This is a genomic window from Streptomyces sp. NPDC093795 (assembly GCF_044764665.1).
In the GTDB taxonomy this organism is placed as follows: domain Bacteria; phylum Actinomycetota; class Actinomycetes; order Streptomycetales; family Streptomycetaceae; genus Streptomyces.
In genome coordinates this window covers 401,331-457,634 of sequence record NZ_JBIWIO010000006.1, presented here as the reverse complement: position 1 = coordinate 457,634, position 56,304 = coordinate 401,331, and the positions used below count along the sequence as shown (strand labels likewise).

Below are 56,304 nucleotides of genomic sequence, written 5' to 3'. Positions count from 1 at the left end.
ACCCGGCCAAGTGCGAGATCTTCATCGTCGAGGGTGACTCCGCCGGCGGCTCGGCCAAGTCGGGCCGCAACCCGATGTACCAGGCCATCCTGCCGATCCGCGGCAAGATCCTGAACGTCGAGAAGGCCCGTATCGACAAGATCCTGCAGAACACCGAGGTCCAGGCCCTGATCTCGGCGTTCGGCACCGGAGTCCACGAGGACTTCGACATCGAGAAGCTCCGTTATCACAAGATCATCCTGATGGCGGACGCCGACGTCGACGGCCAGCACATCAACACCCTGCTGCTGACCTTCCTCTTCCGCTTCATGCGGCCGCTGGTCGAGGCCGGTCACGTCTACCTCTCCCGCCCGCCGCTCTACAAGATCAAGTGGGGCCGGGACGACTTCGAGTACGCGTACTCGGACCGGGAGCGGGACGCGCTCGTCGAGCTGGGCAAGCAGAGCGGCAAGCGGATCAGGGAAGACTCGATCCAGCGCTTCAAGGGTCTCGGTGAGATGAACGCCGAGGAGCTGCGCATCACCACCATGGACGTCGACCACCGCGTGCTCGGCCAGGTCACCCTGGACGACGCCGCGCAGGCCGACGACCTGTTCTCGGTGCTGATGGGCGAGGACGTCGAGGCACGCCGCTCGTTCATCCAGCGCAACGCCAAGGACGTTCGCTTCCTCGACATCTGAGTCGGTCTCAGCTGACCGTACGAAAGGACTGACGACCAGCAATGGCCGACGAAAACACCTCCGGCACCACCGAAGAGCAGGAGCCCGTGCTGCGGATCGAGCCCGTCGGGCTCGAGACCGAGATGCAGCGCTCGTACCTCGACTACGCGATGTCCGTCATCGTGTCCCGCGCGCTGCCCGACGTACGGGACGGCCTCAAGCCCGTCCACCGGCGCGTCCTGTACGCGATGTACGACGGCGGCTACCGGCCCGAGAAGGGCTTCTACAAGTGCGCCCGCGTCGTCGGTGACGTCATGGGTACGTACCACCCGCACGGCGACTCCTCGATCTACGACGCGCTCGTCCGCCTCGCCCAGCCCTGGTCGATGCGGATGCCGCTCGTCGACTCCAACGGCAACTTCGGTTCCCCGGGCAACGACCCGGCCGCCGCCATGCGGTACACCGAGTGCAAGCTCATGACGCTGTCGATGGAGATGCTCCGGGACATCGACGAGGAGACCGTCGACTTCCAGGACAACTACGACGGCCGCAACCAGGAGCCGACGGTCCTGCCGGCCCGCTTCCCGAACCTGCTGATCAACGGCAGCGCCGGCATCGCGGTCGGCATGGCGACCAACATCCCGCCGCACAACCTGCGCGAGGTCGCTGCCGGTGCCCAGTGGGCCCTCGAACACCCCGAGGCCAGCCACGAGGAGCTCCTCGACGCGCTGATCGAGCGGATCAAGGGACCGGACTTCCCCACCGGCGCGCTCGTCGTCGGCCGCAAGGGCATCGAGGAGGCGTACCGCACCGGCCGTGGCTCGATCACGATGCGCGCGGTCGTCGAGGTCGAGGAGATCCAGAACCGCCAGTGCCTGGTGGTCACGGAACTGCCGTACCAGACCAACCCGGACAACCTCGCGCAGAAGATCGCCGACCTGGTGAAGGACGGCAAGGTCGGCGGCATCGCCGACGTCCGCGACGAGACCTCGTCCCGCACCGGCCAGCGCCTCGTCATCGTGCTCAAGCGCGACGCCGTCGCCAAGGTCGTCCTGAACAACCTCTACAAGCACACCGACCTCCAGACGAACTTCGGCGCGAACATGCTGGCGCTCGTCGACGGCGTGCCGCGCACCCTCTCGCTCGACGCGTTCATCCGCCACTGGGTGACGCACCAGATCGAGGTCGTCGTCCGCCGCACGAAGTTCCGGCTGCGGAAGGCCGAGGAGCGCGCCCACATCCTGCGCGGTCTGCTCAAGGCGCTCGACGCGATCGACGAGGTCATCGCGCTCATCCGGCGCAGCGACACGGTCGAGGTCGCGCGCGGCGGCCTGATGGACCTCCTCCAGATCGACGAGATCCAGGCCAACGCGATCCTGGAGATGCAGCTCCGCCGGCTCGCCGCCCTGGAGCGCCAGAAGATCGTCGCCGAGCACGACGAACTCCAGGCGAAGATCAACGAGTACAACGCGATCCTGGCCTCGCCGGAGCGCCAGCGCTCGATCGTCAGCGAGGAGCTGGCCGCGCTCGTCGAGAAGTTCGGCGACGACCGCCGCTCCAAGCTCGTGCCCTTCGACGGTGACATGTCCATCGAGGACCTGATTGCCGAGGAGGACATCGTCGTCACCATCTCGCGCGGTGGCTACGTCAAGCGGACGAAGACCGAGGACTACCGCTCGCAGAAGCGCGGTGGCAAGGGCGTGCGCGGCACGAAGCTGAAGCAGGACGACATCGTCGACCACTTCTTCGTCTCCACGACCCACCACTGGCTGCTCTTCTTCACCAACAAGGGCCGGGTCTACCGGGTCAAGGCGTACGAGCTGCCCGACGCCGGCCGGGACGCGCGCGGCCAGCACGTGGCCAACCTGCTCGCCTTCCAGCCGGACGAGCAGATCGCCCAGATCCTGGCGATCCGCGACTACGAGGCCACGCCGTACCTGGTGCTCGCCACCAAGGCCGGTCTGGTCAAGAAGACCGCACTGAAGGACTACGACTCGCCGCGTTCGGGCGGTGTCATCGCGATCAACCTCCGCGAGACGGCGGACGGCAGCGACGACGAGCTCATCGGGGCGGAACTGGTCTCGGCCGAGGACGACCTGCTGCTCATCAGCAGGAAGGCGCAGTCGATCCGCTTCACCGCCACGGACGACGCGCTGCGTCCGATGGGACGCGCCACTTCGGGCGTCAAGGGGATGAGTTTCCGCGCGGACGACGAGCTGCTCTCGATGAATGTCGTCCGGCCCGGTACGTTCGTCTTCACCGCGACCGACGGCGGGTACGCGAAGCGCACCCCCGTCGACGAGTACCGCGTCCAGGGCCGTGGCGGCCTCGGTATCAAGGCCGCCAAGATCGTGGAGGACCGTGGCTCGCTCGTGGGCGCGCTGGTGGTCGAGGAGACGGACGAGATCCTCGCCATCACGCTGTCCGGCGGTGTGATTCGTACGCGAGTCAACGAAGTCAGGGAGACCGGCCGTGACACCATGGGCGTCCAGCTGATCAACCTGGGCAAGCGCGATGCCGTCGTCGGCATCGCACGGAACGCCGAGGCCGGCAGCGACGAGGACGTCGAGGACGCCGACGACGTCATCGACGCCATCGACACCGAGGGCGCCGTCGAGGCGTCCGAGGCCGCGCCGGTCGGGACCGACGTGGTCACGACCGACGTGGTCGAGACCGAGGCAGCCGAGGGCACGGAGCCCTCGGCCGGGGAGCACGAGGAGTAAGAGCGTGAGTGGAGCCACGGGCGCCGGATCGGCGGCCGCCGGAGCTTCTGCTGGTGCTGGAGCGAACGGCGCCCGTGGCCCCGCCACGGACTCCCAGGGGGTTGCGGTGACGGACACTCGGGGGCAGCAGCCCTCGTACGACAGCTACAGCGGGCCGCTGCCCGGCGAACGCGCGGGTGCGCAGCAGCCGGGCGGTCCGTACCACCCGCCGCAGGCGTACGGCGCTCCGGCGCCGGGCGGCCAGGCGGCGGCCGGGGCCGTGCGCCGGCCGCGCACGGGCGCGCGTACGACGCCCCGGACGCGCAAGGCGCGGCTGCGGGTGGCCAAGGCCGATCCGTGGTCGGTGATGAAGGTGAGCTTCCTGCTCTCCATCGCACTGGGCATCTGCACGGTCGTCGCCGCGGCGGTGCTGTGGATGGTCATGGACGCCATGGGCGTCTTCTCGACGGTCGGCGGCACGATCAGCGAGGCCACGGGCTCGAACGAGTCCAACGGCTTCGACCTGCAGTCGTTCCTGTCGCTGCCGCGGGTGCTGATGTTCACCTCGGTGATCGCCGTGATCGACGTGGTCCTGATGACCGCCCTGGCGACCCTGGGCGCGTTCATCTACAACCTGTCGGCAGGCTTCGTGGGCGGTGTGGAGCTGACGCTCGCCGAGGACGAGTAGGACGCGTGGGGCCGGTCCGGGAACGGATTTTGGGACTGGCCCCCACGTGCGCTAATCTTCAGGAGTCAGCGCGCGGGACACACACCGCACAGCGCGGCGGGGCTATAGCTCAGTTGGTTAGAGCGCATCCCTGATAAGGATGAGGCCACAGGTTCAAATCCTGTTAGCCCCACAGTATCGATCGACCCGGACGGTTCCTCCGTCCGGGTCGATTTGTTTTTCCCGTGCCCGGGGGAGGTTTGAAGCTCGTACAGATCACCGATTGGTATCGGTCGATGTGTAGAGTGGTCGTCAGAAGTCTCCTACGTCAACGAAAGACGAGGTCGCACGGTGAAGAAGCTGCTCCTGGTCGCACTGGCCGCCATCGGCGGACTCCTTGTGTACCGCCAGATCCAGGCGGATCGCGCCGAGCAGGATCTGTGGACGGAGGCGACCGACTCCGTGCCCGCAGGTTCGGGTGTCTGAGACGAAGACCGTCTGTGGGTGAAGCCCCGGCCGCGCGTGAGCGGGCCGGGGCTTTGCTTTGCCTGAGCGAATTGTCGACTTGCTGGAGTGAAGAGGAGCAGCGGGTGAGGACGCAGGCCGGCATCGGCCGGAGGGCGGGGGCCCTGATCGCGGCGGCCGCGGCCATGGGAGTGGCGGTGGCGGCGATCGGAGCGGTGGCGGCGCTGCCCGGCCAGGCGCTCGCGGCCCAGGGCGTCGACGGGGACGCCGACGGGGGCGGACTTCCGCCGTACACCTTCGACAGCGCGGCCCAGCAGGTCCAGGGAGCGGCTTCGAGCGCGGACGCGACGCCGCTGAAGACCGGGCAGACCTACCGCGACAGGCTCAAGAAGGACGGCAAGGTCTACTACCGCGTCGACCTCGACGACAAGCGGAACGCGTACGTCTCCGTCGTCGCCGTCCCCAAGCCCGGTGGCAAGGTCGACTACGGCGACGGCGTCAAGATCAGCATGCAGGACAGCTCCGGCACCGAGTGCGGCTACCAGAAGGTCGACTTCTCGTCGGCCGAGTACACCCGGCCGCTCGCCGCGTACGCCCGCCGCATCGTCGACGCGGACAGCTCCACCTGCCAGCGCCCGGGCGCCTACTACGTGCTGGTCGAGCGGGAGTCGAAGGCGACCTCCAGCCCGGACGACTGGGACCTCGAGATCCGGTACGCCTCCGAGCCTGCCCTCAAGAAGGCCGGGCCGACCGAGCTCCCCGAGGTCTGGGCCTCCGGCACGCCCGCGCCCCCCACGGGCGGTCCGCAGAAGCGGCAGGGCGGCTCCGGCATCCACGACGCCACCTCACTGGAGCAGGGCGAGTGGCGGTCGGACATCCGGCCGGGACAGACGCTCTTCTACCGGGTCCCCGTCGACTGGGGACAGCAGCTCTTCGCCAGCGCCGAACTCGGCAGCAGCGCCGCGGGCGACGAGTACATCGGCAACGCCCTGGTCCTCTCCCTGGAGAACCCAGCGCTCGGACACGTCGACAAGAACACCGCCAGCTACGCCGGGAAGCCCTCGACGCTCGCGCTCGACGCGCTGCGGCCGGTGGCCCACGAGAACCGCACCTCGTACCAGGACGCGACCAGCGGCATGCGGTTCGCCGGCTGGTACTACGTGTCGGCGACGCTCAGCCCGGCGGTCGCGAAGGAGTACGGGGCCGGGGCCGTTCCGCTGACGTTGCGGGTGTCCCTGCGGGGCGGCGCGAAGGCGGGCCCCGGGTACGACGGGGACCCCGGGCCGTTCACGGTGACCGCCGACGACAGGGAGGCAGCCGCGAACGGTGCCACGGGGGCGCGTGCGGCGGAGCGGAACGACGCGATGCGCGTCGTCGCGGTGGCCGGCATCGGCGGCGGGTCGGCGCTGCTGCTCGGGCTCGGCGCGTGGACCGTGGTGGCGCGGAGGCGGGCGGCGTAGGGCGAGCTGCGTAGGGGCGAGTGTGGGTCGGGGACGGCTCAGGTCTGGGTGAGGGCCCAGAAGCCGACCGCGAAGCACGCCAGCGCGAGCAGGAGGACCGGGATCGTCACCTTCGGGGGCGGTCCCGGTCGGCGTACGGGGGTGTGCGGCGCCGGTGCGGTGCGGTGCCCGGGAACCTGATCGGGTCGAGCGGTGTATGGATGAGTAGGGGCTTGTCCGTACGGCGATGCGGCCGTGGGGGCCCGTTCGAAGGAGGGGGTCGGGTGCGTGACCGGAGGGGGCAGGTGGAAGCTGCCCGTCTCGGAGGGGCCGGGCAGCGAGGCGGCGGGGGGCGCGGCCGGGTGTTGCTGGGGCTGGTACGGCGATTGGTACGGGTGCTGGGGCTGGTACTGGGGCTGTGGGGGCTGCTGGGGCGGTACGGGGGTGGGAGCGGGCGTCCGTACGGCCTCGGGGGCGGCGGAGACGCCCTCGAAGGCCCCTGGGGGCGTGGCGGGGGCTCCGGCGCCACCGGCGGTCTCGGAGCGGCCCGTGGGGCCCTGGAGGTCGAAGCCGGACGGAAGGGGGCCGAGCTGGTCGAAGATCTCGACCGGCTGCTCGTCCGCGGGCGGCTCGGGAAGCATCTCCACGGCGGCGGACAGCGCTTTGCGCGCCCCCGTGGCCGTCCGGAAGCGGGCCTGCGGATCGGGCTGGAGCAGCCCGGCGAGCACCTGCCACAGGGGCTCCGGGATGCCCTCGGGGGCAAGGGGAGTGCCGTGCGTGAGGAAGTGCTCGACCAGGGCCTGGGAGTCCGGCTTGCGGCCCTGGAGCAGATAGAGGGCGACCAGGCCGACGGCGAAGAGGTCGGCGGTGAAGTCCGGCTCGGCGCCGAGGAGCTGCTCGGGCGCGAAATACCCGGGTGTGCCCACGACGTAGTTGGTCTCGGTGAGGCGCGGCTCGCCCTTGCGCATGGAGATGCCGAAGTCGGAGAGCCGCAGATGCGGCCGGCCGGTGCCGGTGACGTCCATCAGGATGTTGGCGGGCTTGATGTCCCGGTGGACGACCCCCTCGGCGTGCACCGTCGCCAGGCCCGAGAGCAGCTGGTCGAGCAGGGTGCAGACGAACCGGGGCGGCAGCGGGCCGTAGTCGCCGATGACGTGGGCCAGGGAGCCGCCGGCGACCAGGTCCATGGTGAACAGGACCTTGTCGTCGTCGGCGGCCCAGCTGGCCGGGGCGAGGACGTGCGGATGGTCGATCCGCAGCGCCTGCTCGCGGACGAAGCGGAGCAAGGTGTGCGCGTCGCTCTGCAGCAGCACCTTGGCCGCCACATAGCGGCGGCGACGGTGGTCCCAGGCACGCCATACCGCGCCCGCCCCGCCCCGTCCGATCGGGTCGACCAGCTCGTACCGACCAGCGAAGACCTCACCCATCGTGCCGCGTCGCTCCCCGTTGCCTCGTCTGCTTCGTGCGCTGCGTCTGCCGCGTCCGCCGCGTCCGCCGCGTCTGCTTCGTATCGGCGATGCCGGCGGCTGCCGCCCGCGTCAGTTCTGGTGCGACTCGTAGTGGGCGACCGCGTCCGCGGTGCGCCCGGCGCCGTACACCCGGAGGAACTCTGCCAGTTCGGGGTGGGCCGGAGCGAGGGAGTCGGCCGCGTCGATGATGTCGCCCGCCGCCGCTACGGAGCGCAGCAGGGACTGGATCTCGCGGACCACCCGGCGGACGGTCGGAGCGCCGGGGCCGGTGCTGGTCTGACCCGTGCTGGTGAGGACGGAGCCGCCCTGCGACTTCTTCACCTCGTCCATGCGGTCGGTGGCCTCGGCGGCGCTGACGCTGCCGTCGGCGACCTGCACGGCGAGCTCCTGCAGCGCCTGGACACGCTGGACGACGGCCGGGTTGCCGATCTTGGCGCGCTGGCCGCTCATCAGCTGGGACAGCATGGGCGCGGACAGTCCGAGCACGGCCGCGAGCCTGGCCTGATTGAGCCCGAGATCGTCGATCAGCCGACGGAAGAGCGCCCCCAGCGGCTCTCCGTACCAACTGCGCTGAAGCTCTCTGGCTCTGGCCGTGGCTTCCTGCTGCGCTGCGTCCATTACGTCTCCCCATCCCTGCGGTTCGCCACTGCGAACCTCGGTCAGCATCTTACGGAGAGTGGTCGCCGACCGGGAGTCCCAATCCTTTTGCCGGACATGGGGGGTGACCCGGTACGCTGTTCTCGTTCCGGGGCCTTAGCTCAGTTGGTAGAGCGCTGTCTTTGCATGGCAGATGTCAGGGGTTCGACTCCCCTAGGCTCCACCGGAAAAATGCCCCCCGACCTGCGGAAACGCAGTGTCGGGGGGCATTTTCGCGTGCAGTCGGAGGGGCGGCGGACGCCCCGGTCCCCGCCTCGCAGGGGGGACCGCTGGGCCGGACGGGTTGTGTTCATCGGAAGAACTGCGCGGCGGAGGCGTCGGTCCACGGAAATCGGGGGCGCATCCACATGATGAGGAAGGTACGAAAAGCGCGCAATCCGAAATGAACCATCCGAGAACGTCACGAAAGTGAGGGGCCATGGCCACCGCCAAGGTCAAGCAGTTCTGGACCGCCTTCATCTCCGTCCTCTTCGCCCTGCTCGCCTCCGTCGGCCTGGCGGGCACCGCCGCCGCGACCCAGCAGCCCGCCGTACAGCAGCCCGAGGAGCCGGCCGGCTCCGCCGCCACCTCCCCCGTCGCCAGGGAGCGCGCCGCTCTCGCCTCCGTACCGGCACAGAGGGCCCATCGGTGGACGCTCGTCGGAGACCGCTCGTCCCTGCCGCCCACGATCAAGCAGCGCATCGCCGCCGAGGCGCACGGTTCCTCTCCGGCCACCCGTCACCGTTCCGCGACCGGCGCGACCGCAGGGGCCGAGAGCGACGAGCCGGCCGCCCTGTCGGAGCCGGCGCAGGCCGCTGCCGCGTAGGGCGCGGGGAGCCGATCATCCGTACTCCCCGCACCGCACCTCGTACGACCGGGCGGCACTGGCAACTCCCAGCAGCACCCGGCGGAACCCAGCAGCAAGTACCCGGTAGGACCAGCTCAGCAGTACCCGGTAGGAACAGCCCAGCAGTACCCGGTGGATCCCAGCGGCACCCGGTCGGTCAGCGGCGCTCGTCGCGTTCGGCGGCTGCTTCGGCTTCGGCCGCGGCTGCGGCCTCGTCGGCCTCCACATCCGGTTCGATGGACTCCCCGGTGTCGTCGACGGACGCCAGTACGGCGCCCTCGTCCACCTCGGTGGGAGCGGGCGGTTCGACCAGCCAGTCGGGATTGGCCTGCTTGTCCCACCACCTCCAGGCGGCATACGCGCCGCCGGCGAGAACGCCCAGGACCATGAGGCCCTTGGCGAGGCGTCCGGCCCTGGCCCGACGCTCGTGCTTCTTCACGATCTTCTGGATTTCCCTCGGCGTCACCTGACCGCGCAGCGCGGCCCAGGCGGCAGTGGAACGCGCACCGGCCTCCTCAAGGACGGGACCGGTCACGGCGACCGCGTGCTCGACACGGGGAACGGTGTAGTCGGCCGCCTGACGGGCGGCGTAGCGGGTCTTGACCGCCGCACGGTGTGCGGCCGCGTCGACCCGCGGCGGTACACGCGGTGCGACGTACGAGTCGTACTGCGTACGAGCCTGCGCTCGGGCCTGGTGAGCGGCCTTCGAGACCTTCGGCGCGAGCAGCACCTTCGCCTCGTGCGCGTAGTGCGAGGCCTGGTCCCTCGCCGTGTCGGCGTACGGCGCCACCACTTCCGCGGCGTGCATGACGCTCTCCTTCGCCGAACCTGTCGCGGCGCGCACGCTGTCCATGCGGGTCACAGGATTCCTCCTCCTCGGTGGCGATGTCGGTTTTTCACCTATCCATCCTCTTCCGAATCATGCCCGCCAGGATCAGGTCCGGCATGTGGGGCGGGCATACGGGGGCATGCGAGGATCGGAGGCGCCAGCGACAGACGTGGCATGACGCGACATGACGTGGACGGAAGGCGACCGTGGCCGAGCAGCTGTACGCGATCCTCAAGACCAGCCTGGGCGACATCGAGGTGCGGCTGCTGCCGTTCCACGCCCCGAAGACGGTCCGGAACTTCGTCGAACTCGCCGGCGGCGAGCGCGAGTGGACGCACCCCGCGACCGGCACGGTCTCCTCGGACCCGCTCTACGACGGCACGGTCTTCCACCGGGTCATCGAGGGCTTCATGATCCAGGGCGGCGATCCGCTGGGGAACGGCACGGGCGGCCCCGGCTACGAGTTCGCCGACGAGTTCCACCCGGAGCTCTTCTTCGACCGCCCCTACCTGCTGGCCATGGCCAACGCGGGACCGGGCACCAACGGCTCGCAGTTCTTCGTCACCGTCGGCGCCGCGACCTGGCTGAACCGCAAGCACACCATCTTCGGCGAGGTCGTCGACAAGGAGAGCCGGAAGGTCGTGGACGCGATCGCGACCACCGCCACCGACCCGCACACCGAGCGACCGCTCCACGACGTGGTCGTCGAGTCCGTGGTGATCGAGAAGCGCTGAGACGGGAAGGGACGGAACCTCCATGGACCCGCGACCCTCCTCGGACCCGCACGCCGGTCCGCCCCGCTGCTACCGCCACCCGGAGGCCGAGACCGGCATCCGCTGCGCCCGCTGCGACAAGCCGATCTGCACCCGGTGCATGATCTCCGCCTCCGTCGGCTTCCAGTGCCCCGACTGCGTACGCAACGGCTCGGGGACCGGCCACGCGGCCGATGCCAACCAGCCGAGGACGCTGGCGGGCGGCAAGGTGGCGGCCGACGACCGGCTCGTCACCAAGGTCCTCATCGGGATCAACCTCGCCGTCTTCCTCGCGGTCCTGGCCTTCGGCGACCGGTTCGTCGACGAGCTCGTGCTCATCGGGTACGCCTTCAGCCCGGGGCTCGGCGAGGTCGTCGGGGTCGCGGACGGCGAGTGGTATCGGCTGCTGACCTCGACCGTCCTCCACCAGGAGGTCTGGCACATCCTCTTCAACGTGCTGGGCCTGTGGGTGATCGGCGGGATCGTCGAACCCGAGCTGGGCCGGATCCGGTACGCGGCCCTCTGCCTGCTCTCCGGTCTGTCCGGCTCCGCGCTGGCCTACCTCGTCGCCGCGCCGAACCAGGCCTCGCTCGGTGCCTCCGGCGTCGTCTACGGGCTGATCGGCGCCTGGGTGGTGCTGGCCCGCCGGCGCCGCCACGACATGCGGCCGGTGGTCCTCTTCGTGGCCCTGTCGCTGCTCATGACGTTCACCCGTCCGGGGATCTCCTGGGAGGCCCACGTCGGCGGTCTGGTCGCGGGCGCCCTGGTGACGTACGCCCTCGTGCACGCGCCGCGGGCCCGGCGGGACCTCGTGCAGTACGGCGCCTGCGGTCTGGTGCTCCTGATCGACCTGGGGGTCGTCCTCGCCCGCTCGGCGGCGCTCACCTGAGCGCACAGGGTTGTGGAAGAGCTCGACTGCTCACTTCTGCGAGCTTTCCCCAGAGTTATCCACAGTGCGTGGCGAACTGTGGCCGCTCTGTGGGGAAAGACCGCGCCCCTCACCTCTGACCTGGTGTTTCTCCAGGGAGGTGAGGGGCGTTCTCGGCTCTTGCGAGGGTGATTCCGATCATACCGGCGTCAACCTCGTGCGAGTTATCCACAGATCTTCGTAAGTTATCCAGTGCTGTGCACAACGCTGTGGATAAGTTCAGGGCAGAGCTTGACGAGCGGCCTCGGCAGCGGTCGGGCCGCTACTTCACCGCCGCTACTTCCACTGCGTGGAGACACCGAAGCCGGCCGCGATGAAGCCGAAGCCCACCACGATGTTCCAGTTCCGGAGCGACTCGATCGGCATCGAGCCGTCGGTGACGTAGAAGACCACGATCCACACCAGACCGATGGCGAACAGTGCCAGCATCACAGGCGCCACCCAGCTGTGGTTGGTCAGCTTGATACTGGTGGCCTGCTTGGCGGGCGGAGGCGTGAAGTCGGCCTTCTTGCGGATCCGTGACTTCGGCACGAGGGACTCTCCTGTCGATGCGCTGCGTGACCGCGCAGGGAACTGTGGCTGGCGCCGGGATGTGACGAAGGAGGACGACTGCGTCCCCCGGGCGTCCGTTAGCGTAGTGGTTCCGCGGCACCGAAGGGGATCAGGGTACGTTGAGCAATTCCGCCGGCACTCCCGAAGGAGCGGGTCGCACCGCGAGGTGGCGCCCCGTCCGGGTCCTCACCCTTGCCGTTTTCGCCCTCGCCGGTCTGATCTTCGTCACGAGCTTCAACACCGCCAAGGGCACCAATCTCCGCACGGACGCCTCCCTGCTGCGGCTCTCCGACCTGATCGAGGAGCGCAGCCACAAGAACGCAGGCCTCGACGAGTCCGCCGCCGCCCTCCGTTCCCAGGTCGACTCGCTCGCCGCACGCGACGACGGATCCACCCGTGCGGAGGACGCGAGACTCGACGCGTTGGAGGCGTCGGCGGGCACCACCGAGGTCGCCGGCTCCGGTCTGACCGTCACCCTCGACGACGCCCCGCCGAACGCCCAGGCCGCCCCCGGCTACCCCGAGCCGCAGGCCAACGACCTCGTCATCCACCAGCAGGACCTCCAGGCCGTCGTCAACGCCCTGTGGCAGGGCGGCGCCGAGGGCATCCGGGTCATGGACCAGCGGCTCATCTCCACCAGCGCCGTGCGCTGCGTCGGCAACACCCTGATCCTCCAGGGCCGCGTCTACTCGCCCCCGTACAAGATCACGGCCGTCGGTGACCGGGGGAAGCTGAGCCGGGCGCTCGCCGGTTCCCCGGCGATCCAGAACTACCAGCTGTACGTGAAGGCGTACGGGCTCGGCTGGAAAGTCGACGAGCACCGGGCGGTGACTCTGCCCGGCTACTCGGGCACAGTGGACCTCCACCACGCGAAGCCGGTGAGCTGACAGCGGGAGGGCGGCTTGGGGTGCTTGCGTCTCGTCGTCAGGACCCTCAGTGAACTGTGCCTGACCGTCGGCGCCCTGATCGTCCTCTTCGTCGCGTATGTCCTGTACTGGACCGGTGTCCAGGCCACCAGCGCGAGCGCCGGCCAGATCGACACCCTCCAACGGGAGTGGGCGAGCACCCCGGTCACAGCCGCACCCGCCGGCCCCACCGACCCCACCGGCCCTGCCGACCCGAGGGCCCTGCCGTACGCCGCGGGCAAGGGCATCGCCGTCATGTACGTCCCACGGCTCGGCAAGGACTGGAAGTGGCCGGTCCTCGAAGGCACCGGCGCCGACGTCCTGAAGAAGGGCCTCGGGCACTACGCCGCCACCGCCCGGCTCGGCGGGACCGGCAACTTCGCCGTCGCGGGACACCGCCGCACCTACGGGGACCCCTTCCGGGACTTCCCACGGCTGCGTGCCGGCGACGCGGTGGTCCTGACCGACGGGACGACCTGGTTCACGTACCGGATCACCCGCGGCCCCTATCGGACCGTGCCCACGGACGTCGGGGTCGTCGACCCGCTGCCCGCGAAGTCGGGCTTCGACGGGCCCGGCCGCTATCTCACCCTCACGACCTGCGAGCCCGAGTGGGGCAGCAGCCACCGGCTCGTCGTCTGGGCCCACCTCGACGCCACCCGGCCGGTCGCCGACGGTCGTCCACAGGCTTTGGCCGGCTGACCCCTCAGGGCCCCCTCGCCCCGTACTCTGGTCCCCGTAACGAACGGAAGGGGCGGTCGACGTCATGTACGGCTGGATCTGGCGGCATCTGCCGGGCAACGCGTGGGTGCGCGCGCTGATCTCGATCGTGCTGGTCCTCGCGGTCGTCTACGCCCTCTTCCAGTACGTGTTCCCCTGGGCGGAGCCACTGCTTCCGTTCAACGATGTGACGGTGGACGGCCAGTGAGCGCGCGCATTCTCGTCGTCGACAACTACGACAGCTTCGTCTTCAACCTCGTTCAGTACCTCTACCAACTCGGCGCCGAGTGCGAGGTCCTGCGCAACGACGAGGTCGAGCTGAGCCACGCCCAGGACGGCTTCGACGGCGTCCTGCTCTCGCCGGGACCCGGCGCGCCCGAGCAGGCCGGCGTCTGCATCGACATGGTCCGGCACTGCGCGGCCACCGGCGTGCCCGTCTTCGGCGTCTGCCTCGGCATGCAGTCGATGGCCGTGGCGTACGGCGGTGTCGTCGACCGCGCGCCCGAACTGCTGCACGGCAAGACCTCCCCCGTCACGCACGAGGGCAAGGGTGTCTTCGCCGGACTGCCCTCGCCGTTCACCGCCACCCGCTACCACTCGCTGGCCGCCGAGCCCGGGACCCTGCCGGCCGAACTCGAGGTCACCGCGCGGACCGACGACGGCATCATCATGGGCCTGCGTCACCGCGAACTGCCCGTCGAGGGCGTCCAGTTCCACCCCGAGTCGGTCCTCACCGAGCACGGCCACCTGATGCTCGCCAACTGGCTCGAGCAGTGCGGCGACAAGGGGGCGGTCGGACGGTCGGCGGGGCTCGCGCCGGTGGTGGGCAAGGCCGTCGCGTGACGGCGGGCTCACCCTGGTTCCGGCCGACGAACGAGCCGGGCGCCGAGCCGGGACCCGAGCCGATACCCGCGGACCCGTACGGGGCGCCGTCGCCGTACCCGTACGGAGAACCGGCCGGGCAGGGGCAGGGGAACGGAGAAGCCGCCGCGTACGGACAGGAAACGACGTACGGGCAGGGCCCGGCCGCGTACGGCCAGGACACCGCCGCGTACGGCCAGGAACCGGGGTACGGACAGGCCGCCGCCGGCGCGTACGAACAGGACCCGGCGTACGGACAGGCCCCCGCCGGCGCGTACGGACAGACCGCCGACCCGTACGGGCAGGGCCCGGCCACCACCGAGCAGGGCCGCTCCACCCCCCAGCCCCCCTACGAGGACCCCTACGTGCCCCCGTACGAGCCGTACGAGGCGGAGAAGCCCCCGCAGGCCTCCCCGAGCGAGACGATGCCCCTAGGGATCGTGGAGCCCCTTCCCGGGCCCGGCCGGGCCGAACGTCGCCGTGCCGCCAAGGGCGGCGGCCGCGCCAAGAGCCGCGGCGGCCCGCCCGGCGGCCCGGCCACGACCCCCTCTCCCGCCCCGCTCTCCCGCGTCGAGGCCCGGCGCGCCGCCCGCGCCGCCAAGGACAGCTTCGGCGTCATCGCCAGCCGGGCCGTCGGGGAACTCTTCATCACCTTCGGCGTCGTGATGCTGCTCTTCGTCACCTACCAGCTGTGGTGGACGAACGTCCTGGCCGGTCAGGAGACCGACCAGGCCAAGGAGCAGATCGAGGACACCTGGGCCAAGGGCGAGACCAAGCCGGAGGCGTTCGAGCCGGGCGAGGGCTTCGCCATCATGTACATCCCCAAGCTGGACGTCGTCGTCCCCGTCGCCGAGGGCATCGACAAGGCCAAGGTCCTCGACAAGGGCATGGCCGGCCACTACGCCGAGGGCAGTCTCAAGACGGCCATGCCCTCCGACAAGCAGGGCAACTTCGCGGTCGCCGGCCACCGCAACACCCACGGCGAGCCGTTCCGGTACATCAACCGCCTGAAGCCCGGCGACCCGATCGTCGTCGAGACCCAGAGCGCGTACTACACCTACGAGATGGCGAGCATCCTGCCGCAGACCGCGCCCTCGAACGTCTCCGTGATCGACCCGGTGCCGAAGGGCTCGGGCTTCACCGGGCCGGGCAGGTACATCACGCTGACCACCTGCACGCCCGAGTTCACCAGCACGTACCGGATGATCGTGTGGGGCAAGCTGGTCGAGGAACGACCGCGCAGCAAGGGAAAGCCCGAAGCGCTCGTAGGCTGAGCCCCGACACCTCCGGACGGGACGACGGGACGACCTAGTGGCACGCGTGCGTAATCGGATCGCCGGAATCATCAGCCTCTTCGGTGAACTCCTCATCACCGCGGGCCTGGTGCTCGGCCTCTTCGTCGTCTACTCCCTGTGGTGGACGAACGTCCTCGCCGACCGGGCCGCCGACCAGGACGGCGCCCAGGTCCGCGACCGCTGGGCCGACGGCCCCGGAGCGCTCGACACGAAGGACGGCATCGGCTTCCTGCACGTCCCCGCCATGGGCGGCGACGAGATCCTGGTCAAGCGGGGCACCACCAGCGGCATCCTCAACAACGGCGTCGCCGGCTACTACACCGACCCGATCAAGTCCGCGCTCCCGCAGGACAAGCAGGGCAACTTCACGCTCGCCGCGCACCGGGACGGGCACGGGGCCAAGTTCCACAACATCCACAAGTTGAAGACCGGCGACGCGATCGTCTTCGAGTCGAAGGACACCTGGTACGTCTACAAGGTCTACAAGTCCCTGCCGGAGACCACGAAGTACAACGTGGACGTCCTCCAGCCCGTGCCCAAGGAATCCGGCAAGACCAAGCCCGGCCGCTACGTCACCCTGACCACCTGCACCCCCCTGTACACCTCCGACTACCGGTACATCGTCTGGGGAGAGCTGGAGCGCACGGAGAAGGTCGACCGCGACCGGACGCCGCCGGCGGAGCTCCGCTGACAGGGCGAACGGGCGATCGGGCACCTGCTCACTCATGGGGAGAGCCCCGGCATCCACTGGATGCCGGGGCTCTCCCCATGAGTACGGGTGGTGCGGTGCGGGGGTCAGTCGAAGATGCCGCCGATGCCGGCGTTGTCCCCGCCGTTGTCGCCGTTGCTGTCCCCGTTGTTGCCGTCGCCGTTTCCGGTTCCGCCCTGGTCACCCGGGGCGCCGCCGACCGTGTAGACGGTGACCGTGTCGCCGGTGTTGGCCATCGAACCCGCCGCCGGATTCGAGCCCACCACCATGGCGTCCTCCTTGTCGGAGCCCTGCTGCTGAACCACCAGGCCCAAGGCCTCCAGCTGCGCCTTGACGTCCTTGAACGGCTTGGTCGCGATGTCGGCCGGGATCTGGACCTGGGTCACCTGCGGACCCTTCGAGACGCGCAGCTTGACCTCGGCGCCCTCCGCCGCGGACGCGTTGCCGTTCGGGGTCTGCTCCAGGACCTCGCCCTTGGGCTTCTCGGAGTCCACCTCCTCGGTGACCACGACGAAACCGAGCGCCTTCAGCTGCTGATCGGCCTGGGCGAGCTGGTTGCCGACGACCGGGGGAACGGTCTTCAGCTTCTGCTTCGCGACGGTGATCGTGATCTCGGAGTTCTTCTCCGCCTTGGTGCCGCCCTGCGGGTTCTGGCGCAGGACCGTGCCGGGGTCCTCGTCGGACTCCTCCTGCTCGACCTTGACCTTGAAGCCCTTCTCCTTCAGGAGCGTCTCGGCGCTCTCCTGGGACTTCTCGTTGACGTCAGGGACCTCCACGAGCGGGGCGCCCTCGGAGACGTACACCTGGACCGTGCCGCCCGTCTCCATCTTCGCGCCGGCCTCGGCGACCGGGGTCTGGCGGCAGATGGAGCCCGTGGGCTGGTCGCAGCGCTCGGTGCCGGCCTGCTGCAGCTTCACCGCGGCGTTGGCCGCGAGCCCGTTCGCCGCCTCGACCGTCTGGCCGACCAGCTGCGGGACGGCGATCTGCCGGTTGCCTTCCTTCTTGTCGAAGATGGAGACACCGATGAAGATCGCGCCGACGAGCACCAGGATGCCCGCGAGGACCAGCAGGATCGTCGAGGTGTTCGACTTCTTCTGGCCGCCGCGACGACGGTCCGGGCGGTCGTCATAGCCGTAGCCGCCGTCGTCCGCGTTGATCGGCGGCAGCATCGAGGTCTGGCCGGCCGGGTCGGCCTGGCGCAGCGCCGTCGTCGGCTGGTCCTCCGGCGGGTAGCCGCCGTAGCCCCCGCCGTACGAGGGCGCGCCCATGCCCATCCCCATCGCGGCGGCCGCCGCGACCGGCTGACCGTCGAGGCAGGCCTCGATGTCCGCGCGCATCTCGTCGGCGGACTGGTAGCGGTAGTCGGGGTCCTTGACCAGCGCCTTGAGGACGATGGCGTCCATCTCGGGCGTGATCTCGGCGTCGAAGTTGCTCGGAGTCTGCGGCTCCTCGCGGACGTGCTGGTACGCGACCGCGACCGGGGAGTCACCGATGAAGGGGGGCCGGACGGTGAGGAGCTCGTACAGCAGGCAGCCCGTGGAGTACAGGTCGGAGCGGGCGTCGACCTGCTCGCCCTTGGCCTGCTCCGGGGAGAGGTACTGGGCCGTGCCGATCACCGCGGCGGTCTGCGTCATGGTCATGCCCGCGTCGCCCATGGCGCGCGCGATGCCGAAGTCCATGACCTTGACCTGGCCGGTGCGCGTCAGCATGACGTTCGCCGGCTTGATGTCACGGTGCACGATGCCCGCGCGGTGCGAGTACTCCAGCGCCTGGAGGATGCCGACCGTCATCTCGAGGGTGCGCTCGGGCAGCAGCTTCCGCCCGGAGTGCAGCAGCTCACGCAGGGTCGACCCGTCGACGTACTCCATCACGATGTACGGGATGGAGACCCCGGAGCCCGTGCCGGAGGCGCTGTCGTACACCATGTCCTCGCCGGTGTCGTACACCGCGACGATCGCAGGGTGGTTCAGCGAGGCGGCGGACTGTGCCTCACGGCGGAACCGGGCCTGGAAGGACGGATCGCGGGCCAGGTCGGCCCGCAGCGTCTTCACGGCGACGGTGCGGCCGAGCCGGGTGTCCTGGGCGATGTACACCTCGGCCATGCCACCACGGCCGAGCACCGAGCCCAGCTCGTACCGGCCGCCGAGGCGACGCGGCTCTTCCATAGCTAATCCAGCCCTCTCCGTCTGTCCCGACCGCACCCATGGGTGGTCCGGCGGTGTGTGCTGTTCGCGCATACGCTACCGGCCCCGGGGAGACGTTCCGCCCGGGGCCGGTAGCTGATACCTGACCGGTACCTGGCACGTACGGGGCCGAGACGTCAGCCCCGGCTCTTCAGGACCGCCTTCATGACGGCCTTCGCGATCGGGGCGGCCAGACCGCCACCGCTGATGTCCTCGCGGTCGGCCTCCGAGTCCTCGACGATGACGGCGACCGCGACCGGGGAGCCCTCGGAGGTCTTCGCGTACGAGATGAACCAGGCGTACGGGCGCTTGGCGTTCTTGTCGCCGTGCTGGGCCGTACCCGTCTTGCCGCCGACCTTCACGCCGTCCATGTTCAGGTCGGCGTTGCCACCGGTGCCGTCGGTGACGACGCTCTCCATCATCTGCTGGAGGAGCTGGGCGTTCTGCGGCTTGATCGGCTGGCTCATCTCCTCCGGCTCGTTCTGCTTGATGATGTCGACGTTCGGGGCGCGGAGCTGGTCGATCATGTACGGCTTCATCAGCTTGCCGTCGTTGGCGATCGCCGCCGTGACCATCGCCATCTGGAGCGGGGTGGTCGCGGTGTTGAACTGGCCGATGGAGGAGAGCGCGTTGCCGGGGCGGTCGGCCTTCTTGTCGTAGACGGAGGCGGCGGAGCGGACCGGGGTGAACTGCTCGGCGTTGAAACCGAACTTCTCGGCCATCTCGTTCATCTTCTCGACGCCGATGTCGTCGCCGAGCTTCGCGAAGACCGAGTTGCAGGAGATGTCGAGGGCACGCTTCAGGCTGGCGTTGGCACAGCCCTTGGCGTGGTTGATCATCTCCTTGGTGGAGAGCGGGAGCTTCCAGCCCTCGGGGGTGTCGGTCGCCGCGTTGATGTCGGTGACCTTGCCGTTCTCCAGCGCGGCGGCGGCGGTGACGACCTTGAAGACGGAACCGGGCGGGTAGATCTCGCGGATCGCCCGGTTCTGCTTCGGCTTGGTCTTGTCCTTCTCCAGCGCCACCCAGGCCTTCTCGTCCTTGCCGGAGTAGCCGGCGAACGAGGCGGGGTCGTACGAGGGGGTGGAGGCCATCGCCAGGATCTTGCCGGTCTTCGGCTCGATGGCGACGACGGCGCCGGTCTTGCCGCCGAGGCCCTCGTAGGCGGCCTTCTGGGCGGCACCGCTGAGGGTGGTGACGACGTCGCCGCCCTTCTTCTTCTCGCCGGTGAACATGGCGAGGGTGCGGTCGAAGAACAGCCGGTCGTCGTTGCCGGTGAGGATGCCGTCCTCGATCTTCTCGATCTGGTTGGCGTCGTAGGCCTGCGAGGCATAGCCGGTGACCGGGGCCCACATGGGGCCGTCGACATAGGTCCGCTTGTACTTGTAGTACGGGTCCTTGGAGTCGACGGAGCCGGTGATCGGCTTGCCGTCGACGATGATGTTGCCGCGCTCGTTCGCGTACCGCTCGATCCGGACGCGGGTGTTCTTGGGGTGGGTGTTCAGCTCGTCGGCGCGGACGTACTGGAGCCAGTTGTCCCGCAGGAGCAGGGCGAGGATGAGCAGGCCGCAGAAGATCGCGACCCGGCGCAGCGGCTTGTTCACGGACGGACCACCTGGGTCATCTCGGCGTCGGGGGACGGGGCGGGCGCGGGCGCGGGACGGCGCGCCGTGTCGCTGATCCGGATCAGGATGCCGATCAGAGCCCAGTTGGCGATCACGGAGGATCCGCCGTACGCGAGGAACGGCATGGTCATACCGGTGAGCGGGATGAGGCCCATCACACCGCCGGCGACGACGAAGATCTGGAGCGCGAAGGCACCGGAGAGGCCCATCGCGAGCAGCTTGCCGAAGGGGTCACGGGCGGCGAGGGCGGTGCGGACACCGCGTTCGACGATCAGCCCGTAAAGGAGCAGGAAGACCATCACACCGGTGAGGCCGAGCTCCTCGCCGACCGTGGCGAAGATGAAGTCGGAGTTGGCGGCGAAGCTGATGAGGTCGGAGTTGCCCTGACCGAGGCCGGTGCCGAGGATGCCGCCGGAGCCGAAGGACATCAGCACCTGCGTCATCTGGTCGCAGGCGTTGAGCATGTTCTGGTCGGTGGCCGTCTCCAGGCAGCCGAAGGGGTCGAGCCAGGCGGCCACACGGGACTTGACGTGGCTGGCGAAGGAGCTGACGAGGACCGCGCCGCCCGCGGCCATCAACAGGCCCATGACGATCCAGCTGGTCCGCTCGGTCGCCACGTACAGCATGATCACGAACATGCCGAAGAACAGCAGCGAGGTGCCGAGGTCGTTCTCGAAGACCAGAATGAGGAGGCTGACCGCCCAGATCGTCAGGATCGGGCCGAGGTCACGGCCACGGGGCAGGTAGAGCCCCATGAAGCGGCGGCTGGCCAGAGCCAGGGCATCACGCTTCACCATCAGGTAGCCGGAGAAGAACACCGCCAGGACCAGCTTGGCGAACTCGCCGGGCTGGATCGAGAAGCCGCCGATGCGGATCCAGATCTTGGCACCGAAGACGTCCGCGCCGAGGCCGGGGACGAGCGGCAGCAGCAGCAGGATCAGGGACACCACCATGGAGATGTACGTGTAGCGCTGCAGGACACGGTGGTCCTTCAGGAGCAGCAGCACGCCGACGAACATGGCGATGCCGATCGCCGAGTACATCATCTGGCTGGGGGCGTCGGGGCTGTAGGACTTGTACAGCCGCATCGACGTGGCGATCAGCCGCGGCGACTGGTCGAGACGCCAGATCAGCACCAGGCCCATGCCGTTGAGCAACGTCGCCAGGGGCAGCAGCAGCGGGTCCGCGTACGGGGCCCACTTCCGCACCACGAGGTGTGCGACGCCCGCGAGCAGGGCGAGGCCGAGCCCGTACCCGGCCATGCCGGCCGGGACCTTGCCGTCGATGGCCAGGCCCACGTTGAGGTACGCGAACACCGGGATGGCGACGGCGAACGCGAGCAGCGCCAGCTCGGTGTTGCGGCGGCTCGGCGCGTCGATCGCGCCGATGGTGGTCGTGTTGGTGACAACGCTCATGGTGGTGAAAGGCCCCCTACGGGTGCTTACTGCTTGCCGCAGTTCGAGGCCAGCTTCTGCTCCTCCGCGGTGAGGGTGGGACCCGGGGACGGAGCGGCTGTGGTGGGCTTGGGGTCAGGGGTGGCGGCGTCGCCGGGCTTCTCGGCCGGCGGCTTGCTCGCCTGGTCGGCGGCCTTCTCGGCGGCCTCGCGGCGCTGCTCGGACTTCTTGCAGGCCGAGGCCTGCGCCGCCAGCTCGGCGATCTTCGTCTCGGCCTTGCCGAGGCTGCCGCCCGCGATCGTGTCCTCGACCTGCTTCCGCTGGTAGGCGGGGAGGTACTTGAGTTCGATCTCGGGGTGGTCCTTCTGGACCTTCGAGAGCGAGACCCAGGCCAGGTCCTGGCTGATGCCCTGGTACAGCGCCACGTGCTGGTCCTTGGAACCGACGAAGTACTGCGTCTGGGTCCAGCGCCAGCCGCCGTAGAGACCGCCGCCGACGACCGCCAGGACGAGGACGAGGAGGAAGGAGCGCTTGAGCCACTTGCGGCCGGCGCGCGGCTTCACGAAGTCGTCGTCCGTGTACGAATCGAAGGAGCCCTGCGGGGGCATGCCGCCGTAGCCGTGGTCGTCGCCGCTGCCGGGCGGGCCGAAGCCGCCGGCGGGCGGCTGCTGGTGCGCGGCCGTACGGCCGAGACCGGAGGCGCGGCCGGCCGGGGTCTGCATCGCCCCGCCGTCGTTCAGCTGGGCCTGGTTCTCCGCGACCGCGCCCACGATGACCGGGGTGTCGCTGAGGTGACCGGCGAGGGTGTCGCCGCCGTCGACGTCGAGGACGTCGGCGACGATCACCGTGATGTTGTCGGGGCCGCCGCCGCGCAGCGCGAGCTGGATCAGCTCCTGCACGGTCTCCTGCGGGCCCTGGTAGCTGGCGAGGGTGTCCTCGAGCGTCTGGTGCGAGACGACGCCGGACAGGCCGTCGGAGCAGATCAGATAGCGGTCGCCGGCCCGGACCTCACGGATGGAGAGGTCGGGTTCGACGTGGTCGCCGCTGCCGAGCGCGCGCATGAGGAGCGAGCGCTGCGGGTGGGTGGTGGCCTCTTCCTCGGTGATCCGGCCCTCGTCGACGAGCCGCTGGACCCAGGTGTGGTCCTGGGTGATCTGGGTGAGGACGCCGTCGCGGAGCAGATAGGCGCGCGAGTCGCCGACGTGCACGAGACCGAGCCGCTGGCCGGTCCACAGGAGGGCGGTGAGCGTGGTGCCCATGCCCTCCAGCTGCGGGTCCTCCTCGACCATCATCCGGAGCTGGTCGTTGGCGCGCTGCACCGCCGTACCGAGCGAGGTGAGGATGTCGGAGCCAGGGACGTCGTCGTCGAGCGTGACGAGGGTGGAGATCACCTCGGAGGAGGCGACCTCACCGGCGGCCTGGCCGCCCATGCCGTCGGCGATGGCGAGCAGCCGGGGACCGGCGTAGCCCGAGTCCTCGTTGCCCTCGCGGATCATGCCCTTGTGCGAGCCCGCGGCGAATCGCAGGGACAGACTCATGCGCACCTGCCCTGTCGCCGCTGCATCGGGGTACGGCCGGTCTCGACCCACACTGCCCACCCTCCGGTCGCTCCGGTCACACCGGTCGCCTCGTTCGCTCCGGTCGGGAGCGCGGCACAGCCTGTGGCGGGGACCGTCCCGACTCGCTCGCTCCGCTCGCGCCTATTCATGATGTAGCACTACTTCCGCAGCTCGATGACGGTCTTGCCGATGCGGATCGGCGCGCCCAGCGGAATCGGTGTGGCGGTGGTGAGGCGGGTCCGGTCGAGATACGTGCCGTTGGTGGACCCGAGATCCTCGACGATCCACTGGCCGTCCCGGTCCGGGTAGATCCTGGCGTGCCGGCTGGACGCGTAGTCGTCGTCCAGGACGATCGTCGAATCGTGCGCCCGGCCCAGCGTGATCGTCTGGCCCTGGAGGGCGACGGTCGTGCCGGTGAGGGTGCCCTCGGAGACGACCAGCTTGGTCGGGGCGCCGCGGCGCTGCCGCCCACCGCCCGCGCTCTGCTGGCCGCGCTGCTGCGGAGGCGCGGCGGCCTGCCGCGCCTGCTGCTGGGATCGCGCCTCTTGGCGCCGTGAACCGCGCTGGGTCACCCGCGTACCGAAGAGGTCGCTACGGATGACCTGGACGGCCACGATGACGAACAGCCACAGAACGGCCAGGAAACCCAACCGCATGACCGTCAGGGTCAGCTCTGACATTGCCCCCGCTTCACCCTTCGGCTTGCCGGTAAACGATGGTGGTACTACCCACGACGATCCGCGAGCCGTCGCGGAGCGTAGCGCGGGTGGTGTGCTGCCCGTCCACCACGATGCCGTTGGTGGATCCCAGATCCTGGATCGTCGAGGGCGTTCCGGTCCGGATCTCGCAGTGCCGGCGGGAGACGCCGGGATCGTCGATCCTCACGTCCGCGTCGGTGCTGCGGCCGAGGACCAGGGTCGGGCGGGAGATCTGATGGCGGGTGCCGTTGATCTCGATCCAGTGGCGCACCCGGGCGCCCGCTCCGCCGTGGGTACCGGCGCCGGGCATGGCGCCGGCACCGCCCGCGGCGGCCGTCGGCCGGGGGCCGGGGGCGCCGGGAGGCGGGGAGGCGGGCATGGGCGGGGCGCCGGCCGGGGGGTACCCGTAGCCGCCGCGGCCGCCCTGTGCCGGGCCCTGCTGCTGGTGTGCGTGACCGCCCGCGGGCGGCTGTGGCTGTGACGTACTCGACGCGAGCGTGCGGCTGCGAACGCGGTACAGACCGGTCTCGAGGTCCTCGGCCTTCTCCAGGTGGACCTTGATCGGGCCCATGAAGGTGTACCGCTGCTGCTTGGCGTAGTCCCTGACCAGGCCGGCGAGCTCGTCGCCGAGCTGGCCCGAGTAGGGGCTGAGACGCTCGTAGTCCGGTGTGCTCAGCTCCACGATGAAGTCGTTGGGGACGACGGTCCGCTCGCGGTTCCAGATCTGCGCGTTGTTGTCGCACTCGCGCTGGAGCGCGCCGGCGATCTCGACCGGCTGGACCTCGGACTTGAAGACTTTGGCGAAGGTGCCGTTGACCAGACCTTCGAGACGCTGCTCGAAACGCTTCATGACTCCCATGGGGCACCTCCTCCGTCGTTGTCGTCCTGGTACTGCTTACTGATCGTATCCACGCGTCGGGAAATCGGCTGGTTCCCCTTCTCTGCCCTGTGGACGAGTGTCACCTCTCACAAGCTTTCCCCACGGATCGTAGAGGCGGGCTGTGGACAGTGTCCCGCACCCGGCTGTGGGAGCGGGGGCTCGGTCCGGCTCCGGGGGTGGTCCGTCCCCTTCCTCCGTCCCCTTCCTCCCTCCCCTTCCACTCCCCTTCCGCTCTCCCACCCCTCCGTCCCTCCCGCTCCGACCCGCCCTCTCCGGGGCTCCTCTCCCCTTCTTCCCGCTTCTGTGCTCCTGTCCCTTCCTCACCTTGGTCTTCCCGAGCGGAGCCGAAACAACGGATGTGAATCCACGGTCTGCGACGTGCTAATCTTCTGATGTCGCCAGGCACTCGCACCGAAAAGTGAGAGCGCCCGGAGCACACCCAATGCGCGGGTGGCGGAATAGGCAGACGCGCTGGATTCAGGTTCCAGTGCCCGAAAGGGCGTGGGGGTTCAACTCCCCCCTCGCGCACCAGACGGAAGCCCCGTAGGTCATCGACCTACGGGGCTTTCGCGTTGTCGAGGTGCGTGTGAGCCTTCCCACGTCGTCCTCCCCGCGTCCTCCTTCCCTCGTCTCGTGGTGGCCGGGTGCGACTTTGGTCGTCGGCGGCCGAGACGAAAGAGGGAAGCCCTGGTGTCGGGCCGCGGCCTACGGTGCGAGCGTGGACGTTATGTCGAAGTCGGGGGCCCGGAGTTCGTACGGGATCGGGGCCGTGCTCGCAGCCGGGTGGGCCTGGTTCGCGGTGCCGGGGCAGTGGTCGGGGCGCAGGACCACCGGTGAGGTGGCGCTCGCCGCGGTCGTCGCGCTGCTGGGCGCCGGGACCGAGGACCTGCTGGGCGGCGAGGGCTGGCGGCTGGCCGGGGTGGCCGCCGGTTCCGCCGTGCTGTCGCTGGTGCGGCGCGGACTTCCCGCGAGCGTGCTCGTCCTGACCGCGGGCCTCACGCCCTTCGTGCCGGGCTTCGGCCCCCTGCTGCTCGTGGTCGGCTGGTCGTCCGGCCGGTACATCGCGGGAGCCGGGCGGGCGCTCGCCGCGTTCATCGCCGCCTTCGTCCTGAACGTCGGGGGGAGCCTCGTCGGGCCCTGGGACCGGCAGCGGCTGCTCGCCATCGCCCTCACGGCGACCCTCTACTACCTGGGCACCACGCTGGCCCCCGGGCTCGCCCACCGCTACTGGACCCAGCGGCGGACCCTGTTGCACGCGCTCCAGGAGCGCAACGCCCAGCTGCTGCGGGAGCGGACGATGGTGGCCTGGCAGGCGCGGCTGAGAGAGCGGCAGCGGATCGCCCAGGACATGCACGACAGCCTCGGGCACCAGCTGGCCCTCATCGCCGTGCACACGGGCGCCCTCGAGGTGGACCGGGAGCTGAGCGAACGGCAGCGCGAGGTGGTGGGGGTCCTGCGGAACGCGTCGGTGACCGCGATGCACGAGCTGCGGGAGGTCGTCGGGATACTCCGCGACGGCGTCGAGGCCGGCGACGGGACGACCGCGGCACCCGGGCGGGCCGGGGACGAGATGGGGCGGGCCGCGCGGGGCATCGCGGGCATCCAGGGGCTCGTGGAGGCGGCGCGGGCGTCCGGCACCTCGGTCGGGCTGAGACGGTCGGGGGAGGAGCGGACGCTGGCGCCGGCCGCCGACCACGCCGCGTACCGGATCGTGCAGGAGGCACTGACCAACGCCTACAAGTACGCGCCGGGGGCGTCGATCGGCGTCGAACTGCGCTACGAGCCGGACACCTTCGTCGTGGAGGTCCTCAACGAACGGCCGACGGACGGGCCCGCGAAGGACGTGGTGAGCGGCGGGCAGGGACTGGACGGACTCGCCGAGCGGGCCCGCCTGGTGGGGGGCATGTGCCATGCGGGTCCGGCCGACGGCGGCGGGTTCCGGGTGGCCGGGATGCTGCCGTACGGGGCTGCGCCCGTCGCGGAGGCAGCGCCTTTGGTCGATGTGGCCGACGACTTCCGGCAGCAGACCACGAAGCCGCTGGTGGGCGATGGTCGTCCGGTCGTGGTCGGACCGGCCGACTGGACGTTCACGGAGCGGGAGCTCGCTATGGCGATGCGCGGGGGCAGGAGCAGAAGTACGAGCGGTTCGATCGCGCTGGGCTGCGGGATCTCGTTCGCGGCGCTCGTGCTGCTGGTGGTGGCTGCGGGATTCGGCCTCTACTTCCTGATGGGCTCGCTCAAGGAGGGGATGATCGAACCCGCGGAGTACGACGCGGTGAAGGTGGGGACGTCCGAGGAGGAGGTCCGTGGCCGGCTTCCTTCGGGGGACACGATCGCCACCGCGGGTCTGAGCGGCAAGGGGCCGGCCAGACCGGAGGGCGCCGACTGTCTGGTGCTGATGTCCTCGGAGATGGGCGAGACCTTCGAGACGGAGCCTGTCTTCCGGTTCTGTTTCAAGGACGGCAAGCTGATCGAGAAGAAGTCGTACGAGGTCGAGGCGCGGTAGCGCTGATCCGCCCGTACCGAAGCCGTGGGGGAACAGCAGTGGCAGGGCAGTCGATCAGAGTCGTGATCGCCGACGACGAGCCTCTGATCAGGGCCGGGATCCGGATGATCCTCACCTCGGACCCGGAGATCGAGGTCGTCGGCGAGGCCGCTGACGGCCGGGAGGCGGTCGAGGCGGCTCGGGCGCACGCCGCCGACGTGGTGCTCCTCGACATCCAGATGCCGGTACTCGACGGTCTCTCGGCCCTGCCGGAGCTGCGCCGGACGGCGCCGAAGGCCCGGGTGATCGTCCTGACGACCTTCGGGGAGCGGGAGAACGTGCTGCGGGCGCTCGAGCACGGCGGGGCCGGGTTCCTGCTCAAGGACACCGCCCCCGCGGAGTTGATCCGGGCCGTACGGGCGGCCGCGGCGGGCGACGCGTATCTGTCGCCGGCGGCGACCCGGCACGTGGTGGAGCGGCTCGCCAGCGGCCGGGAGGTGGCCCGCGCGGAGCAGGCGCGGGGGAGGGTCGGGGCGCTGAGCGAGAAGGAACGGGATGTGCTGGCGCTGCTCGGAGAGGGGCTCTCCAACGCGGACGCGGGGAGGCGGCTGCACATGAGTGAGGCGACGGTGAAGACGTACGTGAGCCGGATTCTCGCGAAGCTGGACTGCGAGAACCGGGTGCAGGCGGCGCTGCTGGCGCGGGACGCGGGGCTGTAGGGGCCGGGGCTGGGGGCGGCCGCGGGGGCCAGGGAGCTGGGGGGGCTTCGCGGGGGTGCGGCTCAGCGTGAGGGGCTGTCGGGGAGGTCGGTCGGGGGGCCGGACGGGTCGGCGGCGTTGTAGCGGAGCAGGTAGGTGGCGAAGCGGGCGAGGTCCTCGGCCTGCCAGTCCTTGAGGCGCTCCTGGTAGGCGGCGTGTCGGCTCGTCCGGGCCGCGGCCAGCACCTCGGTGCCCGCCTCGGTGGGGTGCAGGACGTGCACGCGGTGGTCGTCGGGCGCGGGGCGGCGTTCGACGAGGCCGAGCTTCTCCAGGGCCGCGATCTGGCGGCTTACCGTCGACTTGTCCAGCAGGTAGTGGGCCGCGAGATCGGTCGCGCGGCAGCCGCGCTGTTCCTCGATGTGGGCGAGGAGCGTGTACGAGACGAGCGGGAGCTCGGGGTGGACCCGGGCGGCAGCGGCGCGTGCCCGGCGGGCGAAGGCCGTCAGCTCACGCTGGATGACGTCGACGGACACCTCGCGTGGGGGCTCTGCGGTGCCGGTCATGGTGGGCTCCCTCGTCGGTGGGCGGGCACGGTTCGCCTGCCACGGACCTTCAGTTGTATAGTACAACGGTTGTTTAGTTGTAAAAGCCAACCATGGAGGTCTCGGTGTCCGCAGGACCGAACACCACCGGGGCGTTGCGGCACGTCCTCGGACATCTGCTCACCCCGCTGCTGATGTGCGTCGGCATGGGACTCGCCTACCTCGGCGCCTTCCACGCCCCCGAACCCCACGATCTGCGCGTCGACGTCGTCGGCTCCGGGCCCACCGCCCAGATCCTCGCGCAGACCCTCCAGGACAAGGGGGCCGGCGCCCTCGACGTCCGTACCGTCGCCGACCGGGACACGGCCGTCACCGCCTTGCGCGAGCAGGGCAGCTTCGGCGCCTACGTCCCCGGCGAGAAGCCCGAGCTGCTCGTGGCCTCGGCCTCCTCCGACACCAGCGCCATGGCCGTCGAGAAGCTGTTCACCAAGGTCGCCGCCGACCAGGACGCCCCGCTGAAGGTCACCGACGTGGCGCCCGTCGCCTCCGGCGACCCCACCGGACAGGGCGTCTTCTTCCTGCTCGTCGCCCTCAGCATCGGCGCGTACGCCTCGGTCGCCGTCATCGGTGGAGCCGGCGCCGTCCTGCCCATGCGGATCCGGGCCCTCCTCGCCGCCGGGATGTCGCTCGTCGTCAGCCTGATCGGGACGCTCTTCGCCGGGCCGGTCTTCCACCTGGTCGACCAAGGACTCGGGGGCGTGTGGGCGCTGTCCTGGCTGTACGCGGCGGGCATCCTGCTCGTCGGCGTCGGCCTCCACACCTTCCTGCGCCGCTGGACCACGCTGGGCGTGATGGTCCTCTTCGTCATGCTCAACTTCACGAGCTCCGGCGGCATCTACCGGCCCGAGCTCCAACCCGGCTTCTTCGGCGCGCTGCACTCCTTCTGGAACGGCGCGGGCTTCGTCGAGGGCGTACGCGGCCATGTGTACTTCGACGGGCACGCACTCGGCGGGCACGTCCTCGTCCTCGCCCTCTGGTTCCTCGCCGGAGCAGCTCTCGTCGGCATCGCCGGGATCACGGAGGCTAGGCGCGGGCGCGCGGGCGGCCTGGGGCAGGGCCCGCACGGAGGAGCCAAGGCCGAGGTCGACGCCGACGCCAAGGCCAGGGTCGAGGCCGAGGCCGAGGCCGAGGTGGAGGAGGCTGTGGCGGTCTGAGGGTTGTCCACAGGCCGCAGGCGGCGTTGTCCACAGGGGGAGACGGTCGCTCGGGTACGGCGGTACCGTCAGCCCGGATGATGTTGGACTTCGCATCGGGGGAGGTCGTGCCATGGACGAGATCCTGGCCGGAGTACCGGGACAGCGCGGTACGGACGAAGGGCCGGAGGGCGTGCGCGTGCCGCACGTGCCGGGGTTCGCGCGGCGCACCGCCCTCGGCGGCGGCACCGCCCACAAGCAGCGGGGCAAGAAGCTCCGGGAGCGGATCCCGCGCTCCGCGCACAGTCAGCCGGCCCTCGCCGACGACCGCCCGGACGCGGTCAGGGCCGTCGAGGAGTCGAGCAGGGACCGCGTCCCCGAGCTCGCACCGATACGGGTCGGCAGGATGGCGGCGAGCCCCTTCGCCTTCCTTCGTGGATCCGCCGGACTCATGGCCCACGATCTCGCCGGCACCCCCGTCACCGGGATAGCCGCCCAGCTGTGCGGTGACGCCCACGCCGCCAACTTCGGGCTCTACGGAGACGCCCGCGGCCGGCTCGTCATGGACCTCAACGACTTCGACGAAACCGTCGTCGGCCCCTGGGAGTGGGACCTCAAGCGGCTCGCCACCTCCCTGGTCCTCGCGGGCCGCGAGGTGGGCGCGAGCGAGGAGATGTGCCGGGCCGCCGCCTTCGACACCGTCGGCGCCTACCGGCGCACCATGCGCCTGCTCGCCCGGCTCTCCTCGCTCGACGCCTGGAACGCGATAGCCGACGAGGAACTCGTCTCGCACACCGACGCCCGCGATCTCCTCGGCACCCTGGAGCGGGTCTCCGCCAAGGCCCGCAACAACACGAGCGCCCGGTTCGCCGCCCGGTCGACCGAAGCGGTGACCGACGCGGAAGGCGGCGGCCGCAGGTTCGTGGACGCCGCCCCGGTGTTGCGCAGGGTCCCGGACGCCGAGGCCGCCGCCGTCGCCGCCGCCCTCGGCCCGTACCTGGAGACGGTGTCCGAGGACCGACTGCCGCTGCTCGCGCGGTACGCCGTCCACGACGTGGCCTTCCGGGTGGTCGGCACCGGCAGCGTCGGCACCCGTTCCTATGTCGTCCTGCTCCTCGACCACCGGGGAGAGCCGCTGGTGCTCCAGGTGAAGGAGGCGCGGCCGTCCGCGCTGCTGCCGCATCTGCCGGCCGCGGGCTTCACCGTGGCGGAGCCCGGCCACGAGGGGCGACGGGTGGTGCTCGGACAGAAGCGGATGCAGGTCGTCAGCGACATTTTGCTCGGCTGGACCACGGTGGACGGGCGCCCCTTCCAGGTGCGTCAGTTCCGCAACCGGAAGGGCAGCGTCGACCCCGCCGCGCTCACCGTCGAGCAGGTCGACGACTACGGGCGGATGACCGGGGCGCTGCTCGCCCGCGCCCACGCCCACAGCGCCGACCCGCGCCTGATAGCCGGGTACTGCGGCAAGAACGAGGAGTTCGACGAGGCCGTCGCCTCCTTCGCCGTCTCGTACGCGGACCGCACCACCGCCGACCACGCCGACCTGCTCTCGGCCGTCCGCGCGGGCCGCATAGCGGCGGAACTGGGCGTCTGACGTTCGTCGCGAGGGCGAGAGCCGGGGCGAGAGCCGGGGCGAGAGAGAGCGAGGGCGCCGGACAAGGGCAGGAGGGGGAGGGAGGGGAGGGGGGGAGGGAGGGGGGAGGCCCCCCCGAGGCCCGTAGGCTGGGGGGACGAGGCGGAACGACGACTGGGCGGACGTGGACGTGAGCGTGGACCAGGGTGTGAACGAGGAGCCTGGGGACGAGCGGCCTGGGGGCGGGCGCCCCGGGGATGAGCGGTCTGAGGACGGGCGACCCGGCGACGTGCAGACCGGGGACGCGCAGACCGGGGACGCGCAGACCGGGGACGCGCGGCCTGAGGCGCGGCTTGAGCGGGCTGTGCGGGTGGCGGAGCAGGCCCTGATCGAGTTCGAGATCGCCGTCGAGACCTTCCGGGTCGAGGTGGACAACTTCTCGCGGCTGCACCACCAGAAGCTCGGTCCGATGTACGCGCGGCTCGACGAGCTCGACGCCCGGATCGCCGAGGCCCGCGCGGCACGCAGCGGTGACCCGGAGGATCTGCGGCGGGCGCAGGAGGCGCGGGCGGCGGTCATGCCGATGCCCGGGGTGGACGAGCTGTTCCACGACTGGATCGACTCCGACGGCCTCTCCCCCGAGGCCGAGGCCATGCTCACCGACCGACCCGTGCAGCCGCCGAAGCGGGTCCGCCCCAGCGACGAGGTCCGCAGGCTCTACCGGGAGCTGGCCCGCAAGGCCCACCCCGACCTGGCCCGTGAGGAGGCCGAGCGCAAGCGGCGCGAGGAGTTCATCACGCGGGTGAACGCCGCCTACGCCCGGGGCGACGAGGCGCTGCTCCGTGAGCTCTCCGCGGAGTGGGAGGCCGGTCCCGTACCGGCGGAGGAGCGGCTCAGCGAGAGCGAGGAGCTGTACGCGCGCCTGGAGTGGCTCGCGCAGCGCAAGGACATGTTGTCGGCGCTGGCGCGCGAGCTGGAGGAGAGCGCGATCGGCGCGATGCTGCGGATGGCCCCGGACGATCCGGACCGGCTCCTGGAGGAGATCGCGGAGCAGCTGCTCACGCAGGTCTCCGAGCGGGAGAACGAGCTGTCCGAGCTGGTGCAGTAGGTTTTTCCGTGCGCTCGAGTTCCTTCGGGCGGTACTGACGAGAGAAGGCCGGTCCCATGAATTTCTCCCCGTTGCCCTCGGTGGACGCGGCTTCCGTGCCGGCGGATGCCCTGGTGCTGGACGTCAGGGAGGACGACGAGTGGGCGGCCGGTCATGTCGAGGGCGCGCTGCATGTGCCGATGAGCGACTTCGTGGCCCGCTTCGGTGAGGTGACGGAGGCCGTGGCCGAGCGGGGTCGCGCCTATGTGATGTGCCGGGTCGGCGGCCGGTCGGCGCAGGTCACGCAGTATCTGGTGCAGCAGGGCTTCGACGCGGTGAACGTCGACGGCGGGATGCTCGCCTGGGACGGTGCCGGGCGTCCGATGGTGACGGGGAACGGCAGCCCGGCCTTCGTCCTCTGACGTCCGACTGCCGTCAGCCGAGGGGGTGGGCGGCCAGCAGGTCGCCCAGGGCCTCCTCGTGGGCCGCGGCGGGGCCGAGAGACAGCTCCAGGTGCTTGGCCCAGGCGTGGTAGCGGTGCAGGGGGTAGTCGGTGTCGGCGCCGAAGCCGCCGTGCAGGTGTTGTGCGGTCTGCACCACGCGCCTGACCCCTTCGGAGGCCCAGATCTTCGCGACGGCGATGTCTCCGGCGGCGGGGAGCGCCCCTTCGGATGCGCTGGAGAGACGCCAGGCGGCCTGCCAGAGGGTGGCCTCCATGGCGCGCAGGTCGATGTAGCGGTCGGCGGTCTGGACGGCGACGGCTTGGAAGGTGGCCACGGGGTGGCCGAACTGTTCCCGCTTCCCGGTGTACTGGCTCGTCATGGTGAGCACGGCCTCGCCGAGACCGAGGGCGAGCGCGCAGGTGCCGGTGGTGAGGAGGGCGCGCAGCCATTCCCAGGCGCCGTCGGCGTCGATGAGGTGGGTGTCGTCGAGGCGTACGGCGTCGAGTCGTAGTTCGGCGAGGAGTTCGCCGTTGGTGGAGTACTGCGCGGCGAGGACGAGGCCGTCGTGGGTGCGGGGCAGCAGGGCGAGCACGGTGCGTCCCTCGGGGGTGTGCGCGGGTACGGCGACGAGGTCGGCGCCGTGGGCCCAGGGGACGGCGGTCTGGAGGCCGTCGAGGATCCAGGTGGTGCCGTCGCGGCGGGCGGTGACGGCGCGCTCGGCGGGGTCGTGGCCGGTGCGTCCCTGGGAGGCGGCGGTGAGGACGAGTTCGCCGCGGGACACGCGGGGGAGCAGCTCGGCGGCCGTGTGCCGGGGGGCGTACCGCTCGACGGTCATGGCGACGGCGCTGGTCTCCAGGAGGGGGACGCGGGCGAGGACGCGGGCCGACTCGCGCAGGACGAGGCAGAGTGCGACGGGGTCGAGTCCGGCGCCGCCGTGTTCCGGGGACACCACCATGCCGAGCAGGTCGGCGGCGGCGAGGCGGGACCAGAGGGGTCGGTCCAGGTCCTCGGACACGGCACCCGGGGTGAGGGCGGGGCTGGGTACCGTGTCGGGCGCGACGTCCGAGAAGATCGCCTTGGCCGCCTCGACGGCCGCCTGTTGCTCTTCGGTGAAGGTGAAGTCCACTGCTCTGCCCTCCCGTTGCTGCCGCTGCTCTGCTGACGGTTCGTCAAGATAGAACAGGTTCTAGTGGAAGGGAATGGCTGTGGCGGTGTCGGGGCTCCGGTGGATCGGTGCCGGTTTCGTCAGCGGTCGAAGTCCAACTCCACGTCCGGCGTGACCGGATGGGACTGACAGGCCAGGACGTACCCGGCTTCGGTCTCCTCCGGTTCCAGCGCGAAGTTGCGGTCCATCCGGACCTCTCCGCCGACGAGGAAGGCGCGGCAGGTGCCGCACACCCCGCCCTTGCAGGCGTACGGAGCGTCCGCGCGGGCGCGGAGCACCGTGTCGAGGAGCGTCTCCCCCCGGTCCACCGGCCAGCTGCCGGACCGGCCGTGGAGGGTCGCGGTCAGGGTGGCGTGCGCGGGGGTGTCGGTCGCGGGGACGGCGGCGGGCGCCGAGCCGTCGTCGACGTGGAAGATCTCCTGGTGGATCCGGCCGCGGTCGACCCCGAGGCCGCGCAGCGCCCGCTCGGCGCCCTGCACGAGCCCGAACGGGCCGCAGAGGAACCAGCCGTCGATCGTGTCGACCGGCAGCAGCGCGGGCAGCAGCTCGGCGAGCCGCTCGTGGTCGAGACGGCCGGACGGCAGACCCGCCTGCTGTTCCTCCCGGGAGAGCACGGTGACCAGCTGGAAGCGGTCGGGGTAGCGGTCCTTCAGGTCGGCGACCTCGTCGAGGAACATCGTGGACGCGGCGGTGCGGTCGCTGCGGATCAGGCAGAACCGGGCCTCCGGCTCGCGGGCGAGCAGGGTGGCCGCGATCGACAGGACGGGGGTGATGCCGCTGCCGCCGACGACCGCCGCGAAGCGGCCCGGGCGCGGGGTGAGCGAGAAGCGGCCCATGGGCTCCATGACCTCGACGAGGTCACCGACGGCCAGTTCCTTGAGCGCGTACGTCGAGAACGAGCCGCCGTCGACGAGCCGGATGCCGACGCGCAGGACGGGGGGCTCGCCGACCGGGGTGGCGGGGGCGCAGATCGAGTACGTGCGGCGGATCTCCTCTCCCTCCTCGCCGGTGCGGCGCAGGGCGAGGTGCTGGCCGGGGAGGTGCCGGTACGCCTCGTGGAGTTCGGGCGGGACGTCGAAGGTGACGGCCACGGAGTCGTCGGTGAGCCGCTCGACCTCGCTCACCCTGAGCGGATGGAACCCGGCGCGCCCCGGGGATCCCTCCCGGCGGGGGCTGGGGGAGCCTGAGGTCACCATCTACAACTCCTTGAAGTGGTCGAACGGTTCGCGGCAGGCGGTACAGCGGCGCAGTGCCTTGCACGCGGTCGAGGAGAAGCGGCTCAGGAGCTCGGTGTCGGTGGAGCCGCAGTGGGGGCAGCGGATCGCCAGGGTCAGCGGCACCGGCCCTCCGGCCGGGCCCTGGGGGCGCGGTGGGGCGACGCCGAACTCGGCCAGCTTGCGTCGCCCTTCCTCGCTGATGTCGTCGGTGGACCAGGCGGGGGCGAGGACCGTGACGACGGAGACCTCCGGTACTCCGTGCTCGTGGAGTGCGCGCTCGATGTCCGAGGACATGGCCTCGACGGCGGGGCAGCCCGTGTACGTCGGGGTGAGGGCGACCTCGACCCGGCCGGGTCCTGTGACCTGGACGCCTCGCAGCACACCGAGCTCCGCCAGGGTGAGGACGGGCAGCTCGGGGTCGAGGACGGCGCCGGCGATCCGGCTCAGCTCCTCCTCCAGGGCGGTCATGGTCACCATGTCGCCCCCGGATGGCTGCGGTGCAGGTGCTGCATCTCGGCGAGCATCGGTCCGAAGGGCTCGGTATGCAGCCCCTGCCGTCCGGCCCCCGCGCGCCAGGCGCCGGTGCGCGGTCCGGAGGGGACCGTGAGCGTGGCTCTGCCGAGGACGTCCGTCACCGACGCCAGCCAGGTGCTCTCCATGGCCGCGTGGTCCACGTCGAGGCCCTCGACGGGCTGGAACAGTTCTCCCGTGTACCGCCAGAGGGCGTCGCACGCTCGGCTCATCCGCTCGTGGCTCTCGGCGGTGCCGTCGCCGAGCCGCAGGGTCCACTGCTCGGCGTGGTCCTGGTGGTAGGCCACTTCCTTGACGGCCTTGGCCGCGAGTCCGGCGAAGGGCCCGTCCCCGGCGGCCAGCTGCCCGTACAGAAGGCGCTGGTAGGTGGAGAAGTAGAGCTGTCGGGCGATGGTGTGGGCGAAGTCGCCGTTCGGCTGTTCGACGAGCTGGACGTTCCGGAAGGAACGCTCCTCGCGCAGGTAGGCCAGTTCGTCCTCGTCGCCGGCGAGCGAGAGCAGGATCCGGGCCTGGCCGAGGAGGTCGAGCGCGATGTTGGCCAGGGCGACCTCCTCTTCCAGGACGGGGGCGGAGCCCGCCCACTCCCCCAGGCGGTGGGAGAGGACGAGGGCGTCGTCGCCGAGGGCGAGGGCGGCTCCGGTGAGCACGGCGGCCTCACGCGTGTCGGGGGTGCTCACAGGTGCTTCACCCCCTCCGGGATCTCGTAGAACGTGGGGTGGCGGTAGGGCTTGTCCGCGGCCGGCTCGAAGAAGGGGTCCTTCTCGTCGGGCGAGGAGGCGGTGATCTCCGTGGAGGGGACGACCCAGATCGACACGCCTTCGCTCCTGCGGGTGTACAGGTCGCGGGCGTTGCGCAGGGCCATCTCCGCGTCGGGCGCGTGGAGACTGCCCGCGTGGGTGTGGGACAGTCCGCGGCGGGAACGCACGAACACCTCCCACAGGGGCCAACCGTCGCTCGTCATGCCTGTGCCTCCCCGTGCTTGCCGGTGTGCTTGTGCTTCTCCGCGTGGGCGGCGGCCGCTTCCCTGACCCAGGCGCCGTCCTCGTGGGCCTGGCGCCGCTTGCTCAGCCGCTGGTCGTTGCAGGGGCCGTTGCCCTTGAGGACGTCCCAGAACTCGGTCCAGTCGATGGCGCCGAAGTCGTGGTGCCCGCGCTCCTCGTTCCACCGGAGGTCGGGGTCGGGGAGGGTGAGTCCGAGGGCCTCGGCCTGTGGCACGGCGATGTCGACGAAGCGCTGCCGCAGTTCGTCGTTGGTGTGGCGCTTGATCTTCCAGGCCATCGCCTGGGCGGTGTGGGTCGACTCGTCGTCGGGCGGGCCGAACATCATCAGGGAGGGCCACCACCAGCGGTCCACGGCGTCCTGGGCCATGGCGTGCTGGGCCTCGGTGCCCCGGGAGAGGGCGAGCAGCGCCTCGAACCCCTGGCGCTGGTGGAAGGACTCCTCCTTGCAGACCCGGACCATCGCGCGGGCGTACGGCCCGTACGAGCAGCGGCAGATCGGGACCTGGTTGGTGATCGCGGCCCCGTCCACCAGCCAGCCGATGGCGCCGACGTCGGCCCAGGTCAGCGTGGGGTAGTTGAAGATCGAGGAGTACTTCTGGCGGCCCGAGTGGAGCTTGTCGAGCAGCTCGTCGCGGCTGGTGCCGAGGGTCTCCGCCGCGCTGTACAGATACAGGCCGTGGCCGGCCTCGTCCTGGACCTTGGCCATGAGGATCGCCTTGCGCCGCAGCGAGGGGGCGCGGGTGATCCAGTTCGCCTCCGGCTGCATGCCGATGATCTCGGAGTGGGCGTGCTGCGCGATCTGCCGGACGAGTGAGGCCCGGTAGGCCTCGGGCATCCAGTCGCGCGGTTCGATCCGCTCGTCGGCGGCCACGGCGGCGTCGAACACGGCCTCGTGAGCGGCCTGCTCCGCCGCCACGGCCGCGTCCGACACGCCGGGCACGCCCGTGGTCCCTGCCGTCCTTGCCGTCACTGCGGTCATCAGGCCCCCTACCGACCGATCGTTCGGTTGAATGACTTCAATGGTGGGTCGACGGCCCGTATGGTGTCAACCCTGTGGATAACCGAGGTGGGCCGATCGAGATCGGGGCGGGATGGACGCGTACGTCGAGAAGGACGCGGCCGACGTGAACGACGGCCGTCCTGCGGCCCCCGCGGACGCCCTCACCGACGCCCCGGGCACCGCTCCCGCGGCGCACCGCGACACCACTCCCGTGGCGGAGCGCGCGACCACCGGGATCATGGCGCTCTCGCTGCCCTACCAGGTCGTTCTCGCCGTGGCGCTCGCCGTCGCCGGGGTCTTTGCCTGCGTCCATCTGGCGATGGTGTTCCTGCACGTGGCGCCGTCGAACACGCTGACCAAACGGCACGGCCAGGCCGTCGACGACTGGGTCTATCCCGAGTTCGAACAGAACTGGAAGCTCTTCGCTCCCAATCCGCTCCAGCAGAACATCTCCGTCGAGGTCCGCGCCGAGCTCGCCACTCCCGACGGCGCCCCCCGCACCACCGACTGGATCGACCTCACCGCCCAGGACACCGAGGCGATCCGCCACAACCCGATGCCCAGCCACGCCCAGCAGAACGAGCTCCGCCGGGCCGTGGACTTCTATCTCAACTCGCACTCCGACGACGACCGCCCCAACGGGTCGCGCGGCCGCCTCTCGGGGGAGTACATCCGCCGGATCGCGGTGCTCCGCCTCGACGCACTCCCCGCCTTCGAAGGCCCCGACGGGCGGGCGCTCGCCGGCGACGTGCGGCGGGTCCAGCTCCGTACCGTCACCCGGCCCGTCGGGGCCCCCCGGTGGAGCTCCGAGAAGACCGACACCGCCCCCTCCTACCGCGACTTCCCGTGGTGGCCGGTCACCGAAGCCGACCGGCCCGCTGGAGCCGACCGGCCTACCGAAGCCGACCGGCCCGCCGGAGCCGACCGAAGCCGCGCGGAGGCGGGCCGATGAGCACCCCCACTTCCACTCCCCCGCCGCCTCCCGCCGCCGCCGCCACGCGCGCGCGTACCCGCGAGCCCTTCGACCGGCGGCTCGCCCGCGCCGTCCAGACCGTCACAGGCCGCTCCCTCGGCCCGTACCAGACCGCGATCGTGCGGATCGGCTTCTCGCTCACCTGGCTGGCCTTCCTGCTGCGCGAGCTGCCGCACCGCCACGAGCTGTACGGCCCCGACGGCCCCTGGTCCTGGGAGATGGCCCGCCGGCTGATCGCCGACAACCGGTCCTTCACCGTCCTCATGTGGTCGGACGGCCGGATCTGGTTCGAGCTCGTCTACGGGCTCGCCGTGCTCTCCGCCGTGCTGCTCCTGATCGGCTGGCGCACCCGGGCCGTTTCGGTGGTCTTCATGGTCGGGGTGCTCTCGCTGCAGAACCGCTCCGTCTTCGTCGGTGACGGCGGTGACAACGTCCTCCACCTCGCCGCGATCTACCTCGTGTTCACCCGATGCGCCCAGGTGTGGTCACTCGACGCCCGGCGGGCGGCCCGTGACGCCCGCGCCGCCCGCGCGGGCGAACCACCGCGCGACGACCGCGTCGGCCCGCTGCTGTGGACCGTGCTCGGCGGCTTCCTCCTCGCCACGACCTGGTTCAGCGAGACCACCGGCGAGTGGTGGCTGCCGGTGCTGCTGTGGGTCCTGTGGCTCGGAAACGGCCTGTGGTGGCTGGTCTGCCGATACGCGCCGGAGGAACCGCGCACCCTGCTCGACGCCCTCGCCCACCTCGCGCACAACGCCGCCCTCTTCGTGATCATGGCGGAGGTCTGTCTGATCTACGCCACGGCCGGCTGGTACAAGATCCAGGGCTCGCGCTGGCAGGACGGCACCGCGCTGTTCTACCCGCTCAACCTCGACTACTTCACGCCCTGGCCGGCCCTCTCCGAGCTGCTCGGCTCCAGCGGGGTCATGGTGATGCTGCTGACCTACGGCACGGTGCTCGTCCAGGTCGCCTTCCCGTTCACGCTCTTCCACCGCAAGGTCAAGAACGTCCTGCTGGTCGCGATGATGCTGGAGCACGCCGGGATCGCGGTGCTCCTCGGACTGCCGGTCTTCTCGCTCGCGATGATCTCCGCCGACGCCGTGTTCCTGCCGACGCCGTTCCTCATGGCGCTCGGCGCGTGGGTCGTACGGGGCAGGGAACGGCTGCTGCGGCGGGCGCCCGCCGGGACGCTGCCCGAGCCACGCCGTACGGGTGAGGAGCACGGTCCCCGTACCCTCGTCGGGTGAGCACCACCAGTACGACTGACGAGAAGCCCGGAGCCGGAGCCGGCCGCGAGGCCGCGGCCGAGGCCGTCGAGCCGGTCCAGTACGACGAGGGCTTCGGTCCCGAGGTCGGCGTCGGGCCGCACCCGGAGCCGTGGCCCGAGGGCGAGCGGTACGACCCCGAGCTGCTCGCCGACGGCGATCGGCGCAACGTCGTGGACCGCTACCGGTACTGGACGCGGGAGGCGGTCGTCGCCGACCTGGACACCCGGCGCCATGACTTCCACGTGGCCGTGGAGAACTGGGGCCACGACTTCAACATCGGCTCGGTGGTGCGGACCGCCAACGCCTTCCTGGCGAAGGAGGTCCACATCGTGGGCCGCAGGCGCTGGAACCGCCGGGGCGCCATGGTCACCGACCGCTACCAGCACGTCCGGCACCACCCGGACACCGAGTCGCTGACCTCGTGGGCGGCCGCCGAGGGCATCCCGGTCATCGGCATCGACAACCTGCCGGGCGCCGTGCCGCTGGAGCGGACCGTGCTGCCCCGCCGCTGCGTGCTGCTCTTCGGACAGGAGGGCCCGGGACTCACCGAGGAGGCCCGCGCCCATGTCGAGATGGTCTGCTCGATCGCCCAGTTCGGCTCGACCCGCTCGATCAACGCCGGGGCGGCCGCCGCCATCGCCATGCACGCGTGGGTCCAGCGCTACGCCGAGATCGAGAGCCCGTAGTACGGCCCGTCCGACGATTTCCGCCGCGTGGAGGCCCCCCGTGGGCCTCCACGCGCGCGTGCCTCAGGCCTGGCGGCGGACCTCCACCACCCGGAAGCGGTTGGAGACGAAGGCGCCGTCGCACAGGGCCGCGTTCGCCGCCGGGTTGCCGCCGGAGCCGTGGAAGTCGGAGAACGCGGCGGTCTGGTTCACGAACACCCCGCCCGTGAGGTTCAGCGAGAGCTGGGCCGACTCCTCCAGGCAGACCTCCTCCACCGCGCGCTCGGTCTCCGCCGAGGTCGTGTAGGCCCCGACCGTCATGGCGCCCTTCTCCCGGACCGTGCGTCGAAGCAGCTCCAGGGCGTCGTCGGTGGAGTCCACCGAGACGGCGAAGGAGACCGGGCCGAAGCACTCCGAGAAGTACGCGGCCTGGGCGTCCGGCTTGGAGCCGTCCAGCTTCACGATGACCGGCGTACGGACCACGGCGTCCGGGTACTCCGGGTTGACCACCTCGCGGGAGGCCAGCGCCACCTCACCCAGGCCGGCGGCGGCCTCGAGACGTGCCTTCACGTCCGGGTTGACCAGGGCGCCGAGCAGACCGTTCGCCCGGGCGTCGTCGCCGAGGAGGCCACCGACCGCCGCCGCCAGGTCGGCGACGACCTCGTCGTACGACTTGGGGCCCTGGTCGGTGGTGATGCCCTCGCGGGGGATCAGGAGGTTCTGCGGGGTGGTGCACATCTGGCCGCTGTAGAGGGACAGCGAGAACGCCAGATTGGACAGCATCCCCTTGTAGTCGTCGGTGGAGTCGACCACCACCGTGTTGACGCCGGCCTTCTCGGTGTAGACCTGCGCCTGTCGGGCGTTGGCCTCCAGCCAGTCGCCGAACTCGGTGGAGCCGGTGTAGTCGATGATCCGGATCTCGGGGCGCACCGCCAGGGTCTTGGCGATGCCCTCGCCCGGCCGCTCGACGGCGAGCGCGACCAGATTGGGGTCGAAGCCGGCCTCGGCGAGCACCTCACGGGCGACGCGGACGGTGAGCGCGAGCGGCAGGACCGCGCGCGGGTGCGGCTTGACCAGGACGGGGTTGCCGGTGGCCAGGGAGGCGAACAGGCCCGGGTAGCCGTTCCACGTGGGGAAGGTGTTGCAGCCGATCACCAGGGCGACGCCGCGGCCGACCGGGGTGAACTCCTTGCTCAGCTCCAGGGGGTCGCGCTTGCCCTGGGGCTTGGACCAGCCGGCCCGCCCGACGGGGGTGCGGGTCTGCTCCGCGTACGCGTACGCCACGGCTTCGAGGCCGCGGTCCTGCGCGTGCGGGCCGCCGGCCTGGAACGCCATCATGAACGCCTGCCCGCTGGTGTGCATGACGGCGTGGGCGAACTCATGGGTGCGGGCGGAGATCCGGGCGAGGATCTCCAGGCAGACCAGGGCGCGGGTCTCGGCCCCCGCGTCGCGCCAGGCGGCCGTCCCCGCGCGCATCGCGGGGAGCAGGACGTCGATGTCGGCGTGCGGGTACTCGATGCCGAGCGACGGGCCGTACGGCGAGGTCTCGCCGCCGGTCCAGCCGTCCGTGCCGGGCTGGTCGAGCTCGAAGCGCGTGTTCAGCAGGGCCTGGTGGGCGGCGAGGCCGGCCGCCGCGTCGAGCGAGCCGTCCGCCCCGTACGCCTTCGGGTGCTCGGGGTACGGCGACCAGTAGGCACGGGTCCTGATGGTGTCGAGCGCCTGGTCGAGCGTGGACCGGTGCTTCTCGGCCAGACGGTCGGTGGTCTGCAGAGCGGTGGCCATGAGTGGACCAACTCCTCGTCGAGCTGGGCAGGGAGACACGTACGGAGTTAGAGTAACCGAACGATCGGTCGGGACAAGGGGGCCTGTCGATCCTGTGGAAAACCCATCGGGGAGGATCACTCCTATGAGCGCCAACGTGACCGTCAGGGGGAGCGACGACGTGACCGCCAGTGAGCCCACCGCCCTCGCGCAGGACCGCACCGTCTCCGTCGACCGCACCGTCGCCGTCGTCGGCACGGGGACCATGGGCCAGGGCATCGCCCAGGTCGCCCTGGTCGCCGGCCACCCCGTGCGCCTCTACGACAGCGCCCCGGGCCGCGCCGGGGAGGCCGTCGCCGCCCTCACCGCCCGCCTGGACCGGCTCGTCGAGAAGGGCCGCCTGGACGCCACCGCGCGCGAGGCCGCCGTCGGGCGGCTGCACGCCGCCGCGGACCTCGCCGAGCTCGCGGACGCGGCGCTCGTCGTCGAGGCGATCGTCGAGCTGCTCCCCGTCAAGCAGCAGCTCTTCGCCGAACTGGAGAAGGTCGTCGGCGACGACACCGTCCTCGCCACCAACACCTCGTCCCTCTCCGTCACCGCCATCGCGGGGGGCCTGCGGCTGCCCGGCCGGTTCGTCGGACTGCACTTCTTCAACCCGGCGCCGCTGCTCCCGCTCGTCGAGGTCGTCAGCGGCTTCGCCACCGACGCGGACGTCGCCACGCGCGCGTACGAGACGATGAAGGCCTGGGGCAAGACGCCGGTGCGCTGCGCGGACACCCCCGGCTTCATCGTGAACCGGATCGCGCGCCCCTTCTACGCCGAGGCGCTGCGGGTCTACGAGGAGGGCGGGGCCGACCCCGCGACCATCGACGCGGCCCTGCGTGACTGCGGCGGCTTCAAGATGGGCCCCTTCGAGCTGACCGACCTCATCGGCCAGGACGTGAACGAGGCGGTCACCCGGTCGGTGTGGGAGTCCTTCCACCAGGACCCGAAGTTCACGCCCTCGCTCGCGCAGCGGCGGCTCGTGGAGTCCGGGCGCCTCGGCCGCAAGACGGGCCAGGGCTGGTTCTCGTACGCGGAGGGCGCCGAACCGCCCTCACCGCACACGGCGGAGCCGGCCGAGGCACCGGCGAAGATAGTCGTCCGCGGCGACCTGGGACCCGCGGAGCCGCTGGTGGGGCTGTTCGAGGAGGCCGGGATCAAGGTTCGGCGCAAGGGCGGCCCGGGGTACATCGCGTTGCCCGGGGGCGGCAGGCTCGGCCTTGCTGACGGCGAGACCGCGTTCGAGTACTACAACGAGGAGATCATCTACTTCGACCTCGCGCTGGACTACGCGCGCGCGAGCCGGATCGTTCTCTCCACCGGAGACCGGACGGCGCCCGAGACGCTCCGCGAGGCCGTGGGCCTCTTCCAGGCCCTCGGCAAGCAGGTCTCCGTGATCGGCGACGTACCCGGCATGATCGTGGCCCGTACGGTCGCCATGCTGGCCGACCTCGCGGCCGACGCGGTCGACCGGGGCGTCGCCACCGCCGAGGACGTCGACACCGCGATGCGGCTCGGGGTCAACTACCCGGCCGGGCCGCTGGAGTGGGCCGAGAAGGTGGGGCACCGGCCCACGGTGGGGCTCCTGCGGGAGCTGCACGAGCGGTACCCGACGGGGCGGTACGCGCCGAGCGTCGGTCTCGTGCGGCGCGCGTACGCCGAGGACGCGGAGGACTCCCGATGACCACCGTGAAGCGCGACACCTACACCCCCGAGACGCTGCTCTCGGTCGCCGTGCGGGTCTTCAACGAGCGTGGCTACGACGGCACCTCCATGGAGCATCTCTCCAAGGCGGCCGGGATCTCCAAGTCGTCGATCTACCACCATGTGTCCGGCAAGGAGGAACTCCTTCGGCGGGCGGTCAGCCGGGCGCTCGACGGGCTCTTCGCGATCCTCGACGAGCCGGGCGCCGTGCGCGGCCGGGCCGTCGAGCGGGTCGAGTACGTCACGCGGCGGACGGTCGAGGTGCTGATCGCGGAGCTGCCGTACGTGACGCTGCTCCTGCGGGTGCGCGGCAACACGAGCACCGAGCGGTGGGCCATGGAACGGCGGCGGGAGTTCGACCACAAGGTGGCCGAACTGCTCAAGGCCGCCGCCGATGAGGGCGACCTGAGGGCCGACGTGGACATCCGGCTCGCGACCCGGCTCCTGTTCGGCATGATCAACTCGCTGGTGGAGTGGTACCGGCCGCATCCGGACGCGACGGCGGAGCGGGAGCAGCTCGCGGAGACCGTCGCCCGCCTGGCCTTCGACGGGCTGCGGACGGCCCGCTGAGCGTCGCCCTCCGGGGGCTGGGTCAGCCGCGAGGGTCGGTGTCGAGGTCGGTCTCCTCGAAGACCAGCAGGGTGCGCGTGGACAGCACCTCCGGGATCGCCTGGAGGCGGGTGAGCACCAGCTCGCGCAGCGTCCGGTTGTCCGGCGTGTGCACCAGGAGCAGCACGTCGAAATCGCCGCTGACCAGGGCGATGTGCGCGGCGCCCGGCAGTGCCCTGAGCTGCTCGCGGACCGTCCGCCAGGAGTTCTGGACGATCTTGAGCGTGATGTAGGCCGAGGCGCCGTGGCCGGCCCGCTCGTGATTGACCCGGGCGCTGAAGCCCCGGATGACCCCGTCGTCGATGAGCCGGTTGATGCGCGCGTAGGCGTTGGCGCGGGAGACGTGCACCCGTTCGGCGACGGAGCGTACCGAGGCGCGTCCGTCCGTTTGCAGCAGCCGCAGGATGTCCCGGTCGATCGCGTCGAGCGGGCGGGCCGGCAGTGCGCCGGTCGGCGGGCCGACGGGGGCGCTCAGGATCTCGGTCTCGTCGCCCGGAACGCCGCTCCGGTCGACGGCCATTTGTTCATCCGCCATGTGCCCCCGCCTCTCTCCGATGGACGTCCTGCTCATATCCCAGGCTGTGGAGAACCGTTTGTCCACAGGCTGGAGGTGCCTGTAGCCAAAATGACTCCACGACCGAACAATCGGTAGGTGAGGCGCGCCACACCCGCGCCACCCGCCTTCGGGTTTTATGCCCGCTCCCACGAGGAGGTGGACTCGTTGCAACAGCGCAGTTCGACAGTCCAAGAGCCGCCCGGTGCCGTTCCCGCCTACCGGCCGGCCCCGCCGCCGGCGTGGCAGCCGCGTACCGACCCCGCCGCACTGCTGCCCGACACCGAGCCGCTGCGCGTGCTCGGCACGGACGCCGTGGCCGACGCCGACCCCGCGCTGCTGCTCCGGCTCTACGCGGAGCTGGTCCGCGGCCGCCGGTACAACACGCAGGCCACCGCCCTGACCAAGCAGGGCCGCCTTGCCGTGTACCCGTCGACCACAGGCCAGGAGGCGTGCGAGATCGCCGCCGCCCTCGCCCTCGAGGACCGGGACTGGCTCTTCCCCTCGTACCGCGACACCCTGGCGGCCGTCGCCCGGGGCCTCGACCCCGTGCAGGCCCTCACCCTGCTGCGCGGCGACTGGCACACCGGCTACGACCCGCACGAGCACCGCATCGCGCCGCTCTGCACCCCGCTCGCCACCCAGCTCCCGCACGCGGTGGGCCTGGCCCACGCGGCGCGGCTCAAGGGTGACGACGTGGTCGCGCTCGCCATGGTCGGCGACGGCGGCACCAGCGAGGGCGACTTCCACGAGGCGCTGAACTTCGCGGCCGTCTGGCAGGCCCCCGTGGTCTTCTTCGTGCAGAACAACGGCTTCGCGATCTCCGTGCCGCTCGCCAAGCAGACCGCCGCCCCCTCCCTCGCCCACAAGGCCGTCGGATACGGGATGCCCGGCCGGCTCGTCGACGGCAACGACGCGGTCGCCGTCCACCAGGTGCTCACCGAGGCCGTGGCACGCGCGCGGCGCGGCGGCGGGCCCACCCTCGTCGAGGCCATCACCTACCGGATCGACGCCCACACCAACGCCGACGACGCCACCCGCTACCGCGCGGCCGGCGAGGTCGAGACCTGGCGGGCACACGACCCGATCCTCATCCTCGAACGGGAACTGACGGAGCGTGGCCTGCTCGACGAGGACGGCAGGCGCGCGGCGGCCGAGGCCGCCGAGACGATGGCCGCGGAACTGCGCGAGCGGATGAACGCCGACCCGGTGCTCGACCCGATGGACCTCTTCGCCCACGTGTACGCGGAGCAGACCACGCAGCTGCGGGAACAGGCGGCGCAGCTGCGCGCCGAGCTCGAAGCCGAGGGTGAGGCGTGATGACGACCGCGACGACCGGCCCCGCGGCGGCCAAGGCCGGCGGAAACGCCGGCAAGGCCAAGCCCGCGACGATGGCGCAGGCGCTCCAGCGCGCCATGCGCGACGCGATGGCCGAGGACCCGACCGTCCATGTGATGGGCGAGGACGTCGGCACGCTCGGCGGCGTCTTCCGGGTCACCGACGGGCTCGCCAAGGAGTTCGGCGAGGACCGCTGCACGGACACCCCGCTGGCCGAGGCCGGCATCCTCGGCGCGGCCGTCGGCATGGCCATGTACGGCCTGCGGCCCGTCGTGGAGATGCAGTTCGACGCGTTCGCCTACCCGGCGTTCGAGCAGCTGATCTCCCATGTGGCGCGGATGCGGAACCGCACCCGCGGCGCGATGCCGATGCCGATCGTCATCCGCGTCCCGTACGGCGGCGGGATCGGCGGCGTCGAGCACCACAGCGACTCCTCCGAGGCCTACTACACGGCCACCCCCGGCCTCCATGTCGTCGCCCCGGCCACCGTCGAGGACGCCTACGGGTTGCTGCGCGCGGCCATCGCCTCCGACGACCCCGTGATCTTCCTCGAGCCCAAGCGGCTCTACTGGTCCAAGTCGGACTGGTCCCCCGAGGCCCCCGCGCGCGTGGAGCCGATCGGCAAGGCCGTCGTACGGCGGCGGGGCACCGGGGCCACCCTGATCACCTACGGTCCCTCGGTGCCGGTCTGCCTGGAGGCCGCGGAGGCCGCGCAGGCCGAGGGCTGGGACCTGGAGGTCGTCGACCTGCGCTCGCTCGTGCCCTTCGACGACGAGACCGTCTGCGCCTCGGTGCGGCGCACCGGCCGCGCGGTCGTGGTCCACGAGGCGACCGGGTTCGGCGGCCCCGGCGCGGAGATCGCCGCGCGCGTGATGGAGCGCTGCTTCCACCATCTGGAGGCACCGGTGCTGCGGGTCGCGGGCTTCGACATCCCGTACCCGCCGCCCATGCTGGAGCGGCACCATCTGCCCGGCGTGGACCGGGTCCTGGACGCGGTGGCGCGGCTGCAGTGGGAGGCGGGAAGCTGATGGCCCAGGTGCTCGAGTTCAAGCTGCCCGACCTCGGTGAGGGACTCACCGAGGCGGAGATCGTCCGCTGGCTGGTCGCCGTCGGCGACGTCGTCGCCATCGACCAGCCGGTCGTCGAGGTCGAGACGGCCAAGGCCATGGTCGAGGTGCCCTGCCCGTACGGCGGTGTCGTCACCGCCCGGTACGGCGAGGAGGGCACCGAACTGCCCGTCGGCGCGCCGCTCCTGACGGTCGCGGTGGGCGGTACGGGTGCGGGTACGGGAGCGGCGGCGGACGAGACCGGAGCCGACGCGGCTCCTGCCATCGCCGACCCTGCCGCCTCGGAGGGGCCCGCCGCCTCCGCCGTCTCGTCCGAGTACTCGGGCAATGTGCTGGTCGGTTACGGCACGGCCGGGCCCGCCGCCCGGCGCCGTCGCGTACGGCACGAGAGCCCGGCCGTGGCGCGGACGGCCGTGCCCGTCGCCGCCCCGGCGGCGGCGCCCGCCGTCACCGCCCCGCCCGGGGCGACCACCGTCGCTGCCCCGGCCCCGGCGCCCGCCGTCCCGGCCGCGGCGCCCGTGGGCGGGGGGAACGGAGGCCCGGTGCCGGTCATCTCTCCGCTCGTACGGAAGCTGGCCAGGGACCGGGGGCTCGACCTCCGGGAGGTACGCGGCTCGGGGCCCGAGGGGCTGATCCTGCGCGCCGATGTGGAGCTGGCCCTCGCGGCCCTGGACCGTGCGGCCGCCCCGCAGGCGCCCGTACCTGCCGTCACCACCGCCCCGGCGGTCGCCGCCGCGGCCGGTGAGCGGGTTCCGCTGCGCGGGGTCCGCGGCGCCGTGGCGGACAAGTTGTCCCGCAGCCGTACGGAGATCCCGGACGCGACCTGCTGGGTCGACGCCGACGCCACCGAGCTGATGGCCGCCCGGACGGCGATGAACGCGGCGGGCGGGCCGAAGATCTCGCTGCTCGCGCTCCTCGCCCGGATCTGCGTCCATGCCCTGGCCCGGTTCCCCGAGCTCAACTCCACCGTGGACACCGCCGCCAGGGAGATCGTCCGGTTGCCGGCCGTGCACCTCGGCTTCGCGGCCCAGACCCCGCGCGGCCTCGTCGTCCCCGTCGTCAAGGACGCGGGGACCCGCACGGCCGAGTCGCTGACGGCGGAGTTCGCCCGGCTGACGGAGGCGGCCCGGCAGTCCGTGCTGACGCCGGCCGATCTGACGGGCGGCACGTTCACCCTGAACAACTACGGGGTGTTCGGGGTCGACGGCTCCACGCCGATCATCAACCACCCCGAGGCCGCCATGCTCGGCGTCGGCCGGATCATTCCGAAGCCGTGGGTGCACCAAGGCGAACTGGCCGTTCGTCAGGTGGTGCAGCTCTCCCTCACCTTCGACCACCGCGTCTGCGACGGCGGCACGGCGGGCGGTTTCCTGCGGTACGTGGCGGACTGCGTCGAGCAGCCCGCGGTCCTGCTGCGCACGCTCTGACCCCCGACCGGGGGCCTTCGCGCGGTCGCCGCCGCCGGGTTCGTCTCACCAAGGGAGACGCGCCCGACGGCGGAGGCCGGTGGCAGCCCATACTGCTCGGGTGACCACCGCACATGACGCCGTCGTGCTCGCCGGAGGCGCCGCCGAGCGCCTCGGCGGCGCCGACAAGCCCGGTGTACGGATCGGAGGCCGGGCGCTCCTCGACCGGGTCCTCACGGCGGCCCGAGGCGCGGACCGGACCGTGGTCGTCGGAAATCCCCGCCCGACCACCCGGCCCGTCCGCTGGACCAGGGAGGACCCGCCCGGCGGAGGGCCGCTCGCCGCCCTCGGCGCGGGGGCACGGGAGACCAGGGCCGATGTCCTGCTCGTCCTCTCCGCAGACCTGCCCTTCCTGGACGAGGGCACCGTGCGACGCCTGCTCGAGGCGCTCGCCGAGGCCCCCGAGGCCGAGGCCGTGCTCCTCACCGACCCCGAGGGACGGGACCAGCCGCTCGTCGCCGCGTACCGCAGCGGTCCGCTCCGCCGGGAACTGGCACTGATCGCCGAAGATCGCGGCACCCTCTCCGGCGGCCCGCTGCGCCTGCTCACCGGGGCGCTCCGCCTCGCCCGGGTCACCGCGGGCCCCCTCGCCTCCTTCGACTGCGACACCTGGGAGGACATCGCCACGGCCCGGGCCCGCATCAGGGAGCATGGGACCGTGCTGGATGAATGGATCACCGCAGTCAAGGACGAACTGGGCATCGAGCTGGACGTCGACACCGACGTGCTGCTCGACCTGGCCCGTGACGCCGCCCATGGAGTGGCCCGCCCCGCCGCGCCCCTGACCACCTTCCTGGTCGGATACGCGGCGGCGCGCGCGGGCGCCGACGGCGGTCCGGAGGCGGTCGCCGAGGCCGCCCGCAAGGCCGCCGCGCTGGCCCAGCGCTGGGCCGCCGAGCAGGACGAGCAGGACGAGGCCGGATGAGTCCGAGGGAGCCCGCCCCGGTGACCCCGGGCACCGCCACCGACGCCCGCGCCGGGCAGCCGCACCGGGCCACCGCCTGGCCCGAGGCGCGCGCCGCCGCCGTACGCGCCGGGGTCTCCGCTCGGGCCGGCCGGGCGCCGCTGGGCGCCCCCCTGGGGCGGGCACTCGGCCAGGTCCTGGCGGAGCCGCTCCTCGCCCTCACCGATCTGCCGCCCTTCGACACCTCCGCCATGGACGGCTGGGCGGTCTCCGGCCCCGGCCCCTGGACCGTGCGCGAGGACGGCGCCGTGCTCGCCGGGCAGGCGTCCGCGGAGGTGTCGGCCGCCGGTGAGGCCGTACGGATCGCCACCGGCGCCCGCGTCCCCACCGGGACCACCGCCGTCGTCCGTACCGAACACTCCCGTACCGAACACACCCCTACCGAGCAGGCGGGAACGGGCGCCGCCGCCACCCTGCTGCACGCCCTGCGCGAGGTGGTGCCGGGGCAGGACATCCGCCCCCGGGGCCAGGAGTGCCGATCGGGCGACGAGCTGCTCCCCGCGGGCACCACCGTGACCCCCGCCGTGCTGGGTCTCGCCGCCGCCGCCGGCTACGACGAGCTGCCCGTACCGTCCCGCCCCCGGGTGGAGATCCTGGTCCTCGGCGACGAACTGCTCACGGCCGGCCTCCCCCACGAGGGGCTGATCCGTGACGCCCTCGGCCCGATGCTCGGCCCCTGGCTGACGGCGCTCGGCGCCGATGTCCTCGCCACTCGCCGTATCGGTGACGACGCAGAGGAGCTGTACGCCGCCGTCACCGGCTCCACCGCCGACCTCGTAGTCACCACCGGCGGGACCGCCGCCGGGCCCGTGGACCACGTCCACGGAGTGCTCGACAAGGCCGGCGCCACCCTCCTGGTCGACGGGGTGAAGGTCCGTCCTGGCCACCCGATGCTGCTCGCCCGGCTCGACGCCGAACCCGCCCCGGACCGCCCCGTACGGCATCTCGTCGGGCTCCCCGGCAATCCGCTCGCGGCCGTCTCCGGACTCCTCACCCTCGCCGAGCCCCTGCTCACGGCCCTCGCGACCCCGGGAACGGAGGGCGGAACCACCCCGCCCCCGCCCCGCGCCGCCGTGCAGGACGAGGTGCACGGGCATCCGTACGACACGCGGCTCGTCCCGGTCGTCCGCCGCGGTGGCCGGGCCGTACCCCTGCGCTACAACGGCCCGGCCATGCTCCGTGGCATCGCCGCTGCGGACGGCCTGGCCGTCGTGCCACCCGGCGGTGCGCGGTCCGGCCAGGAGCTGGACATCCTCGACCTTCCCTGGCCGACCGAAGCGGGGGCCGTGCCGGCCCAAGGAGCGTGTTTCACGTGAAACTTCCCAGTCGTGACGTGATGGCCCGCCACGCGGACGAGAAGCTCGCCGGCCCCCGGGTCACGCTGCCCCGCCGGGAGGTCGAGCGCCCGCTGCGGCAGGTCGGCAAGCGACTGCTCATGGCGCTCGGCGTGATGGCCCTGACGATCCTCATCGTCTACGTCGACCGCGAGGGCTACCACGACAACGCCAACGAGAAGCTCGGCCTCCTCGACTGCGCCTATTACGCGACCGTGACGCTCTCCACCACCGGGTACGGCGACGTCGTCCCGTCCAGCGACACGGCGCGGCTCGCCAACATCCTGCTGGTCACGCCCCTGCGCGTGCTGTTTCTGATCATCCTGGTCGGCACCACTCTCGAGGTCCTCACCGAGCGGACCCGCGAGGAGTTCCGGCTGAACCGCTGGAGGTCCACCTTGCGCGACCACACCGTCATCGTCGGCTTCGGTACCAAGGGGCGGTCCGCGATCCAGACCCTCTGCGCGACCGGCCTGAGCAAGGAACAGATCGTCATCGTCGATCCGTCCAGCAAGGTGATCGAGACGGCGAACGCGGACGGGTTCGTCGGCGTCATCGGCGACGCGACCCGCAGCGACGTGCTGCTCCGCGCCGAGGTGCAGCGGGCCCGGCAGATCGTCATCGCCACCCAGCGCGACGACACGGCCGTCCTGGTCACCCTCACGGCCCGCCAGCTCAACCGGGGCGCGAAGATCGTCGCCGCGGTCCGCGAGGAGGAGAACGCGCCGCTGCTGCGCCAGTCCGGCGCGGACGCGGTCATCACCAGCGCCAGCGCCGCCGGGCGTCTGCTCGGCCTCTCCGTGCTCAGCCCCAGCGCCGGCACGGTGATGGAGGACCTGATCCAGCAGGGCTCCGGCCTCGACCTGGTGGAACGCCCGGTGACCAAGAGCGAGGCCGGCAAGAGCCCGCGGGAGACCGGCGACCTGGTGGTCAGCGTGCTCCGTGGCCACCGGCTGCTCGGTTACGACGATCCCGCCGCCAACCCGCTCCAGCTCACCGACCGGCTCATCACCATCGTGCGCGCCGCGGCGGTCACCCCGCTCAGCACGCCGCCGGAGGACTGAGCCGACGGCACCCGCCCCCGGGCCCTGCACCACCCCGCCTCGGGGCGGCGGCGGGAGTAGCCTCGCCGCCATGTATGCGATCACGATTCCGGAACCCGGTGGCCCCGAGGCCCTCGTCTGGGCGGAGGTGCCCGATCCCGTACCCGGCGAGGGCGAGGTGCTCGTCGAGGTGGTGGCGAGCGCCGTCAACCGCGCCGATCTGCTCCAGCGCCAGGGCTTCTACGACCCGCCGCCCGGCAACTCCCCGTACCCCGGTCTGGAGTGCTCGGGCCGGATCGCCGCCCTCGGCCCGGGGGTGTCCGGCTGGTCCGTCGGTGACGAGGTGTGCGCGCTGCTCGCCGGCGGCGGTTACGCGGAGAAGGTCGTCGTCCCGGCCGGCCAGCTGCTGCCCGTCCCGGAGGGCGTCGACCTGGCCACGGCCGCCGCGCTGCCGGAGGTCGCCTGTACGGTCTGGTCCAACATCTTCATGATCGCCCACCTGCGGCCGGGCGAGACGCTGCTCGTGCACGGCGGTGCGAGCGGGATCGGCACGATGGCCGTCCAGCTGGCGAAGGCGGTCGGGGCGCGGGTCGCGGTCACCGCCGGGGGCCCCGAGAAGCTGGCGCGCTGCGCCGAGCTCGGCGCGGACATCCTCATCGACTACCGCGAGCAGGACTTCGTCGAGGAGCTGCACAAGGCCACCGACGGGGCGGGAGCGGACGTCATCCTGGACATCGTCGGCGCCAAGTACCTGGAGCGGAACGTGAAGGCGCTGGCCGTGAACGGCCGCCTCGTCGTCATCGGGCTCCAGGGCGGGGTGAAGGGCGAGCTGAACCTCGGGGCGCTGCTCGCGAAGCGCGCGGCCGTCCTGGCGACCACGCTGCGTTCCCGCCCGGTGCAGGAGAAGGCGGCGATCGTCGCCGCCGTACGGGAGCACGTCTGGCCGCTGATCGGCGCGGGCACGGTCCGGCCCGTCGTCGACCGTACGGTGCCGCTGACGGACGCCGCCGAGGGCCACCGCGCCCTGGAATCCGGCGGTCACGTCGGCAAGGTGCTGCTCCTCGCGCCCCGGGCCTGAAGCACCCGGGCCTGAAGCACCCAGGCCTGAATCACCTGCGAGAAACCTGACGCAGCTACGACAAAGGGGCCCGGCACGCGGAGTGCCGGGCCCCTGCTGTCTCTCCCGGGGGCCTACAGGTACGGCCCCGAGCGGACCGCGTGGCCGTGGCCACGGTCGTCGTCGTCCTCGTCGTGCGACGCGCCCGCAGGCAGCGCCCTGCGCATCTGCTCCAGCTGCGCGCGGGCCGCCATCTGCTGGGCGAACAGCGCCGTCTGGATGCCGTGGAAGAGGCCCTCGAGCCAGCCCACGAGCTGGGCCTGCGCGATGCGCAGCTCCGCCTCGGAGGGGATCGCCTCGTCCGTGAACGGCAGGGAGAGACGCTCCAGTTCCTCGACCAGCTCGGGCGCGAGCCCGTCCTCCAGCTCCTTCACGGAGCTGGCGTGGATGTCCTTGAGCCTCACTCGGCTGGCCTCGTCGAGAGGTGCCGCGCGTACTTCCTCCAGGAGCTGTTTGATCATGCTGCCGATCCGCATGACCTTCGCAGGCTGCTCGACCATTTCCGTCACCGGGACCTCGCGGGGTTCGTCGTCGCCCTGAGTGCCGCCGAGCGCCATCCCGTCCTGTCCCACGATGAGGACCTGGGGGCTCTCCTGCGACCTGTCATTCCTCGGCATCTCCATGCCGCCATTCTCTCGTACCCATGCGTCACCACGGGGTGTGCCCCTGTACGAGGGTGATCCACCCTCGTACAGGGGCACAGGACGGCAACGAAGACCGTCAGGTCGCCGCGCGCCGGGCCACCGCGCCGCGCGAGCGGGTCACCAGGGCGGCGAGCAGCGCGGCACCGAGCGGTACGGCGACGAGCAGGCCCGCCAGGGTCTCCCACGGGACGACGATCGGGACGTACGGCAGATCGGACGCGGCCCTCCAGCCCTGGGCGACGGCCTCCTCGTGGAAGCGGATCTGCTGGCGCTCCTCGGTGAGCCGGAGGCCCATCGCGGGCACCAGGCCCGCCGCCGAGCCGAGGATCACGCCCATCGCGGCGACGACTCCGCACTGGAAGCCGCTGAGCGTACGGCGTACCCGGGGCGGAGCGCCCACCGCGGCGAGCGTCTTCAGATCGGCCTCGGCGTCGGCCTGGGCGAGGCCGGTGGCGATACCGGCGGCGCCGATGGTGACCAGGCCCGCGAAGACGGAGAGCGCGAGCAGGATGATGTTGTTGTCGTTGACGAAACCTTCCTCCACGTGGACGTCGACGGTGCTGCCGAGCTTGGTGAGTTCGCCGTCGAGCTTCTGTCGCTGCTCGCTGTCCGGCAGGTGGTCGGTGGAGGCGTACACGCCCAGCGCCACCGTGGAGAGTCCGGCTGCCTTGGCGGTGGCCGGGGTCATCAGGGCCTGGAGGCCGTAGGACTTCGGACTGCCGGGCACGCGGTAGGCGGGAATCGAGCTGACCTTGCCGGGCGCGGGGCGGCCTGCCTCGGCGGCCTTGTCGGCGGCGGCGATGTCGGTGACCTGACGGATCCCGATGGTGCCGTTCTCGTCGACCTGGGCGCGGCTGAAGCTGACGATCTTCCCCTCGGCGAGGGCCTTCACGGCTCCCGCGTCCTCGATGCCGAGGACCTTGAGGACCTTGGCGTCACCGACCAGCAGACCGCCGTCGGTGTAGACGCCGTGGCCGTTCGACGACTGCCGGCACCGCCAGTCCTCGGCCGTCATCTTCCGCCGCTGCTCGGGGGTGAACCGCTCCGTGGGGTCGGCGCCACCGGGAACGGCCACGTACATGGGGCATTCGTTCGCCGGGGGGATGACGATTTCGTAGCGGCCGCAGCCCTCGCCACCGCCCCACAGCGGGCAGCCGGGCCTGCCGACGTTGACGCGCTCGACATCGGCACGGACGTCGACGGGCATGAGGCGCTGGACCGTCTCGCGGACCGCGGGGACGTCCCGGCCGCCCTCCTCCATGACGAAGGCGGAGACAGCCCCGTACGGCAGCTGGGCCTGGTACTCGGCCTTGTACTGGGCCTCGCTGCTGGCCATGTACGTGGCCACGGCGACGGTGCCCGCGACGGCGGCGAGGACGGCGGCGACAGCGGGGGCCGTACGGCCCCGGTTGCGCACGGCGTCCCGCAGCGCGAGCCGCGGCGACAGCGGCAGCCAGCGCCCGGCCCGCCCGAACAGGCCCACCAGGGCCGGGGTCATGGCGACGACACCCAGCTCGGCGATGGCCGAGCCGCCCGCCACCATGATGAACTGCTCGCTGACCATGGAGCCGAAGAGCGCGATGGCGCCGCCGACCAGGACGGCCCCGAGGCCGATCAGGGGCAGCACCCGGCTGCTGCGGCGGACTCCGCGGCGGCCGGTGAGCGAGGCGAGGACCGTCTGCCGGGAGGCGGTGACGGCCGGCACGATCGAGGCGAGCAGACCGGTCAGAACGGCGAGCAGCGCGATGCCGAGGATCTCGAGCGGCCTGACGTCGAAGGCACCGAACCGCTGGCCCATGGCCTCTTCGAGGACCGGCTGGAGCGCCAGGGTGAGGACCAGCGCGAGCACCGTACCCGTGACGGCCGCGCCGACACCGATGACCAGACCGCCGCTCAGCACGATCGCCCGGATATGGCTGCGGGCACCGCCGTTGGCCCCGACCAGTCCGAGCTGGCGGCGCGAGCGGCGGGCGCCGACCGCGAAGGCCGGTCCGGCGAGCAGACAGATCTCCAGCATCGCCAGGCCGACGACGGTGCCGAGGGCGGCGAG

General features: G+C 71.4%; 53 protein-coding genes and 3 tRNA genes (2 of these 56 running past the window's edge). 35 read left to right on the top strand and 21 right to left on the bottom strand.

Annotated elements, in window-relative coordinates:
• From gyrB to ACIRB7_RS19550, 6 genes are all read left to right on the top strand, one after another.
• Positions 1-680: the end of a DNA topoisomerase (ATP-hydrolyzing) subunit B gene (gyrB, locus tag ACIRB7_RS19575; protein ID WP_403599914.1), read on the top strand. Its footprint begins 1,348 nt before the window's first position; only the last 680 of its 2,028 coding nucleotides appear in the window; its start codon lies off the left edge, out of view; the stop codon is at positions 678-680.
• A gap of 41 nt (positions 681-721) precedes the next feature.
• Complete coding sequence (gene gyrA, locus ACIRB7_RS19570) at positions 722-3,382, top strand: DNA gyrase subunit A (protein ID WP_403599911.1); 2,661 nt, start codon at positions 722-724, stop codon at positions 3,380-3,382.
• A gap of 4 nt (positions 3,383-3,386) precedes the next feature.
• On the top strand, positions 3,387-4,049 hold the full coding sequence (locus ACIRB7_RS19565) for a DUF3566 domain-containing protein (protein ID WP_403599908.1): 663 nt from the start codon (positions 3,387-3,389) through the stop codon (positions 4,047-4,049).
• 98 nt (positions 4,050-4,147) lie between these two features.
• A tRNA-Ile gene (locus tag ACIRB7_RS19560) sits at positions 4,148-4,221 on the top strand.
• Between the two features lie 158 nt (positions 4,222-4,379).
• On the top strand, positions 4,380-4,514 hold the full coding sequence (locus ACIRB7_RS19555) for a DLW-39 family protein (protein ID WP_003958712.1): 135 nt from the start codon (positions 4,380-4,382) through the stop codon (positions 4,512-4,514).
• A gap of 104 nt (positions 4,515-4,618) precedes the next feature.
• Positions 4,619-5,953 (top strand): hypothetical protein, encoded by a 1,335-nt coding sequence (locus tag ACIRB7_RS19550; RefSeq protein ID WP_403599905.1) that lies wholly within the window; start codon positions 4,619-4,621, stop codon positions 5,951-5,953.
• Between the two features lie 38 nt (positions 5,954-5,991).
• Here the strand turns inward: ACIRB7_RS19550 and ACIRB7_RS19545 are convergent, their stop codons facing one another.
• Together ACIRB7_RS19545 and ACIRB7_RS19540 are read right to left on the bottom strand one after the other, a co-directional pair.
• Positions 5,992-7,359, bottom strand: coding sequence for a serine/threonine-protein kinase (locus ACIRB7_RS19545; RefSeq protein WP_403599902.1), 1,368 nt, complete (start codon positions 7,357-7,359; stop codon positions 5,992-5,994).
• 111 nt (positions 7,360-7,470) lie between these two features.
• Positions 7,471-8,019, bottom strand: a complete 549-nt coding sequence (locus ACIRB7_RS19540) for a DNA-binding protein (protein WP_351210936.1) — start codon at positions 8,017-8,019, stop codon at positions 7,471-7,473.
• Between the two features lie 129 nt (positions 8,020-8,148).
• Between ACIRB7_RS19540 and ACIRB7_RS19535 the strand changes: the two genes are divergently transcribed.
• Positions 8,149-8,221, top strand: a tRNA-Ala gene (locus ACIRB7_RS19535).
• Positions 8,222-8,476: 255 nt separating this feature from the next.
• Complete coding sequence (locus ACIRB7_RS19530; RefSeq protein ID WP_403599899.1) at positions 8,477-8,863, top strand: DUF6344 domain-containing protein; 387 nt, start codon at positions 8,477-8,479, stop codon at positions 8,861-8,863.
• Positions 8,864-9,041: 178 nt separating this feature from the next.
• On the opposite strand, the gene ACIRB7_RS19525 is transcribed toward ACIRB7_RS19530, so the two are convergent.
• On the bottom strand, positions 9,042-9,746 hold the full coding sequence (locus ACIRB7_RS19525; protein ID WP_403599897.1) for a DUF5324 family protein: 705 nt from the start codon (positions 9,744-9,746) through the stop codon (positions 9,042-9,044).
• A 173-nt stretch (positions 9,747-9,919) separates the two neighbouring features.
• Here ACIRB7_RS19525 and ACIRB7_RS19520 point away from each other — a divergent pair, with 173 nt between their 5' ends.
• Both ACIRB7_RS19520 and ACIRB7_RS19515 read left to right on the top strand, forming a co-directional pair.
• Entirely contained in the window at positions 9,920-10,447 is a 528-nt protein-coding gene (locus tag ACIRB7_RS19520; RefSeq protein WP_403599894.1) for a peptidylprolyl isomerase, read from the top strand.
• 22 nt (positions 10,448-10,469) lie between these two features.
• Entirely contained in the window at positions 10,470-11,354 is an 885-nt protein-coding gene (locus ACIRB7_RS19515) for a rhomboid family intramembrane serine protease (protein WP_403599891.1), read from the top strand.
• 315 nt (positions 11,355-11,669) lie between these two features.
• Here the strand turns inward: ACIRB7_RS19515 and crgA are convergent, their stop codons facing one another.
• Entirely contained in the window at positions 11,670-11,924 is a 255-nt protein-coding gene (gene crgA, locus ACIRB7_RS19510; protein ID WP_403599888.1) for a cell division protein CrgA, read from the bottom strand.
• A gap of 140 nt (positions 11,925-12,064) precedes the next feature.
• Here crgA and ACIRB7_RS19505 point away from each other — a divergent pair, with 140 nt between their 5' ends.
• From ACIRB7_RS19505 to ACIRB7_RS19480, 6 genes are all read left to right on the top strand, one after another.
• A complete protein-coding gene (locus ACIRB7_RS19505; protein WP_403599885.1) occupies positions 12,065-12,832 on the top strand; it encodes a DUF881 domain-containing protein in 768 nt (255 codons plus the stop codon).
• A 24-nt stretch (positions 12,833-12,856) separates the two neighbouring features.
• Positions 12,857-13,552 (top strand): class E sortase, encoded by a 696-nt coding sequence (locus tag ACIRB7_RS19500; RefSeq protein WP_403600005.1) that lies wholly within the window; start codon positions 12,857-12,859, stop codon positions 13,550-13,552.
• A gap of 64 nt (positions 13,553-13,616) precedes the next feature.
• Positions 13,617-13,778, top strand: coding sequence for a hypothetical protein (locus ACIRB7_RS19495; protein WP_024760376.1), 162 nt, complete (start codon positions 13,617-13,619; stop codon positions 13,776-13,778).
• The gene (locus ACIRB7_RS19490; RefSeq protein ID WP_403599882.1) at positions 13,775-14,413 is read left to right on the top strand and encodes an aminodeoxychorismate/anthranilate synthase component II; all 639 of its coding nucleotides are present in this window, start codon (positions 13,775-13,777) and stop codon (positions 14,411-14,413) included. The genes ACIRB7_RS19495 and ACIRB7_RS19490 overlap by 4 nt, the downstream gene beginning before the upstream one ends.
• A complete protein-coding gene (locus ACIRB7_RS19485) occupies positions 14,410-15,705 on the top strand; it encodes a class E sortase (RefSeq protein ID WP_403599879.1) in 1,296 nt (431 codons plus the stop codon). The genes ACIRB7_RS19490 and ACIRB7_RS19485 overlap by 4 nt, the downstream gene beginning before the upstream one ends.
• Positions 15,706-15,742: 37 nt before the next feature.
• A complete protein-coding gene (locus ACIRB7_RS19480) occupies positions 15,743-16,417 on the top strand; it encodes a class E sortase (protein ID WP_403599878.1) in 675 nt (224 codons plus the stop codon).
• A gap of 104 nt (positions 16,418-16,521) precedes the next feature.
• Here ACIRB7_RS19480 and pknB read toward each other — a convergent pair whose 3' ends face one another.
• The 6 genes from pknB to ACIRB7_RS19450 all read right to left on the bottom strand — a co-directional run bounded on the left by pknB (position 16,522) and on the right by ACIRB7_RS19450 (position 24,750).
• On the bottom strand, positions 16,522-18,600 hold the full coding sequence (gene pknB / locus ACIRB7_RS19475; protein ID WP_403599875.1) for a Stk1 family PASTA domain-containing Ser/Thr kinase: 2,079 nt from the start codon (positions 18,598-18,600) through the stop codon (positions 16,522-16,524).
• Between the two features lie 155 nt (positions 18,601-18,755).
• Positions 18,756-20,219 carry a peptidoglycan D,D-transpeptidase FtsI family protein gene (locus ACIRB7_RS19470; protein WP_403599871.1) on the bottom strand — a complete coding sequence of 488 codons (1,464 nt, stop codon included), beginning with the start codon at positions 20,217-20,219 and terminating at the stop codon, positions 18,756-18,758.
• The gene (locus tag ACIRB7_RS19465) at positions 20,216-21,655 is read right to left on the bottom strand and encodes an FtsW/RodA/SpoVE family cell cycle protein (protein ID WP_351210911.1); all 1,440 of its coding nucleotides are present in this window, start codon (positions 21,653-21,655) and stop codon (positions 20,216-20,218) included. The genes ACIRB7_RS19470 and ACIRB7_RS19465 overlap by 4 nt, the downstream gene beginning before the upstream one ends.
• A gap of 26 nt (positions 21,656-21,681) precedes the next feature.
• Entirely contained in the window at positions 21,682-23,172 is a 1,491-nt protein-coding gene (locus ACIRB7_RS19460; RefSeq protein WP_403599867.1) for a Stp1/IreP family PP2C-type Ser/Thr phosphatase, read from the bottom strand.
• A gap of 179 nt (positions 23,173-23,351) precedes the next feature.
• Positions 23,352-23,873 (bottom strand): FHA domain-containing protein, encoded by a 522-nt coding sequence (locus ACIRB7_RS19455; RefSeq protein WP_351210907.1) that lies wholly within the window; start codon positions 23,871-23,873, stop codon positions 23,352-23,354.
• 10 nt (positions 23,874-23,883) lie between these two features.
• A complete protein-coding gene (locus tag ACIRB7_RS19450) occupies positions 23,884-24,750 on the bottom strand; it encodes an FhaA domain-containing protein (protein WP_403599864.1) in 867 nt (288 codons plus the stop codon).
• A gap of 465 nt (positions 24,751-25,215) precedes the next feature.
• On the opposite strand from ACIRB7_RS19450, the gene ACIRB7_RS19445 reads away from it, so the two are divergent.
• The 3 genes from ACIRB7_RS19445 to ACIRB7_RS19435 all read left to right on the top strand — a co-directional run bounded on the left by ACIRB7_RS19445 (position 25,216) and on the right by ACIRB7_RS19435 (position 27,975).
• Positions 25,216-25,302 (top strand) — tRNA-Leu (locus ACIRB7_RS19445).
• A 196-nt stretch (positions 25,303-25,498) separates the two neighbouring features.
• Complete coding sequence (locus ACIRB7_RS19440; RefSeq protein ID WP_403600002.1) at positions 25,499-27,277, top strand: sensor histidine kinase; 1,779 nt, start codon at positions 25,499-25,501, stop codon at positions 27,275-27,277.
• Between the two features lie 38 nt (positions 27,278-27,315).
• The gene (locus ACIRB7_RS19435) at positions 27,316-27,975 is read left to right on the top strand and encodes a response regulator (protein WP_403599861.1); all 660 of its coding nucleotides are present in this window, start codon (positions 27,316-27,318) and stop codon (positions 27,973-27,975) included.
• A 62-nt stretch (positions 27,976-28,037) separates the two neighbouring features.
• Here ACIRB7_RS19435 and ACIRB7_RS19430 read toward each other — a convergent pair whose 3' ends face one another.
• On the bottom strand, positions 28,038-28,517 hold the full coding sequence (locus ACIRB7_RS19430; protein ID WP_403599858.1) for a MarR family winged helix-turn-helix transcriptional regulator: 480 nt from the start codon (positions 28,515-28,517) through the stop codon (positions 28,038-28,040).
• A 92-nt stretch (positions 28,518-28,609) separates the two neighbouring features.
• On the opposite strand from ACIRB7_RS19430, the gene ACIRB7_RS19425 reads away from it, so the two are divergent.
• From ACIRB7_RS19425 to ACIRB7_RS19410, 4 genes are all read left to right on the top strand, one after another.
• Positions 28,610-29,710: a hypothetical protein gene (locus ACIRB7_RS19425; RefSeq protein WP_403599855.1), complete on the top strand. Its 1,101-nt coding sequence runs from the start codon at positions 28,610-28,612 to the stop codon at positions 29,708-29,710.
• A gap of 112 nt (positions 29,711-29,822) precedes the next feature.
• Positions 29,823-31,283, top strand: a complete 1,461-nt coding sequence (locus ACIRB7_RS19420) for a DUF2252 domain-containing protein (protein ID WP_403599852.1) — start codon at positions 29,823-29,825, stop codon at positions 31,281-31,283.
• A gap of 268 nt (positions 31,284-31,551) precedes the next feature.
• Positions 31,552-32,370, top strand: coding sequence for a hypothetical protein (locus ACIRB7_RS19415; RefSeq protein WP_403599850.1), 819 nt, complete (start codon positions 31,552-31,554; stop codon positions 32,368-32,370).
• 56 nt (positions 32,371-32,426) lie between these two features.
• Positions 32,427-32,771, top strand: coding sequence for a rhodanese-like domain-containing protein (locus ACIRB7_RS19410; RefSeq protein ID WP_073811565.1), 345 nt, complete (start codon positions 32,427-32,429; stop codon positions 32,769-32,771).
• Positions 32,772-32,784: 13 nt separating this feature from the next.
• Here the strand turns inward: ACIRB7_RS19410 and ACIRB7_RS19405 are convergent, their stop codons facing one another.
• From ACIRB7_RS19405 to paaA, 6 genes are all read right to left on the bottom strand, one after another.
• The gene (locus ACIRB7_RS19405) at positions 32,785-33,918 is read right to left on the bottom strand and encodes an acyl-CoA dehydrogenase family protein (protein WP_403599847.1); all 1,134 of its coding nucleotides are present in this window, start codon (positions 33,916-33,918) and stop codon (positions 32,785-32,787) included.
• Positions 33,919-34,037: 119 nt separating this feature from the next.
• Positions 34,038-35,153, bottom strand: coding sequence for a 2Fe-2S iron-sulfur cluster-binding protein (locus ACIRB7_RS19400; protein ID WP_403599844.1), 1,116 nt, complete (start codon positions 35,151-35,153; stop codon positions 34,038-34,040).
• Positions 35,154-35,651 carry a 1,2-phenylacetyl-CoA epoxidase subunit PaaD gene (paaD, locus tag ACIRB7_RS19395; RefSeq protein ID WP_403599841.1) on the bottom strand — a complete coding sequence of 166 codons (498 nt, stop codon included), beginning with the start codon at positions 35,649-35,651 and terminating at the stop codon, positions 35,154-35,156.
• The gene (gene paaC / locus ACIRB7_RS19390) at positions 35,645-36,382 is read right to left on the bottom strand and encodes a 1,2-phenylacetyl-CoA epoxidase subunit PaaC (RefSeq protein ID WP_403599838.1); all 738 of its coding nucleotides are present in this window, start codon (positions 36,380-36,382) and stop codon (positions 35,645-35,647) included. The genes paaD and paaC overlap by 7 nt, the downstream gene beginning before the upstream one ends.
• Positions 36,379-36,666, bottom strand: coding sequence for a 1,2-phenylacetyl-CoA epoxidase subunit PaaB (gene paaB, locus ACIRB7_RS19385; protein ID WP_015034815.1), 288 nt, complete (start codon positions 36,664-36,666; stop codon positions 36,379-36,381). The genes paaC and paaB overlap by 4 nt, the downstream gene beginning before the upstream one ends.
• Positions 36,663-37,685, bottom strand: coding sequence for a 1,2-phenylacetyl-CoA epoxidase subunit PaaA (paaA, locus tag ACIRB7_RS19380; protein ID WP_403599835.1), 1,023 nt, complete (start codon positions 37,683-37,685; stop codon positions 36,663-36,665). Before paaA ends, paaB begins: the two co-directional genes overlap by 4 nt.
• 112 nt (positions 37,686-37,797) lie before the next feature.
• Here paaA and ACIRB7_RS19375 point away from each other — a divergent pair, with 112 nt between their 5' ends.
• Genes ACIRB7_RS19375 through ACIRB7_RS19365 form a run of 3 tightly spaced genes read left to right on the top strand, consistent with a single transcriptional unit; the run spans position 37,798 to position 40,633 of the window.
• Complete coding sequence (locus ACIRB7_RS19375) at positions 37,798-38,658, top strand: DUF5819 family protein (protein ID WP_403599832.1); 861 nt, start codon at positions 37,798-37,800, stop codon at positions 38,656-38,658.
• Complete coding sequence (locus ACIRB7_RS19370) at positions 38,655-39,926, top strand: HTTM domain-containing protein (RefSeq protein WP_403599830.1); 1,272 nt, start codon at positions 38,655-38,657, stop codon at positions 39,924-39,926. Before ACIRB7_RS19375 ends, ACIRB7_RS19370 begins: the two co-directional genes overlap by 4 nt.
• Positions 39,923-40,633, top strand: coding sequence for a TrmH family RNA methyltransferase (locus ACIRB7_RS19365; protein WP_403599828.1), 711 nt, complete (start codon positions 39,923-39,925; stop codon positions 40,631-40,633). The genes ACIRB7_RS19370 and ACIRB7_RS19365 overlap by 4 nt, the downstream gene beginning before the upstream one ends.
• 63 nt (positions 40,634-40,696) lie before the next feature.
• On the opposite strand, the gene paaN is transcribed toward ACIRB7_RS19365, so the two are convergent.
• Positions 40,697-42,394, bottom strand: a complete 1,698-nt coding sequence (gene paaN / locus ACIRB7_RS19360) for a phenylacetic acid degradation protein PaaN (protein ID WP_403599826.1) — start codon at positions 42,392-42,394, stop codon at positions 40,697-40,699.
• Positions 42,395-42,518: 124 nt separating this feature from the next.
• Between paaN and ACIRB7_RS19355 the strand changes: the two genes are divergently transcribed.
• Together ACIRB7_RS19355 and ACIRB7_RS19350 are read left to right on the top strand one after the other, a co-directional pair.
• Entirely contained in the window at positions 42,519-44,099 is a 1,581-nt protein-coding gene (locus ACIRB7_RS19355; RefSeq protein ID WP_403599823.1) for a 3-hydroxyacyl-CoA dehydrogenase, read from the top strand.
• Positions 44,096-44,689: a TetR/AcrR family transcriptional regulator gene (locus ACIRB7_RS19350; RefSeq protein ID WP_403599820.1), complete on the top strand. Its 594-nt coding sequence runs from the start codon at positions 44,096-44,098 to the stop codon at positions 44,687-44,689. Before ACIRB7_RS19355 ends, ACIRB7_RS19350 begins: the two co-directional genes overlap by 4 nt.
• A 22-nt stretch (positions 44,690-44,711) precedes the next feature.
• On the opposite strand, the gene ACIRB7_RS19345 is transcribed toward ACIRB7_RS19350, so the two are convergent.
• Complete coding sequence (locus ACIRB7_RS19345; RefSeq protein ID WP_403599818.1) at positions 44,712-45,263, bottom strand: Lrp/AsnC family transcriptional regulator; 552 nt, start codon at positions 45,261-45,263, stop codon at positions 44,712-44,714.
• Positions 45,264-45,440: 177 nt separating this feature from the next.
• On the opposite strand from ACIRB7_RS19345, the gene pdhA reads away from it, so the two are divergent.
• The 7 genes from pdhA (at position 45,441) to ACIRB7_RS19310 (ending at position 53,571) form a co-directional block, all read left to right on the top strand.
• Positions 45,441-46,601, top strand: coding sequence for a pyruvate dehydrogenase (acetyl-transferring) E1 component subunit alpha (pdhA, locus tag ACIRB7_RS19340; protein WP_403600000.1), 1,161 nt, complete (start codon positions 45,441-45,443; stop codon positions 46,599-46,601).
• The gene (locus tag ACIRB7_RS19335) at positions 46,601-47,647 is read left to right on the top strand and encodes an alpha-ketoacid dehydrogenase subunit beta (protein ID WP_403599815.1); all 1,047 of its coding nucleotides are present in this window, start codon (positions 46,601-46,603) and stop codon (positions 47,645-47,647) included. Before pdhA ends, ACIRB7_RS19335 begins: the two co-directional genes overlap by 1 nt.
• Entirely contained in the window at positions 47,647-49,113 is a 1,467-nt protein-coding gene (locus tag ACIRB7_RS19330) for a dihydrolipoamide acetyltransferase family protein (RefSeq protein ID WP_403599812.1), read from the top strand. Before ACIRB7_RS19335 ends, ACIRB7_RS19330 begins: the two co-directional genes overlap by 1 nt.
• Before the next feature lie 100 nt (positions 49,114-49,213).
• Positions 49,214-50,077 carry an NTP transferase domain-containing protein gene (locus ACIRB7_RS19325; RefSeq protein WP_403599809.1) on the top strand — a complete coding sequence of 288 codons (864 nt, stop codon included), beginning with the start codon at positions 49,214-49,216 and terminating at the stop codon, positions 50,075-50,077.
• Positions 50,074-51,432: a molybdopterin molybdotransferase MoeA gene (locus tag ACIRB7_RS19320; RefSeq protein WP_403599806.1), complete on the top strand. Its 1,359-nt coding sequence runs from the start codon at positions 50,074-50,076 to the stop codon at positions 51,430-51,432. Before ACIRB7_RS19325 ends, ACIRB7_RS19320 begins: the two co-directional genes overlap by 4 nt.
• Positions 51,429-52,514, top strand: a complete 1,086-nt coding sequence (locus ACIRB7_RS19315) for a potassium channel family protein (protein ID WP_403599803.1) — start codon at positions 51,429-51,431, stop codon at positions 52,512-52,514. Before ACIRB7_RS19320 ends, ACIRB7_RS19315 begins: the two co-directional genes overlap by 4 nt.
• Before the next feature lie 70 nt (positions 52,515-52,584).
• Positions 52,585-53,571 (top strand): NAD(P)H-quinone oxidoreductase, encoded by a 987-nt coding sequence (locus ACIRB7_RS19310; RefSeq protein WP_403599800.1) that lies wholly within the window; start codon positions 52,585-52,587, stop codon positions 53,569-53,571.
• A 113-nt stretch (positions 53,572-53,684) separates the two neighbouring features.
• Here ACIRB7_RS19310 and ACIRB7_RS19305 read toward each other — a convergent pair whose 3' ends face one another.
• Positions 53,685-54,233 carry a bacterial proteasome activator family protein gene (locus ACIRB7_RS19305; RefSeq protein WP_403599797.1) on the bottom strand — a complete coding sequence of 183 codons (549 nt, stop codon included), beginning with the start codon at positions 54,231-54,233 and terminating at the stop codon, positions 53,685-53,687.
• 97 nt (positions 54,234-54,330) lie between these two features.
• Positions 54,331-56,304, bottom strand: partial view of an FtsX-like permease family protein gene (locus ACIRB7_RS19300; RefSeq protein ID WP_403599794.1) — the 3' portion only. It continues 891 nt past the right edge of the window; 1,974 of the gene's 2,865 nt are visible here — the last part of the coding sequence; its start codon lies off the right edge, out of view — the gene reads right to left on this strand; its stop codon occupies positions 54,331-54,333.

Bases quoted from the DNA above. Each gene is read 5' to 3' on its own strand.
- gyrA (WP_403599911.1), top strand. From the start codon at position 722: ATGGCCGACGAAAACACCTCCGGCACCACCGAAGAGCAGGAGCCCGTG.
- ACIRB7_RS19545 (WP_403599902.1), bottom strand. From the start codon at position 7,359: ATGGGTGAGGTCTTCGCTGGTCGGTACGAGCTGGTCGACCCGATCGGA.
- ACIRB7_RS19540 (WP_351210936.1), bottom strand. From the start codon at position 8,019: ATGGACGCAGCGCAGCAGGAAGCCACGGCCAGAGCCAGAGAGCTTCAG.
- ACIRB7_RS19530 (WP_403599899.1), top strand. From the start codon at position 8,477: ATGGCCACCGCCAAGGTCAAGCAGTTCTGGACCGCCTTCATCTCCGTC.
- ACIRB7_RS19515 (WP_403599891.1), top strand. From the start codon at position 10,470: ATGGACCCGCGACCCTCCTCGGACCCGCACGCCGGTCCGCCCCGCTGC.
- ACIRB7_RS19495 (WP_024760376.1), top strand. From the start codon at position 13,617: ATGTACGGCTGGATCTGGCGGCATCTGCCGGGCAACGCGTGGGTGCGC.
- pknB (WP_403599875.1), bottom strand. From the start codon at position 18,600: ATGGAAGAGCCGCGTCGCCTCGGCGGCCGGTACGAGCTGGGCTCGGTG.
- ACIRB7_RS19465 (WP_351210911.1), bottom strand. From the start codon at position 21,655: ATGAGCGTTGTCACCAACACGACCACCATCGGCGCGATCGACGCGCCG.
- ACIRB7_RS19460 (WP_403599867.1), bottom strand. From the start codon at position 23,172: ATGAGTCTGTCCCTGCGATTCGCCGCGGGCTCGCACAAGGGCATGATC.
- ACIRB7_RS19455 (WP_351210907.1), bottom strand. From the start codon at position 23,873: ATGTCAGAGCTGACCCTGACGGTCATGCGGTTGGGTTTCCTGGCCGTT.
- ACIRB7_RS19450 (WP_403599864.1), bottom strand. From the start codon at position 24,750: ATGGGAGTCATGAAGCGTTTCGAGCAGCGTCTCGAAGGTCTGGTCAAC.
- ACIRB7_RS19440 (WP_403600002.1), top strand. From the start codon at position 25,499: ATGTCGAAGTCGGGGGCCCGGAGTTCGTACGGGATCGGGGCCGTGCTC.
- ACIRB7_RS19430 (WP_403599858.1), bottom strand. From the start codon at position 28,517: ATGACCGGCACCGCAGAGCCCCCACGCGAGGTGTCCGTCGACGTCATC.
- ACIRB7_RS19425 (WP_403599855.1), top strand. From the start codon at position 28,610: ATGGAGGTCTCGGTGTCCGCAGGACCGAACACCACCGGGGCGTTGCGG.
- ACIRB7_RS19420 (WP_403599852.1), top strand. From the start codon at position 29,823: ATGGACGAGATCCTGGCCGGAGTACCGGGACAGCGCGGTACGGACGAA.
- ACIRB7_RS19410 (WP_073811565.1), top strand. From the start codon at position 32,427: ATGAATTTCTCCCCGTTGCCCTCGGTGGACGCGGCTTCCGTGCCGGCG.
- ACIRB7_RS19400 (WP_403599844.1), bottom strand. From the start codon at position 35,153: ATGGTGACCTCAGGCTCCCCCAGCCCCCGCCGGGAGGGATCCCCGGGG.
- paaD (WP_403599841.1), bottom strand. From the start codon at position 35,651: ATGGTGACCATGACCGCCCTGGAGGAGGAGCTGAGCCGGATCGCCGGC.
- paaB (WP_015034815.1), bottom strand. From the start codon at position 36,666: ATGACGAGCGACGGTTGGCCCCTGTGGGAGGTGTTCGTGCGTTCCCGC.
- paaA (WP_403599835.1), bottom strand. From the start codon at position 37,685: ATGACCGCAGTGACGGCAAGGACGGCAGGGACCACGGGCGTGCCCGGC.
- ACIRB7_RS19375 (WP_403599832.1), top strand. From the start codon at position 37,798: ATGGACGCGTACGTCGAGAAGGACGCGGCCGACGTGAACGACGGCCGT.
- ACIRB7_RS19370 (WP_403599830.1), top strand. From the start codon at position 38,655: ATGAGCACCCCCACTTCCACTCCCCCGCCGCCTCCCGCCGCCGCCGCC.
- paaN (WP_403599826.1), bottom strand. From the start codon at position 42,394: ATGGCCACCGCTCTGCAGACCACCGACCGTCTGGCCGAGAAGCACCGG.
- ACIRB7_RS19355 (WP_403599823.1), top strand. From the start codon at position 42,519: ATGAGCGCCAACGTGACCGTCAGGGGGAGCGACGACGTGACCGCCAGT.
- ACIRB7_RS19350 (WP_403599820.1), top strand. From the start codon at position 44,096: ATGACCACCGTGAAGCGCGACACCTACACCCCCGAGACGCTGCTCTCG.
- ACIRB7_RS19345 (WP_403599818.1), bottom strand. From the start codon at position 45,263: ATGGCGGATGAACAAATGGCCGTCGACCGGAGCGGCGTTCCGGGCGAC.
- ACIRB7_RS19335 (WP_403599815.1), top strand. From the start codon at position 46,601: ATGACGACCGCGACGACCGGCCCCGCGGCGGCCAAGGCCGGCGGAAAC.
- ACIRB7_RS19330 (WP_403599812.1), top strand. From the start codon at position 47,647: ATGGCCCAGGTGCTCGAGTTCAAGCTGCCCGACCTCGGTGAGGGACTC.
- ACIRB7_RS19320 (WP_403599806.1), top strand. From the start codon at position 50,074: ATGAGTCCGAGGGAGCCCGCCCCGGTGACCCCGGGCACCGCCACCGAC.
- ACIRB7_RS19310 (WP_403599800.1), top strand. From the start codon at position 52,585: ATGTATGCGATCACGATTCCGGAACCCGGTGGCCCCGAGGCCCTCGTC.
- ACIRB7_RS19305 (WP_403599797.1), bottom strand. From the start codon at position 54,233: ATGGAGATGCCGAGGAATGACAGGTCGCAGGAGAGCCCCCAGGTCCTC.